At 54.8% G+C, this 57,671-nt stretch carries 51 protein-coding genes (1 of these 51 only partly in view); 15 read left to right on the top strand and 36 right to left on the bottom strand.

The features are described from left to right. Positions 1-3,207: NTTRR-F1 domain (locus KVT34_RS23205; RefSeq protein WP_217561555.1), on the bottom strand; the 3,207-nt coding region annotated here is incomplete at its 3' end. Positions 3,208-3,285: 78 nt separating this feature from the next. After that, positions 3,286-4,131 carry a glycosyltransferase family 2 protein gene (locus KVT34_RS23210; protein ID WP_217561557.1) on the bottom strand — a complete coding sequence of 282 codons (846 nt, stop codon included), beginning with the start codon at positions 4,129-4,131 and terminating at the stop codon, positions 3,286-3,288. Between the two features lie 228 nt (positions 4,132-4,359). On the opposite strand from KVT34_RS23210, the gene KVT34_RS23215 reads away from it, so the two are divergent. Both KVT34_RS23215 and KVT34_RS23220 read left to right on the top strand, forming a co-directional pair. Beyond that, entirely contained in the window at positions 4,360-5,079 is a 720-nt protein-coding gene (locus KVT34_RS23215) for a 3-ketoacyl-ACP reductase (protein ID WP_217561559.1), read from the top strand. A 219-nt stretch (positions 5,080-5,298) separates the two neighbouring features. Further along, positions 5,299-5,799, top strand: a complete 501-nt coding sequence (locus tag KVT34_RS23220) for a cupin domain-containing protein (RefSeq protein WP_217561561.1) — start codon at positions 5,299-5,301, stop codon at positions 5,797-5,799. Between the two features lie 271 nt (positions 5,800-6,070). On the opposite strand, the gene KVT34_RS23225 is transcribed toward KVT34_RS23220, so the two are convergent. Further along, positions 6,071-8,407 carry an ATP-dependent helicase gene (locus KVT34_RS23225; RefSeq protein ID WP_217561563.1) on the bottom strand — a complete coding sequence of 779 codons (2,337 nt, stop codon included), beginning with the start codon at positions 8,405-8,407 and terminating at the stop codon, positions 6,071-6,073. Positions 8,408-8,881: 474 nt separating this feature from the next. Here KVT34_RS23225 and KVT34_RS23230 point away from each other — a divergent pair, with 474 nt between their 5' ends. Beyond that, on the top strand, positions 8,882-9,523 hold the full coding sequence (locus tag KVT34_RS23230; protein WP_217561565.1) for a cell wall hydrolase: 642 nt from the start codon (positions 8,882-8,884) through the stop codon (positions 9,521-9,523). A gap of 104 nt (positions 9,524-9,627) precedes the next feature. Here KVT34_RS23230 and KVT34_RS23235 read toward each other — a convergent pair whose 3' ends face one another. The 3 genes from KVT34_RS23235 to KVT34_RS23245 all read right to left on the bottom strand — a co-directional run bounded on the left by KVT34_RS23235 (position 9,628) and on the right by KVT34_RS23245 (position 12,325). Beyond that, entirely contained in the window at positions 9,628-11,046 is a 1,419-nt protein-coding gene (locus KVT34_RS23235; protein ID WP_217561566.1) for a hypothetical protein, read from the bottom strand. After that, positions 11,033-11,518, bottom strand: coding sequence for an RNA polymerase sigma factor (locus KVT34_RS23240; protein ID WP_217561921.1), 486 nt, complete (start codon positions 11,516-11,518; stop codon positions 11,033-11,035). The genes KVT34_RS23235 and KVT34_RS23240 overlap by 14 nt, the downstream gene beginning before the upstream one ends. 261 nt (positions 11,519-11,779) lie before the next feature. Further along, positions 11,780-12,325 carry a hypothetical protein gene (locus KVT34_RS23245; protein ID WP_217561569.1) on the bottom strand — a complete coding sequence of 182 codons (546 nt, stop codon included), beginning with the start codon at positions 12,323-12,325 and terminating at the stop codon, positions 11,780-11,782. 231 nt (positions 12,326-12,556) lie between these two features. On the opposite strand from KVT34_RS23245, the gene nfsA reads away from it, so the two are divergent. After that, positions 12,557-13,291, top strand: coding sequence for an oxygen-insensitive NADPH nitroreductase (gene nfsA / locus KVT34_RS23250; protein WP_217561571.1), 735 nt, complete (start codon positions 12,557-12,559; stop codon positions 13,289-13,291). A 64-nt stretch (positions 13,292-13,355) separates the two neighbouring features. Here the strand turns inward: nfsA and KVT34_RS23255 are convergent, their stop codons facing one another. The 5 genes from KVT34_RS23255 to KVT34_RS23275 form a co-directional block, all read right to left on the bottom strand. Then, a complete protein-coding gene (locus KVT34_RS23255; RefSeq protein ID WP_217561573.1) occupies positions 13,356-14,084 on the bottom strand; it encodes a GntR family transcriptional regulator in 729 nt (242 codons plus the stop codon). Positions 14,085-14,149: 65 nt separating this feature from the next. Continuing rightward, the gene (gene frlD, locus KVT34_RS23260) at positions 14,150-14,932 is read right to left on the bottom strand and encodes a fructoselysine 6-kinase (protein WP_217561575.1); all 783 of its coding nucleotides are present in this window, start codon (positions 14,930-14,932) and stop codon (positions 14,150-14,152) included. 60 nt (positions 14,933-14,992) lie between these two features. Next, positions 14,993-16,006: an SIS domain-containing protein gene (locus KVT34_RS23265; RefSeq protein WP_217561577.1), complete on the bottom strand. Its 1,014-nt coding sequence runs from the start codon at positions 16,004-16,006 to the stop codon at positions 14,993-14,995. Between the two features lie 105 nt (positions 16,007-16,111). Beyond that, positions 16,112-17,455: an amino acid permease gene (locus KVT34_RS23270; protein WP_217561579.1), complete on the bottom strand. Its 1,344-nt coding sequence runs from the start codon at positions 17,453-17,455 to the stop codon at positions 16,112-16,114. A gap of 16 nt (positions 17,456-17,471) precedes the next feature. After that, positions 17,472-18,299, bottom strand: a complete 828-nt coding sequence (locus KVT34_RS23275) for a TIM barrel protein (protein WP_217561581.1) — start codon at positions 18,297-18,299, stop codon at positions 17,472-17,474. Positions 18,300-18,671: 372 nt separating this feature from the next. Here KVT34_RS23275 and KVT34_RS23280 point away from each other — a divergent pair, with 372 nt between their 5' ends. Beyond that, positions 18,672-18,929 (top strand): glycine zipper domain-containing protein, encoded by a 258-nt coding sequence (locus KVT34_RS23280; RefSeq protein WP_217561584.1) that lies wholly within the window; start codon positions 18,672-18,674, stop codon positions 18,927-18,929. A 309-nt stretch (positions 18,930-19,238) separates the two neighbouring features. Here the strand turns inward: KVT34_RS23280 and map are convergent, their stop codons facing one another. The 3 genes from map to KVT34_RS23295 form a co-directional block, all read right to left on the bottom strand. Continuing rightward, entirely contained in the window at positions 19,239-19,985 is a 747-nt protein-coding gene (gene map / locus KVT34_RS23285; RefSeq protein WP_217561586.1) for a type I methionyl aminopeptidase, read from the bottom strand. Between the two features lie 26 nt (positions 19,986-20,011). Beyond that, positions 20,012-20,809 carry a TetR/AcrR family transcriptional regulator gene (locus KVT34_RS23290; protein WP_217561588.1) on the bottom strand — a complete coding sequence of 266 codons (798 nt, stop codon included), beginning with the start codon at positions 20,807-20,809 and terminating at the stop codon, positions 20,012-20,014. Positions 20,810-21,297: 488 nt separating this feature from the next. Beyond that, positions 21,298-22,266, bottom strand: a complete 969-nt coding sequence (locus KVT34_RS23295) for a TRM11 family SAM-dependent methyltransferase (protein ID WP_217561590.1) — start codon at positions 22,264-22,266, stop codon at positions 21,298-21,300. 520 nt (positions 22,267-22,786) lie between these two features. Here KVT34_RS23295 and KVT34_RS23300 point away from each other — a divergent pair. Continuing rightward, positions 22,787-23,995, top strand: coding sequence for an MFS transporter (locus tag KVT34_RS23300; RefSeq protein WP_217561592.1), 1,209 nt, complete (start codon positions 22,787-22,789; stop codon positions 23,993-23,995). A gap of 18 nt (positions 23,996-24,013) precedes the next feature. Further along, positions 24,014-24,520 (top strand): MarR family winged helix-turn-helix transcriptional regulator, encoded by a 507-nt coding sequence (locus KVT34_RS23305; RefSeq protein WP_217561594.1) that lies wholly within the window; start codon positions 24,014-24,016, stop codon positions 24,518-24,520. A 240-nt stretch (positions 24,521-24,760) separates the two neighbouring features. Here KVT34_RS23305 and deoD read toward each other — a convergent pair whose 3' ends face one another. The 6 genes from deoD to KVT34_RS23335 form a co-directional block, all read right to left on the bottom strand. Further along, a complete protein-coding gene (deoD, locus tag KVT34_RS23310) occupies positions 24,761-25,471 on the bottom strand; it encodes a purine-nucleoside phosphorylase (RefSeq protein WP_217561596.1) in 711 nt (236 codons plus the stop codon). A gap of 108 nt (positions 25,472-25,579) precedes the next feature. Continuing rightward, positions 25,580-26,125, bottom strand: coding sequence for a peptide-methionine (S)-S-oxide reductase MsrA (msrA, locus tag KVT34_RS23315; RefSeq protein ID WP_217561598.1), 546 nt, complete (start codon positions 26,123-26,125; stop codon positions 25,580-25,582). Positions 26,126-26,308: 183 nt separating this feature from the next. After that, on the bottom strand, positions 26,309-26,614 hold the full coding sequence (locus KVT34_RS23320; RefSeq protein ID WP_217561600.1) for a hypothetical protein: 306 nt from the start codon (positions 26,612-26,614) through the stop codon (positions 26,309-26,311). 169 nt (positions 26,615-26,783) lie between these two features. Continuing rightward, a complete protein-coding gene (locus tag KVT34_RS23325) occupies positions 26,784-27,839 on the bottom strand; it encodes an LLM class flavin-dependent oxidoreductase (RefSeq protein ID WP_217561602.1) in 1,056 nt (351 codons plus the stop codon). Positions 27,840-27,864: 25 nt separating this feature from the next. Continuing rightward, a complete protein-coding gene (locus tag KVT34_RS23330; protein WP_217561604.1) occupies positions 27,865-28,638 on the bottom strand; it encodes an SDR family NAD(P)-dependent oxidoreductase in 774 nt (257 codons plus the stop codon). 253 nt (positions 28,639-28,891) lie between these two features. Then, positions 28,892-30,280 carry a phytase gene (locus tag KVT34_RS23335; RefSeq protein WP_217561606.1) on the bottom strand — a complete coding sequence of 463 codons (1,389 nt, stop codon included), beginning with the start codon at positions 30,278-30,280 and terminating at the stop codon, positions 28,892-28,894. Between the two features lie 261 nt (positions 30,281-30,541). Here KVT34_RS23335 and KVT34_RS23340 point away from each other — a divergent pair, with 261 nt between their 5' ends. Next, positions 30,542-31,537: an ABC transporter substrate-binding protein gene (locus KVT34_RS23340; protein WP_217561608.1), complete on the top strand. Its 996-nt coding sequence runs from the start codon at positions 30,542-30,544 to the stop codon at positions 31,535-31,537. 319 nt (positions 31,538-31,856) lie between these two features. Continuing rightward, positions 31,857-32,711 (top strand): aminoglycoside 6-adenylyltransferase, encoded by an 855-nt coding sequence (gene ant(6) / locus KVT34_RS23345; protein ID WP_217561610.1) that lies wholly within the window; start codon positions 31,857-31,859, stop codon positions 32,709-32,711. 66 nt (positions 32,712-32,777) lie between these two features. On the opposite strand, the gene KVT34_RS23350 is transcribed toward ant(6), so the two are convergent. The 3 genes from KVT34_RS23350 to efeO are packed head-to-tail and all read right to left on the bottom strand — an operon-like array spanning position 32,778 to position 36,791. Then, complete coding sequence (locus tag KVT34_RS23350; protein WP_217561612.1) at positions 32,778-34,628, bottom strand: FTR1 family iron permease; 1,851 nt, start codon at positions 34,626-34,628, stop codon at positions 32,778-32,780. Next, positions 34,609-35,907, bottom strand: a complete 1,299-nt coding sequence (gene efeB / locus KVT34_RS23355) for an iron uptake transporter deferrochelatase/peroxidase subunit (protein ID WP_217561614.1) — start codon at positions 35,905-35,907, stop codon at positions 34,609-34,611. Before efeB ends, KVT34_RS23350 begins: the two co-directional genes overlap by 20 nt. Then, on the bottom strand, positions 35,904-36,791 hold the full coding sequence (gene efeO / locus KVT34_RS23360; protein WP_217561616.1) for an iron uptake system protein EfeO: 888 nt from the start codon (positions 36,789-36,791) through the stop codon (positions 35,904-35,906). The genes efeB and efeO overlap by 4 nt, the downstream gene beginning before the upstream one ends. A gap of 236 nt (positions 36,792-37,027) precedes the next feature. On the opposite strand from efeO, the gene KVT34_RS23365 reads away from it, so the two are divergent. Then, on the top strand, positions 37,028-37,417 hold the full coding sequence (locus KVT34_RS23365) for a VOC family protein (RefSeq protein WP_042234631.1): 390 nt from the start codon (positions 37,028-37,030) through the stop codon (positions 37,415-37,417). 81 nt (positions 37,418-37,498) lie between these two features. Here KVT34_RS23365 and KVT34_RS23370 read toward each other — a convergent pair whose 3' ends face one another. The 8 genes from KVT34_RS23370 to KVT34_RS23405 form a co-directional block, all read right to left on the bottom strand. Next, positions 37,499-38,557: an AAA family ATPase gene (locus tag KVT34_RS23370; protein ID WP_217561618.1), complete on the bottom strand. Its 1,059-nt coding sequence runs from the start codon at positions 38,555-38,557 to the stop codon at positions 37,499-37,501. Next, positions 38,554-39,252, bottom strand: coding sequence for a nicotinamide riboside transporter PnuC (gene pnuC, locus KVT34_RS23375; RefSeq protein WP_217561620.1), 699 nt, complete (start codon positions 39,250-39,252; stop codon positions 38,554-38,556). The genes KVT34_RS23370 and pnuC overlap by 4 nt, the downstream gene beginning before the upstream one ends. Positions 39,253-39,318: 66 nt before the next feature. Beyond that, complete coding sequence (locus KVT34_RS23380; RefSeq protein ID WP_217561622.1) at positions 39,319-40,089, bottom strand: NUDIX domain-containing protein; 771 nt, start codon at positions 40,087-40,089, stop codon at positions 39,319-39,321. 74 nt (positions 40,090-40,163) lie between these two features. Further along, positions 40,164-42,572 carry a class I SAM-dependent methyltransferase gene (locus KVT34_RS23385; RefSeq protein ID WP_217561624.1) on the bottom strand — a complete coding sequence of 803 codons (2,409 nt, stop codon included), beginning with the start codon at positions 42,570-42,572 and terminating at the stop codon, positions 40,164-40,166. 230 nt (positions 42,573-42,802) lie between these two features. Then, positions 42,803-44,374 carry an L-glutamate gamma-semialdehyde dehydrogenase gene (gene pruA, locus KVT34_RS23390; RefSeq protein ID WP_217561626.1) on the bottom strand — a complete coding sequence of 524 codons (1,572 nt, stop codon included), beginning with the start codon at positions 44,372-44,374 and terminating at the stop codon, positions 42,803-42,805. Positions 44,375-44,404: 30 nt separating this feature from the next. Further along, positions 44,405-45,319: a proline dehydrogenase family protein gene (locus KVT34_RS23395; protein ID WP_217561628.1), complete on the bottom strand. Its 915-nt coding sequence runs from the start codon at positions 45,317-45,319 to the stop codon at positions 44,405-44,407. 209 nt (positions 45,320-45,528) lie between these two features. Beyond that, entirely contained in the window at positions 45,529-47,241 is a 1,713-nt protein-coding gene (locus KVT34_RS23400) for a sigma-54 interaction domain-containing protein (RefSeq protein ID WP_217561630.1), read from the bottom strand. A 145-nt stretch (positions 47,242-47,386) separates the two neighbouring features. Beyond that, positions 47,387-49,390 carry a methyl-accepting chemotaxis protein gene (locus KVT34_RS23405; RefSeq protein ID WP_217561633.1) on the bottom strand — a complete coding sequence of 668 codons (2,004 nt, stop codon included), beginning with the start codon at positions 49,388-49,390 and terminating at the stop codon, positions 47,387-47,389. Between the two features lie 159 nt (positions 49,391-49,549). Here KVT34_RS23405 and KVT34_RS23410 point away from each other — a divergent pair, with 159 nt between their 5' ends. Next, entirely contained in the window at positions 49,550-50,494 is a 945-nt protein-coding gene (locus KVT34_RS23410; RefSeq protein WP_217561635.1) for a hypothetical protein, read from the top strand. A 62-nt stretch (positions 50,495-50,556) separates the two neighbouring features. Further along, positions 50,557-50,805 carry an NHLP leader peptide family RiPP precursor gene (locus tag KVT34_RS23415; protein WP_254635088.1) on the top strand — a complete coding sequence of 83 codons (249 nt, stop codon included), beginning with the start codon at positions 50,557-50,559 and terminating at the stop codon, positions 50,803-50,805. A 15-nt stretch (positions 50,806-50,820) separates the two neighbouring features. Here the strand turns inward: KVT34_RS23415 and KVT34_RS23420 are convergent, their stop codons facing one another. Both KVT34_RS23420 and KVT34_RS23425 read right to left on the bottom strand, forming a co-directional pair. Further along, entirely contained in the window at positions 50,821-52,725 is a 1,905-nt protein-coding gene (locus tag KVT34_RS23420; protein WP_217561639.1) for a sensor histidine kinase, read from the bottom strand. 152 nt (positions 52,726-52,877) lie between these two features. Further along, the gene (locus KVT34_RS23425) at positions 52,878-53,210 is read right to left on the bottom strand and encodes a nucleoside triphosphate pyrophosphohydrolase (protein WP_217561641.1); all 333 of its coding nucleotides are present in this window, start codon (positions 53,208-53,210) and stop codon (positions 52,878-52,880) included. Positions 53,211-53,429: 219 nt separating this feature from the next. On the opposite strand from KVT34_RS23425, the gene KVT34_RS23430 reads away from it, so the two are divergent. Both KVT34_RS23430 and KVT34_RS23435 read left to right on the top strand, forming a co-directional pair. Further along, positions 53,430-54,179 (top strand): MBL fold metallo-hydrolase, encoded by a 750-nt coding sequence (locus tag KVT34_RS23430; RefSeq protein WP_217561643.1) that lies wholly within the window; start codon positions 53,430-53,432, stop codon positions 54,177-54,179. A gap of 13 nt (positions 54,180-54,192) precedes the next feature. After that, positions 54,193-54,861, top strand: coding sequence for a 3'-5' exonuclease (locus KVT34_RS23435; protein ID WP_217561645.1), 669 nt, complete (start codon positions 54,193-54,195; stop codon positions 54,859-54,861). A 67-nt stretch (positions 54,862-54,928) separates the two neighbouring features. Here the strand turns inward: KVT34_RS23435 and KVT34_RS23440 are convergent, their stop codons facing one another. Then, entirely contained in the window at positions 54,929-55,474 is a 546-nt protein-coding gene (locus KVT34_RS23440; RefSeq protein ID WP_217561648.1) for a glutathione peroxidase, read from the bottom strand. A 252-nt stretch (positions 55,475-55,726) separates the two neighbouring features. Between KVT34_RS23440 and KVT34_RS23445 the strand changes: the two genes are divergently transcribed. Continuing rightward, on the top strand, positions 55,727-56,425 hold the full coding sequence (locus tag KVT34_RS23445; protein WP_217561650.1) for a peptidylprolyl isomerase: 699 nt from the start codon (positions 55,727-55,729) through the stop codon (positions 56,423-56,425). Between the two features lie 161 nt (positions 56,426-56,586). Here KVT34_RS23445 and ybaK read toward each other — a convergent pair whose 3' ends face one another. Both ybaK and KVT34_RS23455 read right to left on the bottom strand, forming a co-directional pair. After that, on the bottom strand, positions 56,587-57,066 hold the full coding sequence (gene ybaK / locus KVT34_RS23450) for a Cys-tRNA(Pro) deacylase (RefSeq protein ID WP_217561652.1): 480 nt from the start codon (positions 57,064-57,066) through the stop codon (positions 56,587-56,589). A gap of 32 nt (positions 57,067-57,098) precedes the next feature. Continuing rightward, positions 57,099-57,671, bottom strand: the 3' end of a protein-coding gene (locus KVT34_RS23455) for a helix-turn-helix domain-containing protein (protein WP_309244127.1). Its footprint extends 654 nt past the window's final position; 573 of the gene's 1,227 nt are visible here — the last part of the coding sequence; its start codon lies off the right edge, out of view; its stop codon occupies positions 57,099-57,101.

Here is a 57,671-nt window from a genome sequence, read left to right on the forward strand (position 1 = left end):
TGTCGCTCCATCGGCCCCAGTTGCTCCTGTCGCTCCATCGGCTCCCGTGGCACCTGTCGCTCCTGTCGGCCCGGTTGCTCCTGTCGCTCCGTCAGCTCCCGTTGCTCCTGTCGCTCCATCGGCCCCAGTTGCTCCTGTCGCTCCATCGGCTCCCGTGGCACCTGTCGCTCCTGTCGGCCCGGTTGTTCCTGTCGCTCCGTCAGCTCCCGTTGCTCCTGTCGCTCCATCGGCCCCAGTTGCTCCTGTGGCTCCATCGGCTCCTGTGGCACCTGTCGCTCCAGTCGGCCCGGTTGCTCCTGTGGCTCCATCAGCCCCAGTTGCTCCTGTGACTCCATCGGCTCCCGTTGCACCTGTCGCTCCATCGGCTCCTGTGGCACCCGTCGCTCCGTCAGCTCCTGTGGCACCTGTCGCTCCAGTGAGCCCGGTCGCACCTGTCTCTCCATCGGCTCCGGTGGCACCTGTCGCTCCATCAGCCCCAGTTGCTCCTGTCGCTCCATCGGCTCCGGTGGCACCTGTTGCTCCATCTGCTCCGGTGGCACCTGTCGCTCCATCGGCTCCCGTTGCACCTGTCGCCCCATCGGCTCCTGTTGCACCCGTCGCTCCATCAGCTCCTGTTGCACCTGTGGCTCCATCTGCTCCGGTTGCACCAGTCGCTCCAGTCGGCCCGGTTGCTCCTGTCGCTCCATCTGCCCCAGTTGCTCCTGTCGCTCCATCGGCTCCGGTTACACCTGTCGCTCCTGTCGGTCCGGTAGCACCTGTCGCTCCATCAGCCCCAGTTGCTCCTGTCGCTCCATCTGCTCCCGTTGCCCCTGTCGCTCCATCTGCTCCCGCTGCACCCGTCGCTCCGTCAGCTCCCGTTGCTCCTGTTGCTCCTGTCGCTCCTGTCGGTCCGGTAGCACCTGTCGCTCCATCTGCCCCAGTTGCTCCTGTCGGCCCGGTCGCACCTGTCGCTCCATCGGTCCCCGTGGCACCCGTCGCTCCATCGGCCCCAGTTGCTCCTGTCGGCCCGGTTGCTCCTGTCGCTCCATCGACTCCCGTTGCACCCGTCGCTCCGTCAGCTCCTGTGGCACCCGTCGCTCCATCGGCCCCGGTTGCACCTGTCGCTCCAGTCAGCCCGGTTGCACCTGTCGCTCCAGTCGGCCCGGTTGCACCTGTCGCTCCGTCAGCTCCTGTGGCACCTGTCGCTCCATCGGCACCCGTTGCCCCTGTCGCTCCATCGGCCCCAGTTGCACCTGTCGCTCCATCTGCTCCTGTGGCACCCGTCGCTCCGTCAGCTCCTGTGGCACCTGTCGCTCCAGTGAGCCCGGTCGCACCTGTCGCTCCATCGGCTCCGGTGGCACCCGTTGCACCCGTCGCTCCAGTCGGTCCGGTCGCACCTGTCGCTCCATCGGCTCCTGTGGCACCTGTCGCTCCTGTCGGCCCGGTCGCACCTGTCGCTCCATCTGCTCCGGTCGCACCTGTCGCTCCATCGGCTCCTGTGGCACCTGTCGCTCCATCGGCTCCTGTTGCACCCGTCGCTCCATCGGCTCCTGTGGCACCTGTCGCTCCATCTGCTCCAGTTGCACCTGTCGCCCCATCAGCTCCTGTGGCACCTGTCGCTCCATCTGCTCCGGTGGCACCTGTCGCTCCATCTGCCCCAGTTGCTCCTGTCGCTCCAGTCGGTCCTGTGGCACCTGTCGCTCCATCTGCTCCGGTTGCACCCGTCGCTCCGTCGGCTCCCGTTGCTCCTGTCGCTCCGTCAGCTCCCGTGGCACCTGTCGCTCCATCCGCCCCAGTTGCACCCGTCGCTCCATCGGCACCCGTGGCTCCTGTCGCCCCATCGGCTCCTGTGGCACCTGTCGCTCCTGTCGGCCCGGTTGCTCCTGTCGCTCCATCAGCCCCAGTTGCTCCTGTCGCTCCATCGGCTCCAGTTGCACCTGTCGCTCCATCAGCTCCCGTTGCACCTGTCGCCCCATCAGCTCCCGTGGCACCTGTCGCCCCATCAGCTCCCGTGGCACCCGTCGCTCCAGTCGGCCCGGTTGCTCCTGTTGCTCCGTCGGCTCCCGTTGCTCCTGTCGCTCCAGTCAGCCCGGTCGCACCTGTCGCTCCAGTCGGCCCGGTTGCTCCTGTCGCTCCATCTGCCCCAGTTGCTCCTGTCACTCCATCGGCTCCTGTGGCACCTGTCGCTCCAGTCGGTCCGGTCGCACCTGTCGCTCCATCAGCCCCAGTTGCTCCTGTCGCTCCATCGGCCCCCGTGGCACCCGTCGCTCCATCGGCACCCGTTGCCCCTGTCGCTCCAGTCGGTCCGGTTGCGCCCGTCGCTCCATCAGCCCCAGTGGCTCCCGTTGCTCCAGTCGGCCCGGTCGCACCTGTGGCTCCATCGGCTCCGGTCGCACCTGTCGCTCCATCGGCTCCTGTGGCACCTGTCGCTCCATCAGCCCCAGTTGCACCCGTCGCTCCGTCGGCCCCCGTTGCACCTGTTGCTCCATCAGCTCCGGTGGCACCTGTCGCTCCATCTGCTCCGGTTGCACCCGTCGCTCCATCAGCTCCGGTCGCACCCGTCGCTCCATCAGCTCCCGTGGCTCCCGTCGCTCCGTCAGCCCCAGTTGCTCCCGTGGCTCCTGCCGGCCCAGCCGCACCTGTAGGACCTATCGCCCCTACAGCACCCGTGGCTCCCGTACTTCCAGTCGGGCCGGTCGGACCTGCGGGCCCCGTTGCTCCTGTCGCACCCGTGACGCCCGATGCGCTCGCACTTGCATTCATGACAACGACTTCGTCCATCAGTACGTTGGATGAATTTTGCAATGGCGAAAGAGTCACCAGAAAAGAGGCATAGGCCGCATTCGCAGGAACCTCGCCGGTCACCTCATAGAGCATTTTCCAGGATCCGGTTGCCACATCGGGAAGGGTCCCCTGCTGGATCGTACTGGCTATCCCGTTCGAAATGAACGAATACGAGGAATCATAGTAAGCCAGCGCTACGTTAACTTGCGGACTCGTTCCGGTTCCGGTTTTGGCGAAAGAGGCCGAAATCGAGTAGCTTTCCCCCGGCAAAGCAAAAACCGCCTGAATGATCCCCGCTCCTACATTTCCACCCGTCAGTAGGCAAGCATATCCGCCAACCTTGGGATTTGTACTCACCGCAACGGCATTAAAGGCTCCCCAGGCATCCAAACTTCCCAGCTCGAAGCCGCCGTTTCGAATCAAATTGTTAAATAAAACGGTCATAACCTCACCTCCTCTATTAATCTATGAACTGCGAACGTAGTTGGTTTGTAGAGTTACCCTGTGCGAAAAAATTCGGGCTCACGCCAAGTCACCTTCTTCTCCTAGAGGCACGAAATGCTTTTCGAGGCAAAAGGTTTTAACCTTCTCGACGATGAGGCTCGGATTGTAGCCCGTTTTTTCCAGCTCGACCGCGGAAACTTCCAAATTCCATTTATTTCGGAATATTTCCGCATTGTAGAGGCCTTGTTCATTCCAGGCGAGTCCATTGGCCGTAAAAGTCGCATGACCGTGATGATGGATGTAAACGTCGCAGGCAGCCCACAAAATTTTTCCGCTAAGCCGGGCGCGAAGGCAAAAATCATCATCTTCATACCCACCGGGGTAAAAACGCTCATCGAATCCTCCGATGGTTTCAATCAGTTTTTTATGAAAAAGCATGCAAAAACCGATCAGCCGGTGCGGATAAAATCCGATTCCGATGTTTTGCTCTCTCCACTTGCGCGCAAACCGCTGCATCTCGTCCATGGTCTGATAAGGGTCCGGCTGAATCCGCTGAATCGGCGCCACATTGCAGGAAACAGGTCCGACGATGCCGATGGTCGGGTCCCAATCAAGCCACCCGCGCAGCCCTTCCAGCCAATTTTCCGTAACGACGACGTCGTTATTCAGGAGCAGCAGATAGTCTCCCTTGGCCGCCCGGATTCCCTGGTTGCAACCCCCGGCAAAGCCTTTATTCACAGAGTTGGCAAGCACGGTCGCATTCCGGACGGTCGATAAATAAGCCAACGTTCCGTCGGTCGATCCGTTATCCACAAAAATAAATTCGTACGGCAAAGACGTGTACTTTTGTACGCTTTCGACACAAGCCCGGGTATGCTTCAGCCCGTTCCGGGTCAATATAATAATCGAAGTTAAAGCTCCCATTCTCTCACTCCTTTTTCGGATTCCTGCTAGAATATGTGCGCGGATGAGAGACAGTTTGGGTCTTGAAAAAAACAAACTTCCGTACAAAAAAAAGCTTCCGAAAAGAAGCCCTCTTTAACCCTCTTTTTAACCCGGAAACAGTTTCGGCCGATTTTGATAAACTGTAACTATTATGGTAACTTAGCTAAGAGACCAAAGATCCCTCAAGGGAATAAAGGAGAGACATTCATGGACCTTAAAAACAAAACAGCCATCATCACCGGGGCCGGCAAAGGAATCGGCAAAGCGGCCGCCGCCGCTCTTGCCAAAGAAGGCGTTAACCTCGGTCTTCTGGCCAGAAGCACAGTGGACCTGGAAGCCCTTCAGAAAGAGCTTTCCGGTACATACGGAGTCAACGTTTTCTATGCTTCCGCCGATATCTCGAAACCATCCGAAGTGCAGCAGGCTATCTCCTCCCTAACCGGAGAACTCGGCCATGTCGATATTTTGATCAACAATGCGGGAATCGCCCAATTCGGCACGGTGGCGGATATGGACCCCGAGCAGTGGGAACGCATTATTCAGGTCAACCTCATGGGAACCTACTATGTGACGCGTGCCGTCCTGCCGGGCATGATCCAGCAAAACAGCGGAAATATCATTAATGTGGCCTCTACGGCCGGGGAACGCGGTTTTGCTACCGGATCGGCATACTGTGCCTCCAAATTCGGGGTTCTCGGTCTGACCGAGGCGCTTATGCAGGAAGTCCGCAAATCCAACATCCGTGTAACGGCACTTACGCCAAGCACCGTCAATACCGATTTGGCGAGCAATGCGGGCCTCAAAATCGGCGACGAAGACCGGATGATGCAGCCGGAAGACGTAGCGGAGCTGATCACTACCACGCTGAAGCTTCCTCCGCGCGTATTCATCAAGACCGCCGGAATCTGGACAACCAATCCGCAGTAACGGCCGGTTTTAAGGCTTTTCCGGAAGTTCGGCCGGGCAGCCCCCCCAAAAGCTGAATTCGCAGCAAGACCTCTTCCGTTCCACAACGGAGGAGGTCTTTTGGTTTATTTTCTCGTATTAAAAAAATAGCGGGAAGGTTAACTACATATAGGGTCAATAGTTTAGTCCCCAAAATTTCAAGAGTTTATTTTGACAGTCGATTTAGGGAGGGAGCTTTACATGAGCGCAGCGGACGTGGATGTGAAAACATTCTTTTTCAAAGAAGACGGCGACATTCCGAACCATCCCCGGTTGCCCGTGCTTCTGTACAGCGGGGTTTTCTCGGAAAATGCGGAGCAGACGGAGAAGCTGTTTAACCGGCATAACTGGCTGAACAGTTGGACCAACGGCGTGTTCGATTACCATCATTACCACAGCAACGCGCACGAGGTACTGGGCGTCATTAGCGGAAGCGCGGTAGTCCGGCTCGGCGGCGAGCATGGAGAGTCGGTAGAGCTGAGGACCGGCGATGTGGTCGTGCTGCCTGCCGGAACCGGGCACAAAAAGCTTTCGGGCAGCCCCGACTTCAAGATTGTAGGGGCCTATCCCGGCGGCATGGAGCCCGATCTTCATAAAGAGAGCGCAACCCCCGCCATCCGGGAAAAAATCCGCAGCGTTCCCGTGCCGGACACCGATCCGGTTTTCGGTGAGGAGGGGCCGCTTCTCCGCTTGTGGAAATAAAAAGAACGGACCGGGTATGGAGACGCCGGTCCGTTCTTTTTATGAGATTGTATGCGCGTGTGCGATTCCGGCCGGATTGCGGGAGCGCCGCAGACGCCGTTAGCAGCGCGCTGACGGTACTCCGGCAGCTATTCCCGCCGGATTACCGGGGGCCTGGGCGGCAGCCGCAGAGCGGGCCGGCTTCGGCCCCCGCATCGGGGCCGGCCCCGCCGGTCAGCGGGCAAGCCTTCGCCGGCAGCTCGGCCGGGCAGCGGGCCACGCGCCCGCGCCCTCAACGGCCGGCCGTGCGCACGGCCGCTTCCCGGCGGCCCGCCGTCATCGGCGCCCCGCACAGCGGGCAGGCCTTGGCCGGCGCACCGGAGGCCTTGCCCGCTGCGGGCTCGCCGGCGGCGATCCGCACCCAGGCGTTGCAGCCCGGCCCGGTGCAGAGCCACGCGGGCACCGTCTCCGTGCGTACCGGCGCGGCCGGTGCGCTTCGCTCCGGTGCCCGGACGGACGCCACCGCGGTGCGGCTCACCGCCGTGACGGTCCGCTTGCCGGAGGACGGCTGCGCGCGTCGGCCGAAAGCCGGCGAATCGCCGCTCCGCCCCGTAAAAGCGGACACGACGAACCGCGAGACGCCCGCCTTTCTTCCCCTATACAGGGAAGGCGAGCTTACGATGAGCTCCTCGCGGGCCCGGGTCACGGCCACGTAAGCGAGGCGCCGTTCCTCTTCGAGATCGGCGGCGCCGTCCGCCGCTTTCGGGTCAAGTACGGAGCTGTGGGGCAGGCTGCCCTCACAGGCACCGATCAGGACGACCACCGGAAACTCCAATCCTTTGGAACGGTGAATGGTCATCAACGCGACCCGGTTGCCCTGTTCCTCGGAGAGATGGCGGCCGCTCTGCCTGCTCCGGGACAGCACATCGTCCACGAACAGGACGAACTCGGCCGTGGTGCGGAACCGTTCCGCCGACGTTTCCAGCTCGTCCAGCATCTCCTTGAGCATCTCTTTGTGCTGGGTCGGCTGCTTCCGCCCGTCCGTCTCGACGTAGGCGTCGTAAAAATGCACGCGCATTTTGCGGATCGCGTCTAGGGGCTTCAGCTTTTTCAGCTCCCGAATCAGTTCCAGCCTCGCCTGGATTTTCTCTATCTGGAAGTCCTTCTTGTCCGGCATGGACAGCAGATGAACCAGCGGCCCTTTTTTCGGCTGCCGCGCCTCCTGCTGGCGGATATACGCCATCCCGTGCTCCCGGTTGATGTACAGGGACGGCAGCACTCCTTCCATCGCCTCAAAGTCGCGGCGGTTCAAAGACAGGCGCATATGATCGAGAACGGGCTTAATCAGCCAATGCTCGTACAGCAGCTGCCCGTCCCCATAATCAATATAGGGGATTTCGCGCAGAACGAGCTGCTCCAGCAGAGCGCGATTGTTGCTTGCGGAGCGGTAAAGAACGGCGTAATCCCCGTAACTCCGCTTCCCCCGCTCCACATCCTGCCGGATACGGGTGAGGACGATTTCCGCCTCCTCGTCGGTCGTTAGCGGGCGGATGTACTGGGGCCGGGAACTGCCCGCGTTCGCGGCTTTCAGCGTCTTCACCCGCCGCATCTTGTTGTGCCGGATGATTTCGTTCCCGAGCCCGACGATGGATGCCCCCGAGCGGTAATTAATCGCCAGTGTGATTACCTTGGCGGACGGGAACTCTTTTTCGAAATGAAGAATAAATTCGCTCCGCGCCCCGTTAAACGAATAAATCGTCTGATCGTCATCCCCCACCACCATCAAATGATTCTGCGGCGACGCAATCATGCGGATCAGCTCGTACTGGATGCCGTTCGTGTCCTGAAACTCGTCCACCATGACATACTGGAAACGGTTTTGCAGCGAGCGCAGCAGGCTCTCGTTCTCTTTCAGCATCCGGTACGCCCGGAGAAGCACGTCGTCGAAGTCGATTTTGGCGTTGGCCCGCTTCCACTCTTCATAGCGGATCAGAATGCTGCGGATTTCCTTCTCTTCCTTCGTCTGCTGCGGAAGATCCTGCAGCTCCGTCCGGTTCATTTTATAAAAGGAAAGCAGGGTCAGAAGCGTCTCGGGCTGATACGTATCGGGAATGCCCAGCTCCCGCATGATCTGCTTGAGCAGGATGTGCTGCCTGCGCGTCTCGTTAAAAATCTCTTCTTGGACGCCTTGGCTCCTTATGACCCGCAGAAAAAAAGAGTGAAACGTCCGCGCTTGAAGCCGGGAAGCTTCCTGGGCCGTTATTCCCGGCAGTGCGGCGATGCGTTCTCTCATTTCGGCGGCGGCTTTGCTGGAAAACGTGACAAGCAGAATGCTCGCCGCCCGGATCCCGCGCACCGCGAGCAAGTAGCCCGTCCGGCAGACAAGCACGGACGTTTTGCCCGAGCCGGCGCCCGCCAGCGTCAGCAGCGGTCCTTCAAAGTGTCTCACCGCCCGGATCTGAGGCTCGTTCAGGGCGATGCCCCGCTCCTCCAGGCGGCGGAAGTAAAAAGCGTCCCGGTCTCCGTCCGGGACCAGTTCCCTGCTTGTATGTGCGGAAGCCATAACGGCTTGCGGAATGTTCGTGTGTCCCGTACCCGGAGGCACGGTGTAAAAAGGGGCCTGACTCAAAACCGTTCACCTTCAAATTCTGTCTTTTTTGTCCTCTAAGCTGCTCTGTGCAAGCTTTCGTTGCAAAGCTCACCCTAGAACTATACCACTCTGCGGGCGATGAGAATACACTCCGATAACAATTTGTAACATAACTGCAATCCAGTTTTCATCTTCCTTTAATATAAAAGCCCTATACTAAAACTCGACCCCCTTTTAATAAATAAATCTTAAGACCCGCGGCCCGTTGCTGCGGGTCTCTTTCTTTTCAAAATTGGATCGTCTATCCATTTTTTTCGTTCCTACGGAAACAATTCGGCCAAACTCCCCGAACAGTATAAAAGACGGGCCGGATTCAAGCCGGCCTCCTGTCACTCCCCTGCAGCCGCCGATAAGCGTGGGCGGAAGCTTTTGATGACCATCGTAGGCCCTAAAGTCCCTATCGCACGTACACAAAACGTGGTCATAAAAACAAGAGGAGGTTTTCCATCAACCATGAAAAAAATGCCTATATTCTTATCTGCCGCCGCATGCGCCATCGGCCTAGTCTCCGCGGCCCCTTCGGTCTCGGCCATGTCCCTGTCTAAGGGAACACAGAGCGAGCACGTTCTGGACCTGCAGGAGCGGCTTGACGCGCTCGGTTACTTTGACGCGGGCGTCACCGGCTACTACGGAATGAAAACCGCGGAGTCCGTGAAAAAGTTCCAGCGCGCTTACGGCCTTCCCGTCGACGGCGAAGCCGACTCGAAGACCCTCGGCAAGCTGGAGAAAGCGGCCGTGCCGAAGCAGAACGCCCTGGAGCAGATGGCGCGCATCATTTATTCCGAGGCCCGCGGCGAGTCCTACCAGGGGCAGGTTGCGATCGGCGCCGTCGTCATCAACCGCGTGCAATCCAACCAGTTCCCGGATTCCATTCCGGGCGTCATTCACCAGCCGGGGCAATTTTCCGCCGTCCGGGACGGCCAGTACTGGCTGAAGCCTAACGAAACGGCTTACAAAGCGGCACGCGCCGCTCTGAACGGCTCCGATCCGACCGGGGGCGCGCTGTTTTACTACAATCCGGACGTTGCCACTTCGTCCTGGAGCAAGTCTCGTCCGAAAACGGCCGTGATCGGAAACCACGTCTTCACGAACTGATCGAGCTTTCATCATACAGGGCATCACCTACACAGGTCCCCGCACGCTAAAAAGCCAACTTTGCCCCGACCACGCAAAGTTGGCTCTTTCCTTTTTATTCGGCTTTACTGCATGGGCAGCCAGTTCACTTTCCAAATGCCCGCTTTGTTGCGGATCAGGCTGAACGCTTGTTTGTCCTCCGATGATGATGAACCGGACCCCCGCTTCGTCATGACGATGTACGCCGAATCCCCGCTGATTTCCTGATACAGCGTGTAGTCCTTCCGCAAAGCATCCCATTTCTGCTTCGCCTGTTTATCCGCATCCGGTTCCCTGCCGATATCGTTCAGGTATTCTTCCCGGCCGGGCGTCGCGTAATCGCTGCCCTTGATCAGAAGGGCATAGACCGTTTCCCAGTCCCCTTTTTCCGAAGCCGTCACGTAAAAACGGAAAATATCGATCGGCTCCAGCCCTTTGAGCGGGTCGTCCGTTCGGGTTTTGGTGAATACATCAAACTTTTCTAAGGTTTCTCTTTTCGAAAAGTACCACTGGTAGTCGATTTGAGGTATCTGATCTTTTCCTTCAAAAGGATTTGCAAGAAAATCCGATTTAAATAACGTTCCTTTAATGTCGCGAAAAGCTGTAAACGTATATTTGTTTTCTGAAAGATCTTCAATCATTATCGGAGAACCTTCTGTTACGTACACAGTTTGACCTGTGGAATCAGTGGCAATAGCTCTGCTTTTAAGAAGCCCTTCTCTAGCTTTGGAAGGGTCATAAACCGCCAATTCGCTTTTAGGTACCCAAACGTCCCCACTATACTCCAAACCATCCGTGTACATGACTCTGACACATAGCCAGTTCTCATATTCACGTATTACCTTAACGACCCTTCCCTGTTTAAGCAAAAATCCCGAGGGCTTTTCTTCGCCCGGGTATAAAGAGAAATTTAACGAATTCTTAACGATCCTATAATAAGGACTTACATTAACGATAGGCCTCTGCTTAAGAAATTCATTCAGTTCCGTATTTTCCAGAAGCTTATCCGATTCTTTTAGCACAAACCATTCGGGAATCCAGCGATCATTATTAACTTGGATAAATCCGTTTTTTTTATCCCGAATTTTAACGGGACGATCCGATGAGACCAAATACGTGTCGGAACCATAACTCGATGTTTCGTCAGGTCCTGATAAGGAATAAGTATCTCCTTTCAGGTAGGAGTAGCTCTTCGAATCCTGCAAAGGAGGAACAGTCGCCTGCGGCGGCTCCGTCTGTTTCACGAACCCGGACCATGCTTTGGTTACGGCGGGCTCCAGCTCCCCCCGGAACAGGAACGCGGCTGCCGCTACGCACAAGAACACAGCCGCCAATACGGGCAGCGTCCTTCTTCTTTTGGGAACGCTTAGCTTAGGCATACGACCACCCTGCGCGGATTCCGCCGTCTTTTGCTCGATGCGGTATATATCGTCCATCGTGAACGTTTTTCTTGTAAAAGGTCCCGCTTTCAGCTTGTCGTACCATTCCGGCTTAGGCCCGTTCATAAGCAGACTCCTCCTTCCATGCTTCCGACACCTTTTTGCGTGCGCGCGACAGCCGCGATTTCACGGTTCCCTCCGACACGCCGAGCACCAGGGCGATTTCTCCCATCGTCATGTCGTATTTGGCATCCAGTACGAGCACTTCCCTGAATTTTGCGGGAAGCTTCATCACGATTTCCCAGATCTCGTCCGTGAAAGCCGCCTCCATCGCTTCACTCTCCGCCGACGGGTGGCTGCTGCTTGGCTGCGCCCGGCCCACCAGAATCACCCTGCGCATGAAAGCGGTCCGCATATGATTGCGCGCCGTATTCCGGGTGATCGCGAACAGCCACGTTTTAACGGAAGCTTTCCCTTCGAACGTATCGAAGTGGCGGAAAACGCTCAAAAAAACATCCTGCGAAATATCATCCGCCATTTCCCTGCGTCCGGTCAGAAAGAAGGCGTAGTTCCACACGTCCTGTCCGTAATCCAGCATCATCGTCCGAAAATGTTCTTTTGCCGGTTTTCCCTCTTCGTCTCTCTGTTGAACCCCCAACGCTTTCACCCCCACCCATTAGACAACAGAAACGGCGGAACCGTTCCCGCCCCGGAAAGTTTTAAAAAAAAAGTTCTATTCGTTCGGACCTGCGCGGCTTTAAAGAGCCTGATGTGACATCGCGTAACGGTCGTCCTTCATATACAGCTTGACCGTCCCTACCCGCTAAAACGCAAAAAAAGCCGCCGGGAGGCAGCCGTTTCAGTCAGATCCGGTTTCAAGAGGAACGGCCTGCGCTCCGTCTTCCGTCCAGGTCTTGTAGGCGTCTATATTGGCTTCGGAATCGTCGCTCGCATCCGACGTTTTGTAATAACGGGCGGAATAGGCATGCTCCGCGTCCGCCTTATTGTCATCCGTATTGAGGAGCAAATGGAATTCGGAAATTTCCAAATTCCATTTCACACTGCGGGCAATTTCCCGCATATGCTCGGGCGTGACGAACGCCTTCACGGCGGCCAGTACGGCAGCATGCGTTTCCGGGTCCGGCTCCCCTTTCCAGTCCACTCTGCAGGTTACATCAGGCCGGGTAAACGTACAGTAGAGCCCTTTGTACCCTTTGAGGTTCTTCTTCATGGACTTGGCGGCAGTGCGGATGGTATCCGTTTCCACGCTGTGGGTCACACTACATGCGGACAGCGCCGCGACAAACGGCAGCACAAAAACGCTCCGCTGTATAAAAGCCCGCATTTTTTTCGAATTGCTCTTGGAAATTGGCGGGTCGAAGTCCCGTTCGATCCCTTCCTGCATATGGCGGCCCCTCCTTGCGTCTTGTAACTTCAAGCCCATCCGCTCTCTGCCTCCGGACTTCTCCGTCCCTTGACGGCTCTGAGCAGCTTTAAGCGGCTCTCGGCGGTTTTTATCGTTTCATCCCTTTCCGGCTATAAGTACGATCTTACCAAGTTTTCGCTTATAATAGAACTAACTGTAACAACCCGATCAACATTTATCTTATGCTCTGAAAAAAAGGAGATTGCGTCCATGAATTCCGTTATCGATCTGCTGACCCGGCACCGCTCTATCCGCAAGTTCAAACCCGATCCGATTCCCGGGGATCAATTGCAAGCGATTATCGCTTCCGCACAAATGGCCTCGACTTCAAGCAGCGTGCAGGCCTACACCATCATTGCCGCCACCGATCCCGCGCTGAAAAAAGAACTGGCCCGGCTCGCCGGCAATCAGGCCTATGTAGAGCAGTGCGGACTCTTTCTCGTGTTCTGCGCCGACCTGAATCGGCTCCGCAAAGCAACCGAGCAGTCCGGCGAAGTGTTCCACCAAAACACCGAAAGCTTCCTCGTTGCCTCGATGGACGCGGCGCTGGCCGCGCAGAATGCCGCAATCGCGGCCGAATCCCTCGGCCTGGGCATCTGCTACATCGGAGGCATCCGCAACAACCCGGACGGCGTCTCCGAAGCGCTTAAGCTTCCCGAGCTTGTCTACCCGGTGTTCGGAATGTGCGTAGGCGTGCCGGACCAGGAGCCTTCCCTCCGCCCCCGGCTTCCCCAGACGGCCGTTCTGCACGAGAACGGCTATCAGAGCGAACGCTCGGACGAAGGAGTCCGCCGGTACGATGAGACGACGCGAAAATACTACGAGGAACGGACCGGAGGCAAGCAGAGCATCACCTGGTCCCGCAGTATGGCGGACAAGTACCGTCAACCGGTACGCGCTCATTTGAAGCCGTTTCTGGAGAAACAGGGGTTTAGGCTGGAATAGTTTCGTGCTCCTGAATAAACAAAAGACCCCTTCTTTTGGGGTCTTTATGCCGCTAGGCAAGTCCTTATTTGGCCCGGTGAACCGTCAAATTGACCCGGTTGGTCTCACACATGAAGGTGGAGAGGTGAACCGGCTCATCGTTCGCGTCGAAAGCGATTTTTAAGATCCGGAACAGATTCGCCCCAATATCACATTCAAGCAGCTTCGCGTAATCTTTGGTCGCTCCGATGACATCGATGATCTTATCATTGCTTACAATTTCGGTCTGATAGTCCTCCGACAAAATCTTGTAGGTCGATTCGTTCATCGCAATCTTTTTCTCCAGATCGGGGAACCGGGTGAGTGAATAATGGGCAATATCATAGAAAAGAGGGCGGTCATCCACGTACATCAGCCGCTCAAGCTCCAGCACGGGACTGCCTTCCTCAATCTGAAGATGCCCGGCTACCTCCTCCGAGGCCTGAATGACCTCACTCCGGAGAATCCGGGAGTTCGGGATCATGCCGAGCTGATGGCTGAACTCCGAGAATCCGCTTACAGATAACAGCTCATTGTGGAACTTGTTCGAGGCCACAAAGGTGCCTCTGCGGGGAATCCGCGTCAGAGTGCCGTCCCGCACCAATTCCTCGATCGCTTTCCTGATCGTAATCCGGCTTACATTATAAGTATCACAGAGCTCCGCCTCGGTTGGTATTTGTTCATCCGGTTTATATCTTCCGTGCTGGATATCATTCTTCAACATTTGCCGGATCTGCATATACAGCGGCTGGGGGGTTGAAGGATTTAAATTCATCGTTCATTCATCCTTATCCATCAATGATTATATACTTCGTATTATACATTGATGGCCTATTCCAGTCACCATGCCCCGAAATATCCTATGGTCTTCGCCGCCGTCGACGCGCCCTGCTCCAGGCAATCCTCGACCCGAAGCCCGTTCAATCTGCCGTAGATGAACCCCGCAATAAACGAATCCCCCGCGCCCATCGTATCCACCACATTCACCTTACCGACGCCGCACGTATAGAACCGCTCCCCGTCATAGGCCAGTGAACCGTTCTCTCCCAGGGTAGCGACGGCGATTTGAGATCCTCTCTGCTTCACTTCGGTCAGAAGCTCCCGGATATAGTCATCGTCCCGGGTGTAAGAGAAGAACGGATAATCCACGTGGGGCGTTAAGGTTTGTACGAGCTCGTCGCCAAGCTGGTCCGAGAAATCGAATGAGGTCACCAGCCCCTTTTCCTTAAACGCGGCAAAATACTTATCGGCATGCCCCCATATGCCCGAATGTACAAGCTGATAATTTCCGGCAAAGCTAATTTCCTCCGGAGTAAGGGAAAACCGGGCCATAACTCCTTCGTCATAATCGCCGAACTTGCGATCATTCCCCACCATCTCGACTTGGGTTACCGCTGTTTTTCCTGCCTTTTTGGATATTCGGGAAGTATCCACGCCCTTATCCTTAATAGCCCGGATCATGATCTCTCCATACATGTCCGTGCCTACCCAGCCTATATATGCGGTCTGTGCACCCAGTTCCGTTAAATAAACGGCCACATTCACCGGATTGCCTCCCGGGTAGGCTTTGCCGCTGGCCTGATAGACATCCATGCAATTATCTCCGACTGTAACGATTCTCATCTTGCTCCCGCCTTCCCTGCGATTAAAAGAGGAGCACTACAAAGTAGTGCTCACGACATTTTAATATTCCATTTGACGATAGTATCTTCTAAGCGTTAACGGATGATTTCTCTCGCGCTCCAGGTGGACGCTGATGCGGCTGAGCACGGACCAGTTGATATTGACGGAGAAATGTTTTCTGAACTCTTCGCTGATGCCTTCCATTTTGAATTCCTTGGTATCAATAAGGGTCAATTTCTTTGTGATCTTCTCGGCAAAACGTTCCACGCGGTCCATCAGCGGCCGGGTTTCGTCTTCACCTTTTAGCAGAATCACGCTGGTATCCTCAACCACCAGCTCAAGTGTGCCATGGAAAAACTCCGCCGCATGGATCGATTTCGCGTGAATCCACTGCATCTCTTCCAGAATACACATCGCGTATGAGTACGTATTTCCCCATAGATTTCCGGAGCCCACCATCATGTGGTAGTCCGTATCCTTATGCTCTTTCGCGAAGGCTTCCGCTTTCGGATCGAAGGACTTGACCGCATCCAGAATCGCACGCGGCAGCAGGGAGACTTCCTTGACGAACCGATCGTATTGAGGGAACTCGTTATTGTTGTACATGAAACGGAACACGACCATGTGCAGCAGCATGAAGAACGTATCGAAGGAATGTTTCTCCGAGCCCGTGGTGATGCAGTGATCCACGATCTTCGTCAGCGGCGTATCCGGTTCAGCCACAAGCGCGATGGTAGTTGCCCCGCGTTCCTTACAGAACTCGGCTGCGGCCACAGTTTCCTGAGTCGTTCCGGAAACCGAGGTGAAGATACATACGGAATCTTTGCTGAAATGACGGTTGTTCATCACCATGAACTCAGCGGCAATCTCCGCATGCACGTCAATCGTCGAGTTCGATTTCAAAATATATTCATAAGGATACATCATGGCGATCGTACCACCCGCACCGATCAGAAAGATGTTGCTGTACCCTTTCTTGCAAATTCCGTCCACCATCTCTTCAATCTGCCCTCTAAAGGCAAGGCCCTCTTGTTCCAAAAGCTTAAGGAATAACTGTTCATCAAAGTTCAACATGTTCGTTCCCTCCCCATACTGGAGGCGATCTCCAATATGATCCAATTTTATTTGTTATGTCTTGTATTATAAATTAACATGACAATTTAAACAACGTTTTTTTGACTAAGCAACGATTGGGCTTTCCCCGGGCTTTTTGGAGCCGTATTTTTTCTCCCAGTAATAGTACACAGGCAGGCCTGTCGCGATAACAATTGCAGCCGCAATCATGCCTTGAATCGGGGCCCACGTAAAGGTTCCCCATGCCAGCCATGCCGCCCCCGCGATCGCCAGGATTGTCGTTACTCTCCACATCGGCATCCGGTAAATGGGGTTATAATCGTCTCTCTTCCGGCATTTATAGACGGCGGCAAAATCCAGGATGTTAATAACCAGCTGAATGAGTGTAAAGTAACCCAGCAATTCCGTTAGATTGCTGAAGAATACAAGAATACAGGCAAATGTAACCTGAGCGATAATCGAGAAACTGGGTGTTTCGAATTTCGGATGGACTTTCCCAAAGCGTTGAAAGAACAGCCCGTCCTTCGCCATGGCATACTCCAGGCGCGGCTGAAACATAATACACGAGCTCAAGGAACCCAGAATAACAATGATTGCCGTAACGGCCACAAAGGATGAGGCAATACCGGACAATCCCGGAATGTATTTCACGGCGTCGGATACAGCGGCGCTGGAACCCATCAGCTTGTCGAACGGCATCAAGCCGGTGACACACACCGCAAGCAGGGTATAAAGGCCAAGTATAATCAGCACCGAACTGATTAATGCCTTAGGCAGAACTTTCCCCGGATTTTTGAATTCACCCGCCATAAAACAGATGGCTGCCATTCCCGTGTACGCCCAGGTCGTAGCGGATACGCCTCCGATAAGACTCGTGCTTCCTGCTCCCGCCGCTGGGGTGTAAGAGAAATTGTCAAAATTCATATACATAAGTCCGAGCACAATAACAATCAGGAAAGGAATGATTTTAACAGCGGTAATAATGACCTGAAAGCTTCCGCCTCCTTTAACGCTGCGGTAATGGATGGAGGTGATAATCAGAATAATCGCCACCCCAAGCAGCTTGCCGGCGAACCCGGCAAAGAACGGGAAGAAGCTTGCCAAGTAAGCCACGATGGCCAAAGCCATAATTGAAATGGACGGCGGATCAAGCGCCCAGAATGTCGCCCAGCCGTACAGGAACGCCAAGGGTCTCCAGCCCGCTTTATTCAGATAAACGTAACCGCTTCCATTTTGCGGGTAAGCCGTTGACAATTCAGCCAGCACCATGACCTGCGGAATTGCGATAATCCCGCCGATAATCCAGGCCAGGATGGAAATCGAGGGAAGACCCGCCGCTTTTGCCACATCTCCGGAAGAGACAAATATGCCGGAACCTACCGTAGTTCCAACTGCGATAGCCAGGGCCGACCAGAAACCCAGTTTTCGTGTAAGTGTGCCGTTACTCATAGCGAGTTCCTCCAAATCAAGATGATAAGACTTCCAAATCCCTTATTTTCCTGATTGATTTCTTAAGTGCCTCATGCGGACTCTGGTAATAACCGGATCCCATAATCTCTAAGGTGCAAGCTCCTTTATAACCGCGGTTTTGAAGGGCTGTTATATATTCTCTCCAATTTAGCACTCCGTCATCTAAAGCCAGATGCGCATCGGACGAACCGTCTCCATCAATCAGATGGAAATGGCAGAGTTCAGGAAGTTTCGTAAAGTAATCCTCAGGCGTCTCTCCTGCAAGCTGCATCGCTACGGTATCGATCATTCCTTTTAACGAAGGGGAATTGACGTCCTTCATCACCCTCAGAATTCCCTCCACGTCGATCAGAAGGTTCGATTCGAACCGGGTCAGAGGCTCCAGCGCAAGCGTCACCCCCTCCTTCTCAGCCACCCGCGATACCCGGTAGATCGAATCGGTTGCATATTTCCACGATTCCTCCCGGGATACCGAGAAGTCCCCGATTCCCGAAGTCATAAGCATCATATCGGTCCCCAGCTCCAGCGCGGCGTACAGATTTTCGATGAAATATTCGACACTCTTCTGCCGCAAATGTGCGTCTGAGGCCGCGATGTTGAACGGATAAACGCACTGCTCCGGCGTGTAACAGACAACCTGGATATCTCTTGCCTTCAGCTGCCGCCTGATCTGCCTTAAGTTACCGAGGACATTACGGTAGACATACAAATGAGGCTCACCCGCCCACAATTCGATATGACCGATGCCGAGCTCCGACATGGAATCCAGGAAGTGCTCGAAGGGAAAATGCTTGTACGTAATGTTCATTCCGGCTAGGTTCACTGCTTCACCCTCTCTCAAATGAAAGCGTTTTATTATTTGTTATGTTTTGTATTATAACTAATGATTACATATATTTCAATGCCTTTTTTTAAAAGGTCAGAAATTCTTGTTTGGCGTCTTAAAAGTACGACCTGCCTTACAGCTCCGCTCAACAAAAACAAAAAAGCAAGCTTGTCGGTGCTGTCGCTCTGCCTGCTTTTTTTCGGGATAAAACTTAGCTTAAGTCAATGAACCTTGACCCGTTCATCTGATTAAGGCAAACCGTAACAGAAATCAAGAAATGTCTTTGCTCAAGGATGGGTACACTAAGTTCGGAACCGGCGCTGATCCAAACAGCTGCGCTTCCATACCACGTACAAGGAGGGAAACAACATGTCCGAGCATAACAATAAACAGCAACAGCACCGTGATCATGCTGGCAAAAATGGTATTGATACTGGTGAAGCCGTGGGAACCGTAGGCGGTGCTGCGGCAGGCGCTGCCGTAGGCTCCTTTCTAGGTCCGGTGGGTACATTGGCAGGCGGGGTTGCGGGCGCTGCATTAGGCAACAAAGCCGGTGAAGGAATGGGCAACAATGATAAGCAGACGGGCCATGGAGAGAGCAACAGATCATCCTCGGGCCAGGAATAACCTCCGTGCCAGAACAAAGAAGGAGAACAGGGATTCCCTGTTCTCCTTCTTGACTTTGCACCTTTTTCTACCCAAAGTCTCTATCCCATAGAGGATACGGATCGTGAAATGCTTCAGCGAATAAAGCGCATAGCAACGCGGTTTTCGTAAATCGGTAAAGTTACATTCCATATAAAAAAGCGCCTTGGTCCCAGGCTGGGTCCGACGCTTTATCGTCGTTTCGGATTACGAACTTTCGTCGGGCCAAGCAGGCCGGGTTGGCGGCTTGTTTCCTAAAATGACGCATTCCCGTCCGTTTGCCTCTGTTCTTTACAGGGCCGTTAAAATCAGCGGTCCGTCCGACGTGATTGCGATCGTATGCTCATATTGCGCCGACAACTTGCCGTCGGCCGTTCTCGCCGTCCACTGATCGTCGTCGATCGTGATACGATACGTACCTTCGTTGAGCATCGGTTCAATCGTAAACACCATGCCTTCCTTTAACCGAATGCCTTTGCCGGCTACGCCGATATGCTCGTAGCTCGGCTCCTCGTGCAGGCTCCGCCCGATCCCGTGCGCCAGCAGATCGCGTACGAGCGAATACCCGTTCGCTTCCGCATGCTGTTGAATCGCCGACGTTATGTCTCCGAGCCGGCCCCCGGGGATCGCCCGGGCAATCCCCAGATCCAAGCATTCCTTGGCCACCTTCATTAATTTTTGCGCCTCCGGCCGGATATTGCCCACCGCAAAGGAATGGCACGAATCGCCGAACCATCCCCCGTATTCCACGACAATGTCAAGCTTCAGCAAGTCGCCGTCCATAAGCGCCCGATTCGAAGGAATGCCGTGGGCCACCACATCGTTGACCGAAGTGCAGGTTTCGGCGGGGAAACCGTTGTACCCTTTCGTAAACTGCTTGCCGCCCAGCTTGGTGATGTGTCTGGCAACAAAGTCGTTGATTTCCAGGGTGGTGATCCCAGGTTCGATCAGTTTGGCCACCTCGCGGTAGCAGTCCGCAATGATTTGGCTCGCCGGTTTCATCTCTTCGATTTCCCTAGGTGATTTTAAAATGATCATCTTGGTTTATTCGCTCCTTATTCATTCTATAATTTTAAAAACCGGGCGATATCCCCGGCCTCCTCGTAAAGCTTTCCGCGGCGAAGCGAAAGCGAGGCGCAGCCGACCAAGGCGGCCAGCAGCATTTCCGCACGCTGCAGCCGGTCCGGCGGTTCCGCCGCGTTTTCGCCGGAAGCGGAAGCCCCGTCCGTCGCCGCACGTCCGGTTTCCAGCAGTGCGGCAAGCGGCGAGAGCACCTCCCGGCGAAAGGCGGCCGAAAGCGGGGCCGAGCGCGCTTCAGGCAGCGAGGCAAAGCCTTCACCGGCCTGCTTATGCAGCAGGTACAGGGCGGGGTCCTCCGCCCAAAACTGCAGCAGCCGGACGCCGGCGGCGGCGACGGGGCCCAGCTCTGCGGCAGCGGCCGTTTCGCGGCTTCCGCTTCGGGAATCCGCGCCAACCGAGTTACCGGTGTCCGCATCGGCAGCCAAGCCGAGATTCCCGCCGGCCGGCGCCTTCCCTAAAGCCGATGCGCGCGGGACCTTCAACGGGGGCTTCAGTTGAGCCTCCAACGGGACCATCGGCGGAACCTTCGGCACGGCCTCAAGCGGGGCCTCAAGCCATCCCCCAGCCCGCTCCAACGCGTCCCACAGCAGATCGTGGAGCAAATCGCCCTTATTGCTGTAATAATGGTACACAGTGCCATAGCCGAGTCCCGCCTGCGCGGCCACATCGCGGATCTCCAGTAACGGCCCTTTATTCAAAAACACATCGGCAGCGGCTTTCCGGATTTGCGCCAGACGCCTCAGCCGGATCACTTCGTTTTGTTCCTTCGTGCGTGGGGTCATCTCGTCCGTTCACCTCTTTTGTTTTTGACCTACTATTATGTCAATATAAAACATCGGCTTGTGAATAACAAGGGATACGCTGGAGAAATTCCCGCTCAAACTGAAAATAGGTGCTTAACCAACGGGTGAGCCTCAAACGAACGACCTGTTTGGAACATGGCTGCGCTAACGGTCCCGTTAATCCCCGGGCTGGGCTTGAGCACGTTATTTCAGCAGCTTTCTGCTAGCCGTATTTTGGGCCTAATTGATGTTATCTCGATGTAAATAAAAAGTGATAGACCCTCCGCCGAGGCAGGATCTATCACTTTTTATTGTGGCGGTTTAGATTTTTAGCGAAGCCGGCCGCTCTTTATGCGAACGTTGTTGTGCGTATGCGGACGTAGTGTGCCCGGGTCCTTAGATGTTCGCGCATTTGGGGGGGATCTTTTTTGCTGTCAAAACATATTGACAGTACCTTTTTAGCTGCATCCCTCTCCCCCGGCGCCGTCCTATTCCGCCCCGTTCTCCCCCCGATCGCACAAGATAATCTGCCGCTCGAAGCTCCCTTTGCGGACGACGCAGCGGTCCTTCACGGCGAAGCCCGCCCGCTCCAGAGCGTCGTCGACCGGCTCCGCCGAGATGACGACCGCCCGCGGAGACAGCCTGCGGGCGCTTCGCAGCATCTCGAGCTGCTCCTCTGTGCTCAGAACCGAGCACAGATTGTACGGCATGTCGAGAAGCAGCGCATCATAAGCGCCATCCAGATCACGGATGTCGCAGATCTTCACCACATCGGGATACCCGAAGTGGGCGAGATTCTCCCGCGCGCCGCGGACGGCAAGCGGGTTGAGGTCGCGGCCGACGATGTCGATGCCCATCGACAGGGCCTCCACCAGCACCGTGCCGATGCCGCAGCACGGATCGACCGCGCGGATGCCGGCCGGGTCCGGCACCGCGATGTTGACCGCGGCGCGGGCCACGCGCGTGCTCAGCGCCGTGGAGTACTGCCGCGGCTTGCTGTTGTGCGCCAGCCAGACCGCTTCGCTCCGGCGGCACGGGCCCAGCACCCAGCGGCCGCCGGCGTAAGCGGCGCCGAGCAGGTGCCGGGGCTGCTTCATGTCCGCTTTGCCCCGGACATGCCGGCCGATCCGGCGCTCGATGGCGCGCCGCTCATCGTAGGAGGCCTTACCTTCGGCCTCCACGTAGAGCAACTTGAACGTGTCTCCGTTCAAATCGAGCGTTTTGGCCCGTTCGGCCAGCTCGTCCAGGCTGGCCGCTTGGAGCCGGACCTCCAGCCGGTGCCGGATAAACGGGCTCCGGCTCGAGTCCAGCTCCAGCGGGCTCTCGGCCCAGCCGTCCTGCGGCCGGACGCCCAGCAGAGTGCGCAGCTCCAGCATGCAGAGCTCCTTTTCGTCCTCGTGGCAGGCAAAACTGTATACGAAAGACGGCACAGAGCGGCCGTCTGCGGATGAATTCATCGAAATCCCTTCCTTGCTGCGGTTTGACTCGTATCCCCGTATTCTAACGGATACCCGGGTCTGCGTCTACAAGGCTCCCTGTTTCCCTTCCGCTTTGCTTGAATGCTTCCGCCCCGTCGTGCCCGGTTCAGCTCGACCCTCGCATGACTCGGCAGAACGTAGGAAATGACTCCGTACGTGCCGATATCACGGGCCGTCCAGCTTCCAGTCGCGATAATAAGCCGTATCGTATCTGGCGTCATACTCCAGGTAGGTCGTGATACAGCTCAGCCAGCCGGTCAAGTCGCCGGTTGAATATTTTTCGCTTCCCGCATGAGCCCCGGCGCTTCTTCTTCAGTGCCTTCGTCCTTCGCCAAAGCCGCCTCGAACGGGTTAACAACGGGCTCTCCACTTAAAAAACAGCCTTCAAAGCTTCCGTGTCAGCACCGTCCCGTTAGGAAGTTGACTTTTCACAAACAAAATGATTTAATCGTTTCCAGGAAACAATTTCCCGGAAACAATAATTCAGGAGGTATCTTTTATGCCCGACGTCAATAGCAAACAAACTAATTTTCTCCTGTATTTGCTCTCTATCAGTGCTTTTCTGGCTTCGCTAACGCAAAATATTTATTCCCCCATTCTGCCGCTGCTGAGGGATTCCTTCCACGTATCCCTTGCCTGGGTTAATGCGTCAGTCTCCCTTTTCATGCTGATTTTAGCGGTGATGCAGCTTCTGCTCGGCCCCTTGATCGATTCTGTCGGAGCGCGCAAAATTTTGCTGCCCGGCCTCTTCCTGACGGTGATCGGATCGGCCGGCTGCTCGCTTGCGGCCCGCTTCGACGGCTTCCTGCTTTTCCGGGCGCTGCAGGCACTGGGCACGGCAGCCGTCCCGCTTATAGCGGCGATGACCATCGGCCGCCTGTTTTCGGGCCATGACCGCGGCAGGGCGATGGGTACGTATCAGACCCTGCTGTCCTTCGCACCGGCTCTCGCTCCCGTACTCGGAGGTCTTATCGGAAGCCGGGCCGGTTATACGGGCATTTTCTGGTTTTTGACGGGGATCGCGGTCCTTTTGCTGCTTGTTCATGTCCGTTATTTTCCTTCAAGCCGCGGTGAAAAGGAAGTTCCGTCCGCCGAAACGAAGCCCTTTTCGACTCGCGCCGCTTACCGGACGATATTCGGCGGCAAAACCGGCTTAACCGTTATGCTCACCGGATTCCTGCACTTCTTCATCTATTTCGCCCTGCTTGTGTATCTTCCGGTTCTGCTCACCGATCATTACGGACTCAGCCTCGAACGGGTCGGGCTGCTTTATCTTCCCTTGGCGGTCAGCACCATTGGGGGAAGCTGGCTGTTCAAAAAAATTCAGCACCGCATCGGTATGACGACGCTTCTTTTCCGGGGCAGTCTGTTCATTTCCGGATTTGTCGTACTGTTCGCCCTAACCGGTATGGTATCCTTGACGGGACTATCCGCAGTGCTTGTTCTGTACGGGATTTCCTCCGGGTTCACCCTACCGGTCCATACGACACTGCTCACCGGGGAATTCCCCTCCATTCGGGGCACGGTTCTCGGTCTATATAACTTTATCCGCTATGCGGGAATGGCTGCGGGACCGGTCGTTTTCACCTATTTACAGACGTATATTCATCCTGTCGCGCTGTTCGGACTGCTCGGATGCGCCTTTGCCACAGCCGTATTTGTCCTGTTAAAATGGGAAAGAACCGGAAAACCGGTCCGTTCCACTTAAAGACAGGGGGCACGCCAAGTGAACGAAGGCAAAGCCGCATACGAACTTTTACAAGCCAAGCTTCTCCAGTATCTGCATTCCAGAGATAAGGCGGCGGAGCTGAAAAAACAGAAGGCGCTCGACATGATCGGAGATATGCGGACAGAAGGCGCAGGGCCAGATACGGACCTGAGCCAGCTTACCTTGACGCAAATGCACGTGCTCCATGAGATAGCCGGCGGGAAGAACGCAAACGTCACCCAAATCGCGAACCGCATCGGCGTGACCAAAGGAGGCGTCTCCAAAGCCGTGGCCAAACTGATTCAGGCGGGACTGGCGGCAGAAGCTCCCCGGTACGGAAGCAAGCGGGAAATTCATTATCTCGTTACTCCCCGGGGGGAACAAATCGCGCAGGTGCACGATAAGCTTCACCGGCTGCTGGAAAAGAAGCATTTCGGGCTGTACGGTACTTATTCGGGCGAAGAGCTTTCCGTCATCGTAAGGTTTCTGGACGATCTTACCCGGTTGAATGAAGAACCTCTATAAAAAAATTTATACCGCTCAGTGTTGTTTAAGCACTCGGCTCCTGCTTAAAAGACACGCCTTGCTAAGACATGCGGCAGGCAGCAGACGGTCTTTCCGTTTCTTGCCGCAACAAAAAAATCCCTGACGCCGGGTCAGGGATTCAGCCTGTTCCTTTCGGAACAGGGGAGAAAGGCGCAGCCCAAGCGAAATCGCGGGAGCGTCTTTATTGGACTAGCAGGCAAGTTAGTTGAATACTTCCCCTTAATACTGGATCACTGTATCGAGCGCGACTTCGATCATCTGGCGGAACGTCGTCTGGCGCTCTTCCGCCGTCGTTTCCTCACCGGTCACGAGGTGATCGCTGACGGTAAGAATGGACAGCGCCCGGGCCTTGTGCTTGGCGGCCAGCGTATACAGCGCGGTGGTCTCCATTTCCACGGCCAAAGTGCCGTACTTCGTCAGCAGGGCCGCTGTCGCGCCCTCATCGTCGCGGTAGAACGAGTCGCTGGTGAAGACGCTGCCCACATGCACAGGCATGCCTGCGGATTCGGCGGCTTCATAGGCGCTCTTCAGCAGCCCGAAATCGGCGGCCGGGGCAAAGTCCAGCCCGTTGAAGCGGATGCGGTTAACCGCGGAGTCCGTGTGAGAAGTCATCGCGAGCACGAGATCGCGCACCTTCACGTCCTCATGGAAGGCTCCGCATGTACCGACACGCACCAGCGTCTTCACGCCGTAGCTTTCCAGCAGCTCGTGCGCGTAGATCGAAATGGTCGGCACGCCCATGCCCGTCCCTTGAACCGATACGCGCTGGCCTTTATAGGTTCCGGTAAATCCGTACATCCCGCGCACTTCGTTATAGCAGACGGCATCCTCCAGGAAATTCTCGGCGATAAACTTCGCCCGCAGCGGGTCTCCCGGCAGCAAAATACGTTCCGCGATTTCGTTTTCCTTCGCTCCGATATGTACACTCATGATTCATAAGCTCCTCTCAAAATTCCGCATTTGTCGATTATCCGGCCGGAACCGGGCATGTTCGCCAAACCGGCTTCCGGCCTCGTTTTTTACCGCATGCCGCCGATTTTATTTCCAGTGGCTGCCGATAAATTCGTCCCGCCCGGATTGGGCGCGGTCTTCTTTGTAATGCTTCGGATTTTTGCGGTGATAATTCTGGTGATACTCCTCCGCCTCATAAAACGGCCCCGCCGGAACAATCTCTGTCACGATCGGCTTATCGAAACGGCCGCTTTGCGCCAGCTCCCGCTTGGACTGCTCCGCAAGCTCCCTCTGTTTTTCCGTGTGGGTAAAAATAGCCGCCCGGTACGAAAGTCCCCGGTCCTGAAACTGCCCGAAAGCATCCGTCGGGTCGACCTGCTGCCAGAACAGCTCCAGCAGCTTTTCATAAGGAAAAACGTCAGGATCGAACCGGATTTGCACCGCTTCCGCATGACCGGTCTCTCCCGCCTTCACCTGCTCGTAGGTCGGATTCACCTCGCTGCCGCCCGTATACCCCGATACGATGCCGTGAATGCCCGGCAGTTCCTCAAACGGAGTCACCATGCACCAGAAGCAGCCTCCCGCAAAGGTAGCCAGCTCGTAAGCGGCCGCCTGTTTTTCGGTCTCTGTCATATATGTCGCCCTCCCTAAACGTCCAGGTTAAAAAAACGTGCCGCATGGCCTTAAAATAGCACGGCTCCCGCCGCGATGGCAAGTTTCACCACGAATTCGCCCAGCAGAAAATACCCGCAACCGGAATTGCGGGCATCGCTTGGAAACGCGGCGGAAACTCGTCCTGCATGGAGGAGACTACTACTACTCCACGTCCCCGGAAGAGTCCCCTTCCATACGACTAAGCGCCGTGTTCACGAGAAAATCAAACAGATCGTCGTCTTCCTCAAGCTGCTGCTCGATGGCGACAATCTCTTCTTCCGTGCCGGATGCGGCGGTGAAGTTCAAGCTGTACATCCATTCCGTTCCCTTTTTGCTGAAAAGGGCCACCTCGTAAGCGGTCTTGCCTTCCGCCAGTTTAAATTCCACTTTGCCGATATATCCGTTCTCCGCATCGTGAATCATGCTCGCGTTCAGTACCTGAATCGTTTGTCCGTCCATTTCACCCATTATGTCACCTGCTTAAATTAGATTTTGCTTTAAAATGGCTTGTCGGCATGCGCTGGTTTATATTGTACAGGAAGAATCGTCCGCGGGATAGAGCGGAGGTTTCTTGCTAATATCGCGTGAAAAATATCCACCGCGCGGAGTCGAAATTAGCCGGGGCGGTGTCTCATCGTTACCGCCGCCCCGCACCGATGATGCCGGATGCGAGCAGCTCGTAAGATTTCAGACGCTGCGCGTAATCCGCCACTTGGGTCACGATGAGGAACTCGTCCGCGCCGTATAGTTTCTGCAGCTCGTGCAGCTGCTCCTTGATCTGGCCGGCCGTGCCGATCAGCGTGCGCCTGCCTTGCGCGTCCGCGTTCTCCGGCTGCCTGCCTCCGGCCGCCTCATCCGCCGCCGAGGGCGCACCCTGCGGCCGATGCCGGCCCTGCGCCTGCGCGGCTTCGCTGCCGGCAGCCTCCTCCGCGGCCGGAATCGCGGAGCGAAGCCAGCCCGCTCCCTCGGCGGCCAGCTCGCGGGCCCGCTCCTCCGTCTCGGCGCAGACCGCTCCGACGGCGACGATGGCTTTCGGCTCCGCCAGCAGGCGGGAAGGCCGGAAAGCGCTGCGGTACTCTCCGAGCACGGCGGCGCCGTCGTTGTCGCTCATAAACCGGCCGAATACGTAGCCGGTGCCGTATTCGGCCGCGTAAGCGGCGCTTTTGGCGTTCGTGCCGAGCAGCCACAGCTCCGGCGAATCGGGCGGAACCGGGCGAGCCGTGACCCGCTCCCCTTCCACGGTAAATTCGCCTTCGATCAGCGCGGTCAGATCGCGGATTTTGTCCGGCATCTTCCGCACATTCTCCAGGAAATTGCCGCTCAGGGCAAGCGTGACATGCGCGGAACCGCCGGGAGCCCGTCCGATGCCCAGGTCGATGCGCCCGGGGTGCAGCGTCGCCAAGAGATGAAACGCCTCCGCGACTTTAACCGGCTGGTAATGCGGCAGCAGAACGGCGCCCGATCCGATCCGGATATGCTCCGTATGGGCCCCGATATGGGCCAGGAGCACTTCCGGGCACGCGGAGGCGAGCTGCTTCATGTCGTGGTGCTCGGACACCCAGTAGCGCGTATAGCCGAGCTTCTCGGCTGTCCGCGCCAGCGTGACGGCTTGTCCCAGCGCCGTATGGGAATCCGCTTTTTGCATGACCGGTACGAGATCCAGCACGCTGAGACGCAGCGGCAACGGTTTCATCGGTCTTCCTCCTTCGCGTCTGTCGTCAGAATCCATAAATGGTCATACCGCCGTCCACATAAAGCGTCTGTCCCGTCACATAGCTCGCCGCATCCGACGAGAGGAACACGACCGGTCCGACCAGCTCCTCCAGCCGGCCCACCCGCTTCAGCGGCGTGCGGCCCGTCACTTCGGCCACGAAGGACTCGTCGGCCAGCAGCTTCTCCGTAAGCGGCGTCGGAAAATACCAGGGGCCGATGGCGTTGACCAGGATGCCATATTTCGCCCACTCCAGCGCCAGGATCTTCGTCATTTGAATGAGTGCCGCCTTGGTCGAGCCGTATACGACTCCCGTGCGCAGCGCCATATGGCCCGCAACGGAGGCGACATTCACGATCCGTCCTCCCCCGTGCTCTTTCATGTGGCGTCCGACCGTCTGCGACATCAGAAAAGCCGACTTGAGATTCGTCTGCACGATCGCGTCCCACTCCTCATCCGTTACTTCGAGCGCAGGTGTACGGATGTTCATGCCCGCGTTATTGACGAGAATATCGAGGCGTCCCGCTTCGCGTACGGCTCGGCCGACGGCCTCCGTCACGCCTTCGCGCGTTCCCGCATCCGCCGCAATCGCATAAGCTTTGCGCCCGGTCACTTCGGCAATTTCCGCCGCTACGGCGTCCAGATCGCTCTGCGTCCGCGAAAGAAGCACGACATCCGCTCCCGCTTCCGCAAGACCGATAGCCAGTGCTCTGCCGATGCCTCTCCCCGCTCCGGTCACCAGAGCCGTTTTACCTTCCAGTTGAAAAGACGGCAAATACATTCCTATCCACTCCTTTTATATAACCGCACCCGCGCATACGGGAACAGAACAGTAAACTAAATTAGTTTTCATGATAAAAGATTAACCGCCAGAAAGCAAAGGCCGCCTTTTCAAAATCAGGGGGTTGAAACCGGACGGAGAAGCGGGAGAAAGTCAGGATGATCCGAGGGATGGACTATGCGGGCCGAAAAAAACAGACAGCTCCGGTCGGCCCATGCTTGTCTGAGCCTTCCGAACCTGTCTGCCTGAAACGTTAGCCCTCTTTACGCGAGCTGAGCTTGCGGGGATCGACGTCGTTGTCGATACGAAGAGGGGCGTGGAACGACTTCGCCAGTTTGTCCCACGACACGATTTTGAAGTTCTGATTGCGTTTCTTTCCGTTATCCGTATTTTCATCGTCCTGCGCCACGAAAATCCCGTTAGGATAGGCCGGTCCCAGGCCGAATCCGACCACATCGATTCCATCCGTCCCCGTTGTCCCGTCGATCAGACCGTCCTTGACGGCGAAGCTGCCCAAGTACCGGTTTGTCCCCTGGCGGTTGTAAACCGCGTAGGTGCTGCTTCCCTGGCTGGAAGCCATCAGGTAGCCTTTGCCGTCCGCCCCGTAATAAAGCGCTAACCCTTCGATATCCGCGGTTAAATGCCCTTTGCCCGCCTCATCCACCTTGGCGTAAGGCTTCAGGCCGCTGTCCGGCTCGGCGCCGATCTTCCATATGGCCGCGTCCTCTTCCGCAATGTAGATCGTTCCGTACTCGTCGTCCGCGACAATTCCTTCCGCTTGGGACGCCAGTTTGAAGTGGCGTACAAGCTTGCCTTCCACACCGGCCGATCCGGGGATCAGTTCGATCTGTTCGAACTCCCCTTCTTTGCCGAGTACAAGCGCGTAGTACTTGCCGGTTTTAAGGCTGTGATAAAGGCTGAAACCATACACCTCGCCCATGTCCGACTTAATCGGCTTGGCCGCAATATTGGTCAGGGCCCCCGTTTCCGGGTGGATGGAGAACACGTCGACCGTATTATTCGTCCGGTTCGTCGCCGCCGCGATATCCATCCTCTTACCGTTAAGCTCGTACCCGTAGCGCACGTCGATGTTGTTCATTTTGCCCAGCTTATAGGACTGGACCTGCTGGCCGTCCAGGTTATAGACCAGAATTCCGCCGCCCTTGTTGGTCGCGAGCAGCTTGCTCTTGGCCGGATCATCCGGATGCACCCAGATGGCAGGATCATCGGCCGCATCTTCCCCTGTGTCGACCGCTTCCGTCTCATCGTCCGCCGTTACCCGGGCGAGCGCCTCTCCGACAGCCGTCTGATCCCCGCCGCCGCTGCGCAGCTTGCTGAGAACCAGCTCGACAAAGCCTGGCGGCACATACGTTTTATCCCCGATCAGTTTCACGTGTCCGTTCAATTTTCCGTCCGTTCCGTTTAGCTTATACCCGTCATTCCCGATCGTGACCGAACCTTCCAGACCGCTCTGCAGAGCAAAATCAGCCGTCAGCGTGCTTTGATTCCACGTCACGCGGGCTCCTGCCTGCTCCAGCATATCCCTCAGCGGTTCATAACCTTCCTCGACCGATGCCCAGGCAGCCTGACTGTAAAAACTTGCGGCGATCAGCAGTACGCTAAAGCTTTTGAACAGTTTCATCGTTAAGGTCCTCCCGGTTTTACCCGAATAAGCTTCTATCTTCATTATGAAGACGGAATATTAGGGGAAATCACGTAGGGTATTAAAGTTTTGTTAAAACCCGCTTCATTTATAAACGGCAACAAACGGAAATTATCAAGGAAAGTATTGACAGCAAATGAAATATGCTATTTAATAACGGATGAGAATGATAATCATAATCAAATTTAAATAAATAACCCATTCTCTATTCCTACATATTCCTTAAGGGGGAACTACGAAATGAACCGTCCTAAACGGTCCTTGTCTGCACTGGCTCTTTTAATTTTTACGATTTTCGCCTTGGCTGTATCCGGGTGCGGCAAACCAGGCACGACTCCGGCCGCTTCAACGGCTCCGAACACGGCATCACCGGCGCCAGCCGAAGCCGATACCGCACGTAAAGTGAAACATGTGATGGGAGAGACCGAAATCAAAGGCACTCCGCAGCGCGTCGTGATTCTGACCAACGAAGGAACCGAGGCTCTTCTGGAGCTTGGCGTCAAACCTGTCGGAGCCGTTAAATCCGGTGTCGGCAAAACGTGGTACCCGCACATCAAAGATGCGATGCAGGGCGTCACGGATCTGGGAGAGGAAGTCCAGCCGAACCTGGAACTGATCGTCACTCTCAAGCCCGATCTCATTATCGGAAACAAAGTCCGGCACGAGAAAATATACGGCCAGCTGCAGAAGATCGCTCCGACGGTTTTTGCCGAAACGTTAACCGGACAGTGGAAAGAAAACTTCAAGCTGTATGCCGAAGCCTTAAATAAAAAAACCGAGGGTGAAAAAGCTCTCGCCGCTTACGACAAGCATGTGGCGGATGTGAAAGCGAAATTCGGCTCCAAGACATCATCCAAAGTGTCCATCGTCCGTTTCCTCCCGGGAGCCGTCCGTATTTATCAGAACGATACGTTCTCCGGCGTCATCCTTAAGGATCTGGGCTTCGCCCGGCCGGCGGCTCAAGATAAGAACGCCTTCATGGAGGTCATTACGAAGGAGCGTATGGTCGATATGGACGGGGATATCCTCTTCTACTTCAATTCCGACTATGACGATTCCAAGGGCGGCACGAAAACCCAGCAGGAATGGATGTCGGACCCGCTCTACAAAAATCTTAACGCGGCCAAAACCAACAAAGCTTTCCAAATCGATGAAATCATTTGGAACACTTCAGGCGGGATTAAAGCCGCCAACCTGATGCTGGACGATTTGGTGAAGTACGCGGATAAGCTGTAGGCCAAATAAAGTCCGAACTTTTTAATGCTTTTCCGTAAAATCTATATGCCCCACCCGCAAGGTGTTGCCCAGTAACTCCCCTATATACGAACGCCGCCTTAAAACGGCCCGTTTACGGGGGAGTTTTTTTGTCTCCTAGGTAAGCGGGAGAAACCGGAGACTGCCGCATTCTCGGCCGCCCTTGCTTTCCGCTTCCTAACATTTTATACATACGAAAATTTGCTCTATAATTTAGTTAACATCTTAGATTGGAAATGATTAACTTTTGATTCAAGATCTTTTTCACGACGATAACGGTTGGAACGGAGGAATTATTAGAATGAGAAGTGAACAAGAAATGATGAGTATCCTGGTAGATTTCGCTAGGAATGATGATAGAATCCGGTTGGCAACTTTGGAAGGGTCGCGTACCAACAAAAATATTCCCCCTGATACATACCAAGATTATGACATCTCTTACTTTGTAACAGATATGGATTCTTTCAAGAAAAATGATCAATGGCTTGAAACTTTCGGGAATCGCGTTATGCTGCAAAAACCGGAGGATATGGAGCTTTTTCCGTCAGAATTGGGGAATTGGTTTTCCTATTTAATTCTTTTTGAGGATGGGAATAAAGTAGATCTGACACTTATTCCGATTAACGAGGTGGAGGATTATTTCACCAATAGCGATGGTTTAGTTGAGGTCTTGCTCGATAAGGATACTCTCATCAAAAATGAAGTGGTTGCAGACGATCGCCAGTATTGGATTAAAAAGCCGACCGCGAGAGAATTTGATGATTGCTGCAATGAATTTTGGATGGTTTCAACTTATGTAGTAAAAGGATTGGCGAGAAAAGAAATCCTGTTTGCCATGGATCATTTAAACGAGATTGCAAGACCCAATTTATTGAGAATGATGGCTTGGCAAATCGGATCCGAACAGGGATATACCTTTAGTGTGGGGAAGAACTACAAATTTATAAATCGTTACCTTCCAAATGAAGATTGGGAATCCTTATTATCGACCTATGCCGAGAACGGGTATCCGGAGATGTGGCAGTCTTTATTGACTTGTTACGAGCTATTTAGAAAATATTCAAAGGCTGTGGCAGAAAGTCTCGACTATACGTACCCCGATTACGATGAAACCATTACTACGTATACGGAACGTATTTATACTTCATTGACCTGAATGAATGTGAATGGACCAAAAAAAGAACCTTCCCCATTAAAAATGGAAAAAGGTTCTTACGAAAGGTTAACGCTTAGTCAAAGCAGGCTCAGAAGACGCCTTACCGGATCTGCTTCTAAGCAGCTTTGCCGCTATGTAAGCGAGCAGCGCCAACTGAGGGAGCAGCGTTTCCCACGTCGGATAAATTCCCAGCCAATCCACGGACGGAAGTCCGGATGCGGAATGGGCAGATACAACCGACGCGACCTGCAGGGAGTGAATACTTTCCCCGAGGAAGCGGAAAACAAGGTAGTAGATAAGCGCCGATGCGGTAATGAAAAACGGGCGGATCGGCAGTTTGGCACTCAGCCGGATTATGGCGAAACCAAGGCCGATCAGCAGCAGGAGCGTCACTCCGATACCGAGGAACAGCTGAGAAGGCGCAATCGAAGGCGCCATCCCCACATAAAAGATCGTCGTTTCCGCCCCTTCGCGCAGAATCGCGAGAAGAGAGACCGCGAACAGCGACCATAAACTTCCGCCGGCCAGAGCGCTGCCCATCTGCCGGTCAATGTAGCTGTTCCACGCTTTCACATTGGATTTGGCGTGCAGCCAATTGCCTACGGTCAGCATGAGAATGACGGAAAGGAGCCCCGTTCCGCCTTCAATGAGCTCTCGTGTACTGCCCGAGGCAGCCTGGGAAATCATATAGGAAAGCAGGAACGCCATCGCTCCGCTCAGAAGCAGACCGCTTCCGACGCCGGACCAGATCCACCTGCGCTTATCCCCGTTGCCGGTACGCTTCAAATAAGCGAGCAGCGCCGAGATGACGAGAATCGCTTCGAGGCCCTCGCGCAGCAGAATAAGCCCGGCGTCCACGGCCGTGTACCGCTTCTCGCCTGTCATAGGCTGTAGTTGTTCCCGCATGGCCGCGATGACTTCCTTCGCCTTATCTCCCGCAGGTGGAACCGACATGAGATAACGCGAAGCTTCCGTCATCTGATTTTCGATCTGCGTATAGACGGCCGCGGAACGGATTCTGACCTGCCCTTCGGCCGAAGGCCATTTTTGAATAAAAGCCTGCATCTGCCCCGCCGCTTCCGTATGATGTCCGGCCGCAATGTCCGAAGAAGCCTGGTCGAGAATCCCGATCAGCTCCGCAACGGACATGTCTGCGGGTTCCGGGGCTTTGGATACGATCTTGCCGGCCGTATAGTCGTTCACGAGCTGAATGAGAGCCGCGGTTTCGCTTGCAGCCTGCTCGGGCTGCTTAGGCTCGGCCTGAAGAGCCACGCGGATCATGCTCATTTGCGTCTCCATTCCGCTGTATACGGTAAAATTATCGCTTCGGATCGCCTGCTCGACTTTGAGCCATCCGTTATTTAACGTTTTATAATCGTTATACGCCTGAGTTAAATCGCCCGACTGGATGCTCGCAGCGAGCTTTGTCATGACGGGGAGCAGGCTTGCCGCCGTATCCTGCCCGGACTGGCCCGTTTGGGCGTCCTGCCGGCCTTCCTTCGCATACTTGTTCACGGCCTTGGCCAGTTCCGACAGAGCCGCGGTTGCGGCCTTGGGGTCCTTATCCCCCTCAGCGACCGTTCTCTTCGCGTGCGCCAAAGCCGAGTTGACGTCCGCTGCCGCAGCGGAGGATTTGGCGGCGTTAGCCTGCCAAATCTTATCGGCCTCCGCCAGATGCTCGGCGGCCTTCGCCCAGCTTCCCTGCCCCGCTTCAACGAGCGCGCCTCCGACTACGGGAAGCATCCCGTCCGCGCCTGACGACTTGCTTTCGCCAGCCGCAAAAGCCGGGGAGTATCCGGTCCCCGCCGCGGTTACGCTGATCAGCAGCAGAAACGCCGCCAGACCGATTTTGAAAACGTTCCGGCCTGCGGCTAAAGAAAGGCTGCGTTTTTTCCGTTTAAAAAAGGGTGTCGCCAATGTATCCGCCCTCCTTCACGCCGGGAAAGCAGGCAAAGACCGCACTGCCGATGTGTACGATATATTCATTGAGCTTATCGCTCTTGCCCAGCGCTTTCTGAATGGGAACAAACTGCTTGCGCGGATCGCGCTGGTAGCAAACGAACAAGAGACCTGCATCCAGCTGGCCTGTTTTGTGGTCTATTCCGGTTGAATAGGAGTAAGATCTGCGCAAAATTTTGACGGAACCGTCTCCGCGGGCCAGCTTGAAGTGCGACGTAGCCGGAATGACCGGCTTGCCGGAGGCGTCCTTCTTCTCCATATCCGGCGCATCGAACTCTCCCGATGCGCCAAGCGGAGCGCCGCTGTTCCTGTGGCGGCCGAAGGTGGCCTCCTGATCCGCCAGCGTGGACCGGTCCCAGACCTCGATCCGCATCCGGATCCGGCGGACGACCATATAGCTTCCGCCGTGCATCCAGCCGCTTCCGTCCGCGCTGTCCGCCCACACGACCTTCTTCATCTCCTGCTCATCCTTGACATCCGGATTGCCGGTGCCGTCCTTGAAGCCCATCAGGTTGCGCGGTGTCGCTTTGGCCGGGTCCGAATATCCCGTCCGCTGGAAGCCTTCCTGCGTCCAACGGAGGACGGCCTTGCCCCGTGCGATGCGAGCCAGATTGCGGATCGCGTGGAACGCGATCTGCATATCGTTGGCGCACACCTGCACGCACAGGTCGCCGCCGCACCATTCCGGCCGCAGCTCGTCTCCGCCGAACGCCGGCAGATCCTGGAGGGCCTCGGGCTTCTTGCCCGCGAGACCGAAGCGGCCGTCGAAGAACGACGGCCCGGCTCCGAAGGTTATCGTCGTCCGGGACGGTGTGAGCCCCGCCGCTTCACCCGTATCGGAGGGAGGAAGCAGCTCGTTGCCGTCGTCCTGGCCGACCATGATGCCCTGAGCCATGTTAGCCGCTGCGGCCGTCCATGCCTGGAAGAGTTTCCGTACTTCCGCGAGGGAAGAAGCCGTCACATCGAACGCCGCAAAGCAGATGAAATCCTGGACGGGCGTAACGATTCCCGCCTGGTGGCCGCAGTAGAAAGGCACTGCGCCCTGGGGATCGGTTTCGGCTCCCGAGGCGGAAAACGCCTTTTCCGTTTTGGACGCCTGCGCCGCAACGAGGGCGCCGGCGCCGCCGGCGCCAAGCAATAGCCCGGCGCCGCCAACGCCGGCCAGCTTCAGAATATCTCTGCGGCTGATCGGTTTATCGAAAAATCCTTTTTTCCGATCGTTATCGTTCCCGCTCATTTCGCAGCCGCTCCCAAAATCGTTCCCATTTGAGAAAGGGGCTCGGCCAGCGCATCCAGCAGGCGGCTCAATTTTTTCGTATCATCCTGCTTCAATTTCTCGTAAGAGACATACCCGTCCCCTTCTTTATAGGTAGCAAGCGCCTGTTCCAGGTCTTTGAACTTCGCACCGATCGTTTCTTCGAGCGCCGCGTCCTTGCTCTTGAGCTTAGGCTGCAGGAGGGTGTAAATCTTCTTTGCCCCTTCGACATTAGCCACGAAATCATACAGATCGGTATGCGAATAACGCTCCTCTTCCCCCGTCACTTTGGAGGCGGACACTTCGTTCAAAAGCTCAACCGCACCCGTTACAAGCAGGCTCGAATCCACCTCGACCGTTTCGATCAGAGCGCGAAGCTGCTTCGCATCGTTCAAAAGACGGTCCGCATGCTCTTCCTGGCCCTTCGTCGTGTTTTTCTGCCAAAGCGCCTGTTCGATGCGGTGAAATCCGCGCCAGTCTTTCTCTTCCACATCGTTCTCGCGGGCATCGATATTCGGGTCCAAATCACCGAGAGCTTCGGCGATCGGTTCGATTCTTTCATAATACATCCGGGTCGGCGCGTACAGTTTTTTGGCCTCTTCTACATTTCCGGATTTAACGGCCTTCACGAACTTTTCCGTTTCTTTGACAAACAGATCGGATTGTTCCGTGGCGTACGTGCGGTAAGCGTCGAGAATCGGTTTCCACGATTCATCGCCTGCCGGAGCCGGAGTTGCCGCTGCCGCTGCCGGAGTGGCTTTGGCATCCGGAGTTGCGGAAGCACCCGCGTTTTCATTGTTTTTGGAACCACATCCTGTAAAAAGCACCGTGCAAGCTGCAAAAAGCGCGACATAACGAATCTTCATAGAGACAACTCCTCAAGTTCTTTTGGCTGAAAACAGGATGATAAAGCATGGTTTTTTCATGTCCGTTCATCACAAATTCCCAAAACGAGTATATCAATAATGAGAATCGTTATCAATATCTTTTTTTGGTAAAAAGGTCGTTTTTTGCATGCTGTTCAGTTAGGCCTTTTTTAAAAGAATTGACAAGAACAAATGTTCTTGTTTATACTGTTTACAAGAGCTTCCAGGAGGTTTTTATGCTTCATCACGTCGAAATCAATGTGTCGGATTTGAATGAATCGGCTCCGTTCTGGGAATGGCTGTTGAGCCAACTGGGTTACGAGACGTTTCAGCGCTGGGAGAAAGGTATCAGTTGGAAGTGCGGAGATACGTACTTGGTTTTTGTTCAGACCGAAGAGCGTTTCCTGGACCTTCCCTACCACAGGCGGCGTACCGGTTTGAACCATCTCGCCTTTCACGCGAAATCCAGAGAACAGGTGGACGGGCTGACGGAAGCGTTAGCGGCAAGAGGCGTCCGCGTCTTGTACCGGGAACAGCATCCGCATGCGGGCGGCCCCCGGCATTATGCCGTTTATTTCGAAGACCCGGACCGGATCAAGGTCGAAGTGGTTGCTCCCGACGTTTAACGGGTTGCCGTCTTTGATTCGTCTGGCTTGGCGGACAACAAAAGAGAGTCCCGTCAGGACTCTCCCTCTTACATGGCTGGATTATGCGAGCACTTCGGCGAGACTGCGGTATTTCCGGTATTTGGCCAATACGGCATTAACCCGGGCAGCCCGTTCCTCCAGCGTACCGCTGAGCACAAAATAAGGGATACGACGCATGTTCAGATCCGCCAGAATCTGTTTCTGGAACAGATTCCGCTGGGCGTCGCCCGACCGGTCCCACGTGTCGTCGTAAGGGATATCCGTGTCGCATACGAAGACCAAATCGTAACGTGCAGCGGCATCTTCCGCCAATTTATGAAGCTTCGGCAGCGCTCCGCCGTGATAATACATCGAGAATCGCAACGTTGTGCGGGCATCGGTATCGACGAATACATACTTATCGGCTTCCCCCGTCAGCTTCTCTTCCCTTTCCACGTGACCCTCCGCGATTTCCAGGAGCTGCTCTTTTGACAAACGGTGGCCGATCTGGTGTTCCGCCCAATATTCCCTCCCGTATTCGGGCATCCATTGCGTTCCGTGAAGATTCGCCAAGTAACTGGCGAGCGTTGTTTTTCCGGTCGACGGAGCCCCCAGAAACACAACCTTCGTAATCAAATCCCGATAGACGACAGGATCTACATAACGACGCTGGCCGTACGGATCGTGGCGAACCCGCGTGCCGGAGACCGGTACTTTCAGACGATCGGGATCTACCTGCCTGTTAAACGCACCCAGTGCGGCGCTTACATGGTCTCCGTATTTCTCGCTGGAATAGAAACGCGTAATCTTTCTGCCGCCAAGCATGGCGAGAATGTGCTCCTCGTGCATCCTCTGAATCTCGGGCGTGTATCCGTTCTCTGCCGGTCCGTCCCAGGCCTCAATCACTTCAACGCCGGGATACAGCGTCCGTATCCATGCGGCCCTTACCGGGAGCGGGACATCCGTGACATCCGGGCTGTCATAGATGAGCACGATCACGTCGTCGTTTTCCTCTATCGCCGTCTCGATCATCAATTGGTGCCCTTTATGAAGCGGAGCGAATTTGCCCAGAGTAAGTCCGGTGGTTACAGATCCTTTTTTCAGCTCCGTATCCTGTATGTTCCTCTTTTCCGTATTCATTTCCATGCACCTCCTTCCGTGCTATGAGGATTGCCCGCAGGCTCCGGTGTAAGACAAAACCCTTCCTGACCCGCGGCTCTATAGTTTCTTTTCCACGTAATCAGTCCGGCTATCGCGATGCCCAAGTAGATCAAATACAAGAACGCAATCGTATCCAGCCCCTTGTAGGCGTACATGCCGATCGACAGCACATCCACCGCAATCCACACCGTCCAATTTTCCAGAATCTTAGCCGATAGGAGCAGTTGGGCAATGATGCTAAGCGTAGCGATAAACGCATCCGCGTAAGGGATGGAGGCGTCGGTATACTTGTGCAGAACATATCCCCAGCCCGCCGTCGCCCCAACTAGAAACAGAACCAGAGGCAGGATCAGCCAGGGCGCTATTTTCCTCGTCGGACGCACGCCCGCCCCTTCCCTTTTTGTGAGCCAGACGATCCACCCATAGATGCTCAACAGGAAAAAGAAAACTTGAAGCGCCATATCCGCGTAGAGCTTTACCTCCCAGAACATATAGAAGAAACAGGCCACATTAACCAGCGAAATCGGCCACGACCATATGTTTTCTCTGGCCGTCAGCCAGACGCAGAGCAGTCCCGTCGTTGTTGCTGCGATTTCAAAAGCAGACGAAGAAGTCAACCAGGCAATCGTCAGCATCGCGGCTAGCAGCACAAGCATGGTTCCGGTTTTTTTCATTTCATTCCCTCCAAACGATTAATTTAATAATATTAAAATGACAATATCAAAAACTAAAAGAAAAGCCTAGCTGTACAATGACAACTGAGGCACATCTCCGGTAAACCGGTAAAGCTGAGCCGCACGTTGTGAATAGCGGTTGGAGAATTTGCGCTCGCCCCTGGAATCCCTCACTTCCTCTATAATTCCTTTGCGGCTTTGGGTGGAGGTGATTTTACGGATAAAATTTTTCTCCTCAAATTCCGGGACCAGCGTCCGAATAACTTGGTAGAGCTCGCTGATTGTGAATTCTTCGGGAAGAAATTCCTTGGCAATAATCGTCGTCAGCATCTGCCGGCGGACTTGAGCCAAAGCGTCTTGAAGGATCTGCTTATGATCGAACGCCAACTCCATCCCGAGCGCCTCTTCCACGGAGAAAAGCTTAACATCGGCTGCGTCATCCGCTGCCTGCCGCCCCGCCAGATACTGTTCATGCACCAGCGCGAAGAAAGCATGCGAGATGATCCAGCCCCGCGGATCCCGGCCGGGCGTGCTGTACACATTGAAGTATTCAATATGCACCTCCCCGACTCCGGTTTCTTCCCTCAGCTCGCGCTTTGCGCAATCGTACACGGTCTCCGTCTCCTTGCAGAAGCCTCCGGGAAGAGCCCATTGCCCCGCGAACGGCCAACCTTTGCGCTGAATGAGCAGAACCTGCAGCTCCCGGTGGGGCAAAGATTTTTTGACCGTGCCGCGCTCGGTCGAAGTGATCGTAAAAATCACGATATCCGCGGGAGCGCCGTCCGGGGTTCTGTATTTGCCCGCCGAGTAATTCTCTTCCTCCAAATTCGGGTTCATGTCTGCACCTGCCGTTTCTTAGAGAACAAATATATATACTATCAATTTGATATTATCATTATGACATATTAATTTTAATTGTCAAGGTGGGTTTCTCCTCTTTTTTCAATGACAATCAAACAAGTGCTGTCCGGAAGCGGAACGGGCGAACCCTTCTCGTCCATGAAAACGACTTTGCCCGCAAGCGCGTCTGTATAACCTTCTTGCAGGAAGTGCCGGAATTCCACAATAACGGCTTCCGGTCCCAGCACCTTTCCGATGAAATCGGCATAGCCGGAGGGCGTAAAGTAACCGAACTGCTCCTGCACTTCATGAACATAAGCTTCCTCTCCCCACGTGTACGTGTAGAGAAACTCCATGGCATCGTTCACCGGCATCACCGCATCGCCGTTTTCCGCATACTCGACCTGGGTCTGTCTTCCGGCAAAATCACCCGCATACCGCTGCAGCCACTCTTTGTCCTCTTGCGCCAGAAAACGAATACGACGTTTCATCTCTACGGGTTCCGTCATTATGCCGTCACGGATAATAATTCTCCCTCCTGCGGCCAGTACATCGAAAGCACTGCGCAGAGCGGCTGCCACCGTGTCCAGGTTGAATCTTGAACCGTTCCATTCGATGTAGGAGTACAGTTCATGCAGGATGGACGAAAAAATAACGGTTCCGACAGTGCCCGGATGCACGTAATCTTTCAGATTAAGCGCGTCGCCTTTTAGAACCTCCCAACGGTGTCCTTCAAGCTGCTTCTTACGGTTTAAGGCTTCAATGACATTGGTGGAGATGTCAATTCCGACCGGCTGCTTATCCGGCAGCCTTTGCTCGATCAGATCCAGCATAACGCCGCCGCCCGGCCCGATATCAAGCACCTTTTCCCCCGTAATAAACTCCAGCATCACGCTCTTATAGTCGGCTGTCCGGTTCATCGTCTCCAAATACTCTTCCTCGTTATGAAACCGGTCGTAGGCGTCACGTCTCAGTTCGAATAGGTCGAACAGGAGCAATACCGCCTTCTCATAAAGAGGCGATTTCTCCGCTTCCATACAAAACTCAATTAGTTTTTCGGCGGCAGCGGAAAATTCGAAGGTGAAGAACACCGTGTCCGCAGCCGACGGGCTGCGTTCTACCTTATAGGCCAGGTGCGGGTTCACGGGCGCCCCGCTCGACCCTATATGTTCAAAAGCAAGCTCGCGAAGAAACTTTTCAATGATGCGTTTTTTGTACACATTGATTTTCTTCACACCCTTGTAATCGTAATACATGGCGTTCATCAGCCGCTCGAAGCTGATATGATGGACGGGTTCATCCGTCATAGTCATGGCCGAGTCGGCGGTTGCTCCCGTTTGCAAAGCAAGCATAAACACCTTCACAACTTCCTCCAGGCTGAATTCCTGAAGCGCGGATTCCACGTACCACAGCGTTTTTCCCGCTAGAGGTTGCAGCGCTCTTTCGAGGGCAAGTCCGGGGTACCGGGCTTGACCCATGTGCTCGGCTTGCATGGCCCGTGCGGGTTGTCCGGCCTCCCCCGTCCTCCCGTCAAGCGCTTCGCCGACGAATACTTGCCCGCCCTGCGGCATCGCTTCTCCCGCTTCGTCCACCCGAACACGTTCGATCGCCTCCGGCGTTTCCGCCTCGTCCTCCCGGACGCGTTCAGTCGCCTCCGGCGCTCCCGCTTCGTCCGCACGGGCGAGTTCAATCGCCTCCGGCGCTCCCGCTTCGTCCGCACGGGCGAGTTCAATCGCCTCCAGCGCTTCCGCTACTTTCTCGTATTCGGCTTCGAAGTTCTCCCCTCGGCGGATGGAGCCGCTTCTCAGTTTGCGCAGCCGCTCACGGACCGACCATACCCCGGGCTGCTCTCCGCTGGAGATATGCCCTGTCAGTTCCTCCACTTCGCTTCGCACCGCGCTCCACAGTTCGGGCGAAACAGCGCCGATGATGCAGTGGTTCAGGGGAATCAGCAAGCTATGGAGTTCTTCGGGAGTCAGGAGCCCCCGCTTGACGATCTCCGTCAAAGGCTCATTTCCTTCAAAGGGGACTTCGCCCCGTATATACTGGCCGATCAAGCCATGCGTTTCGATCAAGGTACGGATCACGAGAAGCTTGTCCGTCCCCGTCTCGCCCGTTTCGTTAAAACGGTCAAAAAGCTGCGCCGCCCCTATATTATGAACGAACAAATTAATCCCGTCGGCCTGCCACTGCATCCGCTGGCGGACCGTTCCGCCTTTGGCCGTTTCCGACCAGACGAGCACGGTTTCCAAAATTTCTTTCACCCAGAAAGAAAGCTTCAACCCGTCCAGAATGCGCAGCGTTCTTTCCACATAATCCAGTACGGGGTTCGCATCCGCCAACTCATGAATGGACCGGATCCGTTCCAGATTGACAATCCGCTCTTCCGCCGAAACGAGAAACCGCAGCCACGTATAAGCAGGAACCGGAGGTTCTGTGCCTCGACGGTATGCTTCGATCTCTTTTAGTGAAGTAAGCATGTGTAGATCCTCCCTTCCTGTCAAAACAAGATAGTCGTTATAGCAATCATATGATGTTTAACCCAAAGGGGAAAGATTTAATTCACCCGATAAAAGACAAAAAGACAGAAAGGAACTTCCGTTCCTCCCTGTCTCCTATAGTTAAAGCAGCCTTTCCTAAAGAGTCCTGCGGTCTTCGCGGTACAGCTGCAAATAACCGTTTGCTGCGCGTTAGCTTTTCGTGAAACGCCTTACAGTTTTCTGGAAGTCAGCTTAGCCTGCGTGAACAGAAGCAAATAATCGTAGCCGCCCGCTTTGGAATCCGTACCGGACATGTTAAAGCCTCCGAAAGGATGAACGCCGACTAACGCGCCCGTACATTTGCGGTTAATGTAAAGATTGCCGCAGTGCATGTCTTGGAGAGCCGTCTCGATGCGGCTTTCGTCTTTGGAGAAGAAAGCGCCGGTCAAGCCGAATTCGGTATCGTTGTACATGGCGATCGCTTCTTTCCAGTCTTTCGCTTTCGCGATGGCCAGTACGGGACCGAAAATCTCCTCCTGCATGACGCGTGCCTTGCCGTCCACATCCGCAAATACAGTCGGCTGGATGTAATAGCCGTTTCCTTCGGCTTTGCCGCCGCCCGTAACGAGACGGCCTTCTTTTTTACCGATTTCAATATATTCAAGGATTTTATTATAAGAGTTTTCGTCGATCACGGGACCTGCGGCGTAGTTTTCATCCTGGAGACCGATTTCCAGCTTTTTGGTCAGCTCGGCAACCTTCTCCACGATCTCGTCATAGACGGATTCCACAATAACGGCGCGGGAACCGGCCGAGCATTTTTGTCCCTGGAAGCCGAATGCCGAAGCGGTAATAGCTGCGGCAGCCGCATCAAGATCGGCGGTTTCGTCGACGACGATTCCGTCCTTGCCGCCCATTTCGGCGATAACGCGCTTGATCCAGATCTGGCCTTCCGCCGTTTCGGCAGCGAGACGGTTAATGCGGAGACCGATTTCTTTGGAACCGGTGAAGCTGACGAAACGGGTTTTCGGATGCGTCGTCAAGTAATCGCCGACTTCGGCCCCGCTGCCCGGAATGTAATTGATTACGCCGGCCGGCAAACCGACTTCTTCCATAAGAGCCACGAATTTGTGAGCGATGACGGGGGTAGTGGACGCCGGCTTCACAAGCACCGTGTTGCCCGAAACGACAGCCGCAGTAGCCATACCGGCGCAAATCGCCAGCGGGAAGTTCCACGGCGGAATCACCACGCCTACTCCCAAGGGGATGTAAGTCAGGCGGTTATCTTCGCCATCGAGCTTCGTAAGCGGCTGATGCGTATTCGTCTCGCTTAGACGGATCGCTTCCCTCGCGTAAAATGCCATGAAGTCGATCGCTTCCGCCGTATCCGCATCGGCTTCCGCCCAGTTCTTCCCGGACTCCAGGATCATCCAGGCCGAAAATTCATGCTTGCGCTGTCTCATCAGCTCCGCCGCTTTCAGCAAATACTCGGCGCGTTCGCGCGCAGGCACCTTTTTCCATGTCTCGAAGGTGGACAAAGCCGTCTGCATGGCGCGTTCGGCAAGCTCTTGAGTAGCTTTGCTGACTCGGCCGATTACTTGGTCGATGTTCCCGGGATTGATCGAGACAATTTTGTCTTCGGTCGTTACTTTATCCGCCCCGATATGAAGAGGATACTCCTTGCCGAGCTCCTGTTTAACTTTGGCCAGAGCCTCCTGCATCGCTTTTTTGTTATCCTCTTGCGTGAAATCCGTAAACGGCTCGTTTTTGAACGGGGCAATTGTCGTTTGGTTCGTTGTCATAATGGCCATCTCTCCCTAAATAATATTTGTTTATTTAAAAAAGTTCTTCAAAACAAACCAGACGTTGGCCGGGCGCTCGGCAAGCCGCCTCATAAAATACCCGAACCAGTCGATTCCGTAAGGTACGTAAGCGCGCACCCGGTATCCTTCCGCAACCAGCTGCTTTTGAAGATCCTCACGGATTCCGTAAAGCATCTGGAACTCGAATTGATCCCCCGAAATTTTCATATCGCGGATAAAAGCTTTCATCTCGTTAATGATCGCTTCGTCGTGACTGGCGATTGCGGCATAATTGCCGTTTAATAAGTGCTGTTTAATGATTTTTTTATAATTGTCATCCACGTCTTTCTTCTCGGGAAAAGCAACCTTCGGCGATTCCTTGTAGGCCCCTTTGACCAGACGCAGATTCGCGTGAATGCCGTTCAGATCGCGGATATCCTGCTCCGAGCGGTACAGGTATGCCTGAATAACGGTGCCGACATTATCGTATTCGTCGCGCAGCTCGTGCAGAATATCGAGCGTGATCTGGCAGTGTTCGTAATCCTCCATATCGATGCGGACGAAGTTTCCGTGCTTCTTAGCGCAGTCCAGAATACGGCGCATATTCTGCAGGCACAGATCCTTGCTGATATCCAGACCCAGCGAAGTCATTTTGAGCGAAAGGTTCGAGTTGACACCGGACGCTGCAATCGCTTCCAAAGTCTTGATACACATCTCGGCCGATTCGTTGGCCTCTTCCTCGCTGAACACAAATTCGCCTAAATGATCCAGCGTAGCGAGACGGCCGTCGCTGTTCAATCCGCGGACAGCTTCAATTGCCTGCTGAATGGATTCCCCCGCCACAAACCTTGCGGCTCCAAATCTTAGTCCGAACTTTTTGGCCATTTTGTTCGCCGAATGGCTTTTGCCCAGCGCTTGGAACATATTTCTCATGATGGCTTCCATAAAGATGCCTCCATATTCCAAATTATTGAATATTGTGTTCACCAAAATGAACACATATGTTTAATATATGTCCAATAATACAATAATGTTCATCACTTGTATACACTTTCTTCTATTTTCAGCCAACAAAAAAAACACCTCTGAACAATTCCTCGTCCAAAGGTGCCTATAAATTGTACGTGCTGACCGTGTAACTCGGAGATCTGCCGCTACTCCGTGTGAATATCGTACTCCCTCATTTTCTTATAGAGGGTCCCGCGGGAAATACCGAGCAGCTTGGCGGCCGCGCTTTTGTTACCGTATGCCCTCCGCAAAGCTTCTTCGATCAGATGATCTTCCTGCTTAATGGCGGAATGAGGCTTTGCCGCTCCCGTTTCCTCTCTGTCCGCGAAAAACTCGGCATGCTGCATTTTGGAGGAAAGCCCCGGAGGCAGGTGGACACCCGTAATCGTATCCCCCTCACAAAGAATGACGGCGCGCTCCATGACATTCCTCAACTCCCGGATGTTTCCGGGCCAGTCATGATTCATAAGTACGTTCAGCACGTCCGCATCAACCTTGGGAACTGGCCTGTGATAATGCTCCGTAAATTCCCGGATAAAAGCCTGCACCAGCTCGGGGATATCTTCTCTCCGCTCGCGCAGAGGCGGGATTTCGATGCTCATCACGTTGAGCTGATAAAACAAATCCTCCAGAAAAAGCCCCTGCTCCATAAGCGGCTGCAGCGAAGTATGCGTCGTGGCGATAATCCTCGCATCCGTACGGATGCTTTCTTCCCCGCCCGCACGATGGAACGACTTGTCCCTTAAATACTGGGAAAGCTTGAGCTGGATATCCAGGGGCATCTCGCCCACTTCCTCGAGAAATAGAGTGCCGCCGTCGGCAAACTCCAGCTTCCCTTCCTTGCCCTGGTCTTCGCCGCTTGTAAAAGCGCCTCCCTGATAACCGAAAAGTTCCGTTTCGAGCAGACCGCCGGGAATAGCTCCGCAGTGCAGAGAAACGAAAGCGGCGTCTTTGCGCTCGCTGCTGTAATGAATAGCCTGGGCAAGCATCTCCTTGCCCGAGCCCGGTTCCCCGACAAGCAGCACGGGGGTGCTGAATCGGGCAAACTTCCGGGCGACTTCCAGGGAGCGTTTAATATCGTGGCCCATTCCGATAATAGACGAGAAAGGTTTGTCCTGCTCGATCCGCAGCGGAATGGCCGAATACAGCTCTTCGTTTAGACGCACGATCCGTGTGATATCCTGTTCCGTGGCAATCCCGCCGATAATCTGGTTGTTCTCCACGATTGGAGAAGCGCTGATCAGGACGTGGGTGTCCGGGGCGGGCTGATGATAGACTTGGCGGATGGTCCGGCCTTCGTCCAATATTTGATGAAGCATGATCGATTCTTTCTCAAAATGCTCTCCGATCGTCCGGCCGATAATGTCCTGCTTGCCGATCCCGTACACTTGCTCCGCCGTCCGGTTCCAGTAAATCACGCGGCCCTCCCGGTCTACGGCCGTCACCGCGTCGTTGACAGTTTCCACGAGGGTGTCCAGGTAGGACACCAGCTGCCTTTTCTCCTGCTGCAGACAATTCATCATCGCTTCGGCCGTAACGATGCCCAGTTTCCCCGAATCCTCGCCGAGAACCAGAACAGGCTTCTGCCAGTCGGTTTGAAGATCTCCCAGCCTGGACATCGGAAGAACGGCCGAGCAGGGCCAGCCTGTACGGCGGACCCACTCATCTATAGTCAGATCCGGATGAAAAGCATCCAGAAATTTGGCTTCCTGATAGGAAATGATATAAGCTGCGCCGGGGGCCGTATCCACGATCACAAAACGGACCTGTTCCAGCAGAGCCTTGGCTTGCGATACCGGGCATTCCCCCTCCAAAGCAAGGAAAGATGTGTCCAACTGAAGGTGTTCAAGACCGAACATGAATGTGTATCCTCTCGTTAATAATCTCTATTTAAAATTAACACAGTTATGTAACCAAATCCATCGGGTCCGGTTAATTTGGCTCTCTCCATAAGGAAAAGACCCGCTCCCCCCGAGGAAGAAGCAGGTCTCATTCTATATGAGATCAGATTTTAAATTTGGAGAGGCTCTCCTGCAAACTTTGGGCCATCCGGCTCAAAGATTCGCTCGCGGAGGAAACTTCCTCCATAGAAGCAAGCTGCTGCTCGGATGCTGCGGAAATCATCTGGGCACTGTCCGACGAGCCCTGGGAGATTTGCAGCATTTCCATCATCGAAGCGCTCACTTCCTCGGAGCCGGCAGACATTTGTTCCGTTGCCGCGGAAACCTCGCGGATCTGATCCGAAACGTTCTGAACGGCTGTGTAGATATCCTGGAAGACGATACCGGCAATATGGATGATTTCCGCACCCTTGCCGACTTCCGCAACGCCGCGGTCCATCGTCGTGATGGCATTATCCGTGGATGTGCGGATGTGCGCGATCAGCTCCGTAATATGGGCGGCCGATTTAGCGGACTGCTCCGCGAGCTTCTTCACCTCGCCCGCTACGACGGCAAAACCGCGCCCATGCTCACCCGCTCTAGCCGCCTCGATGGAGGCGTTGAGCGAGAGCATCTGGGTCTGGCTCGCAATTTGCGTAATGGCGTCGACAATGTCGCCGATTTGCCGCGAATGCTCGCCGAGCGTTTTAAGCTCTCCGGAGGTGGCGGTTACGGAATCGCGGATAGAATCCATCTGCCGGACCGCCATCTGGATGGCATTGTTCCCCTGCTTCGCCTCGGCGGCCGTCCGGTTGGTCGTATCGGCAACCGTCGACGAAGACTCCGCGATCCGCTGGATGCCTCCGGCCATCTCCTCCATCGCCTTCGAGCTCTGCTCGGCGCTCTGCACCTGCGTTTCCGAACCGCGAACGATTTCCTCGATCGACTGGCCTACGTGCTTGGACGCTTCGACCGATTCGGCCGACGAAGCCGTCAGCTCCTCCGAGGAAGCGGCAACCTGTTCCGCCATGAGGCTCACGTCCCCGATGATCGTGCTCATGGATTCGAGCATCTTATTCGTATTTTGGGCGATATCCCCGATCTCGTCTTTCGAAGTTACCTTCAAACGAGGGGTCAGGTCTCCTCCCGCAACCTTCTTCAACACTTCCGAAAGATGCAGCATAGGCGCAACGGCCACCCTGCCGATCTGCCAGGAAACGAGCAGAACCAGGATGCTTACGGCCAGAATGATGAGGGTAGTCGTCCGGACGAACTTCTGGATTGTCCCCAGAATCTCCGAGTCATTGGTCAAGACAATCATCTTCCAGCCGGTAGCCGATACGGTATAATAGGAGGCTGTCCGGTCTGTATTTTCATCCGACTTGTAATCGACTCTGCCATCATTGTTCACCAGTACCTGCTCTTTGAATTTTTGCAGCTCGCCTGGCTGCATCACCTCATCAAGCTTCTTCCCGATCCGTTCTTTATCCGGATGAGTCATATAAACGCCCTCACCGGAGATCAGGTAACCGAAACCGCTCTCGCCCACCTTGACTCCTTCTATGAGCTTTTGAAGAATGTCGGGGTTAATAACCGCATCGATGGCCCCGAGGAACTCGCTTCCCTCCATGATCGGCACGGCGATGACAATGACCGGTTTTCCCGTTTTGGAATTGATAATCATGTCGCTGACGACCGTTTTTTTCGTTTCGACCATTTTCTTAAAAAACTCGCGTTCCGCGACTTTCGACACGAGACCCGCGGTGTTTGTACTAGTACCGTCCTTCTCCACGTAGGCAAAGTACTCGAATTCTTTATCGATTTCTCCAACCGTCTTGAGCAAGTTCAAAATTTGGGTCTTTTCCCCTTTAGCCATCTCGGGATGCTTCTTTATCATCTCTTCGACCATTGATATTCTCTGTCGCACCCAGTAATCTACGCTATCGGCATTGGACTTCGCCAGGTTTTTCATGTTGTAAGCAATCTCATTCTCCGTGTTGGTTTTCGCCATATTCAGAAGAACGATGGATGTCACGACCAGCGGCACAAGCGAAAGCAGTAGAAAAGCGGCAATCAGCTTGGTTTTCAGGGAATTTTTCGGCTTCATTTTCTTCCACACCTGATTCATCTGCTTTTCCTCCTGTTATATATGTCAGCTTATTCTTTATCGGAGAAAACCGGGAAAGAGTTGAGTTCATTTTTTGCACAAAAGAGACGCCTGCTTATCTTGCCGGTCTAGTACCTGTGACCTATACTTGAAAAAGAACAAAAAAGAGGCAGGTGCCCCATGAAGTGGTTTACGGACTATAAAGAAGAACTGGAGCTTGTTTTCGAAGAGGCGGTGCGCCGGGTTAACGCATTTCCCCCCCCGCTGCAAACGGCCGGTCTGGACTATCTGGACAAGTTTCATCCCCTGAAAAAAGACAGCACGAAAAACTACATCTGCTATCTGCTGCCGTTCTGGCTGAGGGAACAGACCCGGCTCCCCTCCGATACGTACAGAACGCTTTCATTAGCCAATGTGTTCGTCATGCTTCATTTTTTCGTCCAGGACGATTTCATGGACACGGATACGGGAGCGGACGAGCGCCGGCTGATGCTGCCCCTCTCGAATTTGTTTCAAGCGGAATATTCCCGCCTCTACCGGGGGCGTTTTCCTGCGGATTCCCCGTTCTGGGCGTACGCGGACACCTACCTGCGGCAGTGGGCGGAATGCGTGGCCAAGGAGAGCGAAGCCGATTATTTCCGCCAAGACCCGGTCCGCATCGCGTATAAAGCCGCTCCCGTTAAGCTGGCAAGTACGGGCGCCCTGCTGTTAAGCGGTCAGGAGGAGCTGATCGGACCGTTCTCGCGTCAGACGGATCATACTCTGCTGGCCTTGCAGATGGCCGATGACTGGGCCGACTGGCGGGAAGACCTGGATACGGGCAGCTACAACTGCCTCCTCTCACTGATCCGGTCGCGAAGAGGATTGAAAGCGGAGGAGCCGCTTTCGGAGGACAACGTCAAACAAGCCGTGTTCATTCACGGCTGCCTGCGCGATTATGCCGAGGCCGCAGCGGCCTACTCCACCGATGCCCGGACCGGCTTGTTCCATGCCCCTCATATGGACGACTTTCATCAATCCCTATTGAACGACCTCCTGGCGGAAGCTTCGCGGATTGACAAAGAAAGGGGACTTTTGGGACTAGGCGGATTTACCTACCTATTGTCAAAAAGAAACAAATCATAATGACATTAGACCTATACCCATGCTATACTCAGGGCGGAATATGATCCCTTTACTTTGAAAGGATGAGCCTTGTGTCAGCAGAAGAGATTTTGAAAAACCAGATCATTGAGAAAGCTTGGGCAGACCCGGAATTCAAGGAAACGTTGCTGAACGACCCCAAAAGCGCCCTAAAGCAAGCCTTTGACATCGAGCTGCCGGAAACGGCGGACGTAAAAGTTCTGGATGAAGCTCCCGGTCAGTACTTTCTCGTGATTCCTCCGAATCCGGCTGAAGTACTCAGCGCCAAATCCAACGCGAACAGCGTCTGGTAATCCCCTACAAAACGACTAGCCGGGTATCGAAGGAAACCGGACGATCGCTTCAGTGCCGACACCTTTCTCGCTCTTAAATTCCAGACGGCCATGCATAACCTCAATGATTCGGAAGGTGACCATAAGACCCAGTCCAGTCCCCTTGGTTTTGGTTGAAAAGTAGGGCTCTCCAAGCTTGGAGAGCTCTTTTGTTTCCATTCCCTCTCCGTTATCCCGGATATGAATCCACACCTCAGTCTTCTGTTTGTACGCCCAGATCTGGATCTGTCCCTGCCCGTCCAATGCCTCGATACTATTCTTAATGATGTTAATAAACGCCTGTTTGAACTTCGAAGAATTGCCCTCGATGTACAGATCCTCCGGCACCTCCAGCGTAATTTCACCGCCTTGAAGATTGGCCAGCGGAACCAGAATGCCTTCGATTTGCTTTAATTCCTGGCAGATGTTCAGTGACGTGATATGTTCCAATTGCGGCTTCGCGAACGTAAGGAAGTCCGTAATGATGTTGGAAGCCCGGTCGAGTTCCTCGATCGCCATGTTCATGTACCCTTTTTCCTTCTTGTCCAGCTTCTCTGCGGCCAATTGGAGAAAACCTCTCGTCACCTGCAGAGGGTTGCGCACCTCATGAGCCACGGAGGCGGCGAGGTCGCTTATGATCTCCATTTTTTCCGCTCGCTGCAGCTCATTGTTGTACATCACCAGTTCCTTGGAATACCTCACGATTTTCTCGTGATCGCGGGCAAATCCCCTGCCGAGAATAATGATCAGCGAAGTCACGAAGCAAACGATCCCAAACTTCCAGTAAATAAACTCGTACTGTTCGTTTTTGGCATAGAACACGAGCAGATCGACGATACCCGAAGCGGCGAAAAGGCCGATTCCCGTCGTTAACGTGACCCCGTCCTTGCTGCCTTTGAGCGCATGGGTGGCGGCCATTCCGATCAGCAGCACAAATTGGATCAGCATCGTAAGCCCCAGCATCGTCACCGTCATGAAATAATAAGCTTTGTCGTACCGGTAGGAGGCCAGGTGGTTCACCAGTTGGAACAGAACGCAGAGAACCGAGAAGCCGATCTGGAACCAGCGGTATTTGGTCAGCAGCGACCAGGCCCCGTGACCCAATATTTGTTCGAAATACACCGTCAGCGTCGGTAAAAACACAAGCAGCGCCAGATCAAATAAACTTTCTATCCACTTGCCCTGATCTTCAAAAAACGTATACGTAAACTGGGAAGAGCCGATCATGAGCATTCCGATGGCTAAAATGACGAGACTGAGCGAGAGCCATTTGGTAAGCTGCCCCCGGTTCAGAAATACGGTGCAGATCAGCATCAGGAGGGCAATGAACACGAAGGAGAAGCCCAGCAAAACATCGGTCAGATTCGATTTGACATAGCCGGGAAGCAGCGCCTGATAGTCTCCGATGTTCACGTTTTTCTGGAGCCCGATCCGGTCGCTGTCCGTTTCGATATGAATATAAACCGTTTTACCGGATTCTTTGGCACTGAGCGGAATCAGCAGCCGGTTCTTATCGTACACGTACGTATGTCCCGCTTTATAAATTTTACGTTCATCCGTAAAAACCTCAATGCGGTGGCCGTACAGTTTACCGATCAGCATACCGGGCTCGTCCCAATCCAGCCGAGGCAGCTTGATCTTCACCCAGAGTGCGGAAACGCCCTCCGGCTTGACCGGCATGTCTCCCTTCTCGTTGGCGGGTGTCCATCCGTCAGTGCCGTCAGGAGCCTGTGTCCCGTCAAAGCCAGTCCCCTGACTGTCCCATTTGTATGCCCATTCGGTAATCTTAATCGTATCCAAGGGAGATTGCCCCCGCGCCGTGGCCGGCACGAACAACAAAGTAAGCAGTACGATCCCGGTAAACACGGACGCCAGGATCGCCGTTACTCTTGATTTGGTCATTATGTATGCACCTCTAAAGAAGAATAGAAAAGGGTAGTCTTCGTCGAATACCTAAGATGACAAAATTCGCCAAATACGCTTAAATTTCCTGCCTATTCGGAAAAATAAATGACAAAGCGCGATTTTATTCGACAATCATCGCCTTACGCCTCCTACTTCTCCGCATCTTCCGTTTCCAGCAGGAAAATTCTGTCCCTGAACCCGCCGCGCTTGTCCGCTTTCCGTTTGCGCACAGATTCCAGCTCTTCCGGGGAGGAACCGTGCAGATCTGTCAGGGCATGGAGAAGCTCCAGCAGATCGGCCAGCTCTTCCACGGCCTGGACGTCGTCCCGGGCTTCCCTATATTCGTTCAACTCTTCCCCGAGCTTCCGCCGCAGTTCCAGTTTGTATTCCTCTTCGCCGAGCAAGCGCGTGCGGCATTTTTGTCCGTTCTCCCGGATGATTTCCGGTATTTTATCCCGAACGAGTTTGTTATAAAGGGTCATACGCAGCCTCCGTCTTTGCGTTCCGTTTGTCCTAAGCTTACCATTTTGAAAGAGACGCCAAAACCACCCGACGCCACAAAATGCACAATTTGTATCCCTTAAAAGCCGTTAGGAGGACCGGACTGCCGAGACGGCGCCCTTTAAGGATTTTCTTGCACATTCCGCCAATTGCCGATACATTTATAAGTACTTGGGACAAACAGATCGGAGGAAAACATCGTGGACGTTCTTATATTAGGAAGTGCCAGCGCTTCGGGCAGCAGGGAAAGGGACAACACTTACCTGCTTCTTCAGCATGATGAAGGCAACTGGATGATAGACGTGGGCGGCAATCCGCTCGGCAAGCTGAAGCAGGCTGAAATCCCGCTGCATTCCATCAAAGGGGTCATTCTGACTCATTTCCACATCGACCATATTTTCGGTCTCCCTTCCTTGCTCTGGGGTATGTGGCTCGGCAAAAGAAAAGAGCCGCTTATCATCTGCTGCCCGCAGGATCATCAGGACCAGCTCGGCGATATTCTCCGCGCGTACCGGACCGACGAGTGGCCCATCGGCTTCGAGATCAAGGTGCAGCCGTTCGACTGCGCAGAGCCCGGAACCTTGTTCGTGCAGGGCGATATGACGGTCTCCGTCTTCACGAGCCTGCATGCCGGCTCCACATCGGGCATCCGGGTCGCGTGCGGAGACAAGGTGCTCGTCTATTCGGCGGACACGGCGCCGAGCGAATGGATACGCAGCCAGCCACGGATAGACGTTTTGATCCACGAAGCGACTCAGGCCCGGGGCGACATAAGCATCCATACCAGCCTCGAAGGCATCCTGACCTTCTATCCGATCGACCGGATCCCTCAAGTGATTGCGATTCATCTTACGGATGACGAGCCTTACGAAGAGGTTTTAGCCCAATATAAAAAAAACGGCACACCGGGCGTGTTGCTGGCACACGATATGATGAGGGTTTCTCTCTAGGAGGTGAATTTCTTTGAAAGTAATTGTGTATGATCTGGAGATGACCGTAACCCGCAAAAAGATCCACGTTTCGGAAATTATCGAAATCGGAGCGGCCGCCGTTGAATTCACGGATGGCAAACCTGCCGTTACCGGCACGTTCCAATCCTTCGTAAAACCCGACCGGTCCCCGGTTATTTCCGCCTCCACTCAGGCCCTGACCGGCATTAAGCAAAGTGAGCTGCAATCGGCGGAACCTTGGCCGCTCGTGCTGGAACGTCTGCTGGAATGGATCGGGGACGGGGACTACTATCTGTGCGCGTGGGGCCCCGACGACCTGATCCAGCTCGGCAGCGACTGCCGGATGCACGGCGTCAAAACCGACTGGATCTGCAACCACAACAACCTGCAAAAGCTTATGGCCGGACTCGTCCAGCAGGAAAAGCAGCAGCAGATGGGCCTCAAGACCGCCCTCGAGTACTGGAATATCCCGTTCGACGGCTCCCATCACCGGGCCCTGGACGATGCGATGAATACCGCTAAGCTGTTCATCCATCTGCACGACCGGCTCGTGCTGGAGCGGAATCAGGCCGGGGATCTTCCCCTGTACACGACGGAGGTCGTGTACAAAACCGGCGACAGCTTCACGAACAACCCGTTCGAAAAGCTGGCCCTGTTCGCACAAAAGGAACCTACGACGTAGGTTCCTTTTTGTTTTGAGCCGGTTGAGACTTACCGGCAGCCGGCGGTGCTGCCCGCATCCGCAGGCTCTATAGGACGGCTTCGACAGCAGACTGCATATCCAGAGGATCGACGCCGGATTCGAAGCGCTTCACGACGCTGCCCTCGCGATCGATGAGGAATTTGGTGAAATTCCATTTCACATCATTGCCCTGGAGCAGCTGCGGCTGCTTCTCCGACAGAAACGCATTCAGCATTTTCCCGCTCGGATGGTTCAGGTCAAAGCCTTCGAAAGGCGCTTCCTCGGTCAAGTAAGCGAAAAGCGGATGCTTCTCTTCACCGCGCACGTCGATTTTCTCGAACAGCGGGAACGTAACGCCGTAATTGAGCTGGCAGAAGGTGTTGACTTCCTCGTTCGTGCCCGGCTCCTGACCGCCGAACTGGTTGCATGGAAATCCGAGGACGACGAGGCCCTGGTCCCGGTATTTCTCGTACAGCTTCTGCAGATCGGCATATTGAGACGTAAATCCGCATTGGCTCGCCGTATTGACGATCACCAGTACCTTGCCTTTATAATCTTCGAGCTTCGTTTCCGCTCCGCGAATGTTTCTGGCTGAATAAGGGTATACGCTCATCGTCAACTTCCTCCTTGTTCTTGCGGTCCCGCACTACAGGGGCGGCTGCCCGGAGGTGGTACAGGTACCCGCTTTTATTCAATTTACAAAAATTAAATTGTTCACAATTTATGTACATTTTAAATGTAGCACAGTCGGAGAACCAAGTCAAAAACTCGGGTCTGCACGTCTCGCGGTTCCCAAAATTTCCATCCGGCATCCAAAAGCGGTATGATAGAAACGAAAACATGAAGATAAGGTGGAATGAATGACATGACAGGCAAGCGTAAAAGTTTTACAGGTCTTCTGCTTCTCATGATGGCCCTTCTGGTCATCGCCGCAGGATGCGGTAAAGCGAAGACGGACGGAAGCGGCACGGCAACTCCGGCTCCGACGCCGTCCCCGACGACAACCGGTTCCGCGGGCGGTTCGGAGCCGCCGAAGACGGACGGCAAAAACCCGGTCGTGACCATCGAAATGGACAACGGCAAAATCATCAAAGCGGAGCTTTATCCCGAGGTCGCTCCGAATACGGTGAATAACTTCATTTCGCTCGTCAAAAAAGGATTTTACGACGGCAAAATCTTTCACCGGGTCATCCCCGGTTTCATGATCCAGGGCGGCGACCCGGACGGAACCGGCGCCGGCGGTCCGGGCTACGGCATCAAAGGCGAGTTCACCTCCAACGGCTTCAAGAACGAGCTGAAACACACCCGCGGCGTCCTCTCGATGGCCCGCGCCCAGGATCCGGACTCCGCCGGCTCCCAGTTCTTCATCATGGTAGCGGACTCTCCGCATCTCGACGGCCAGTACGCTTCCTTCGGTAAAGTAACCGAAGGCATGGAGGCGGTCGACGAGATCGTCAACCAGCCTACGGAAGCCAACGACCGTCCCAAAACTCCGCCGGCGATGAAGAAAGTCACGGTGGATACGCTCGGAGTCGACTATCCGGAGCCGAAAACGATTAAGTAAGCGGCCGCAGGCCGCCGCTCTCCGGTAAACGAAGCGGACGGGCACCATGCGCGCCGGCCCGAAAGGCCCGCCAGCAAATCAAGCTGGCGGGCTTTTTTGCGCGCGGGGATATCTCCGGCGAAGGTCCTATCGCACCGCGCTCACCTCGCTCATCGCGCTCTTTAGTGCGTGATGTCGGCCGGAATCGCGTCCGCCGCCGCCGCAAGGTCCTTCCCGCCGAGGAAAATCTGCAGCCCCCGGCGGCCGGCCGAAATGCTGACCGGCTCGGTCGCAAGCGCCGCACGCTCCAGATACAGCGGGTAGTTCTTTTTCATACCGAGCGGAGATACCCCGCCCCGTATATAGCCGGTCAGCGCCTGGATCTCCTTCACCGGGACCATGTCCACCTTCTTGTTGCCGCTTACCGCAGCGAGCGCCTTCAGGTGAAGTTCTTTGCTTCCCGGAATGCAGGCCAGCAGAACTCCGGTTTTGTCCCCGCGTAAAACCAAGGTTTTATACATGCTGTCGATTCCGATCCCTACTTTACCCGCCACGGTTCCCGCATCAAGCTGATCTTCATCCCACTCGTATTCGTGAAGAGTGTATGCGATATCGAGCTTGTCGAGCATCCGGCAAGCGTTTGTTTTGGCTTGTGTACCCATCGCTCAGCCTCCCTGCCGTGTTTGATTCGTTCTTACGCCCGGGAGTCCCCCGTCCCCATTCTCGCTTTCACGGAGCGGGCATACTCGGACGGACTCATGCCGGACGCTTTCTTGAACGTTTTGGAAAAATGGTGCACACTCCCGAATCCGAGCCTTCCTGCGATTTCCGTAAAATTGCACGTCTCTTCCCGTATCAGGAGCTTAGCCTGTCCGATCTTGATCCGGCCCCAATATTTCATAATGGTTGTGCCGGTCTGCGCTTTGAAGCTCTCTTTGAGCAGCGTTTTTCCGATATGAAAATGCCGCGAAATTTCATCCAGCGTGACGGGTGATTCCACATTCGCTTCCATAAAAGCAATCACTTTGGCCGCCAGCTCCTCCTGATTCTTCTGTCTTGCCGGAGATGACAGCTGCTGGGCGGGAGAGGCTTTCTCGTCAAACGGCGCTTGACGCAGAAGCCGGATCAGGAACGCTTCCAGATAGCAGCGCAGCAGCTGCTCGGAACCGGGCAGGGCCCTCTCTCTTCGCTTCAGCGGATACTCAAACGGAAATTCGAACGCGTTCTCCCCTTCCCGGATAATCAGGGCCAGCAGATCCCTCTCTTC

The sequence above is a fragment of the Paenibacillus sp. GbtcB18 genome (assembly GCF_019091125.1).
Taxonomy (GTDB): Bacteria; Bacillota; Bacilli; order Paenibacillales; family NBRC-103111; genus Paenibacillus_F; species Paenibacillus_F chitinolyticus.

Bases quoted from the DNA above. Each gene is read 5' to 3' on its own strand.
- KVT34_RS23210 (WP_217561557.1), bottom strand. From the start codon at position 4,131: ATGGGAGCTTTAACTTCGATTATTATATTGACCCGGAACGGGCTGAAG.
- KVT34_RS23215 (WP_217561559.1), top strand. From the start codon at position 4,360: ATGGACCTTAAAAACAAAACAGCCATCATCACCGGGGCCGGCAAAGGA.
- KVT34_RS23220 (WP_217561561.1), top strand. From the start codon at position 5,299: ATGAGCGCAGCGGACGTGGATGTGAAAACATTCTTTTTCAAAGAAGAC.
- KVT34_RS23230 (WP_217561565.1), top strand. From the start codon at position 8,882: ATGAAAAAAATGCCTATATTCTTATCTGCCGCCGCATGCGCCATCGGC.
- KVT34_RS23235 (WP_217561566.1), bottom strand. From the start codon at position 11,046: ATGAACGGGCCTAAGCCGGAATGGTACGACAAGCTGAAAGCGGGACCT.
- KVT34_RS23240 (WP_217561921.1), bottom strand. From the start codon at position 11,518: ATGCTGGATTACGGACAGGACGTGTGGAACTACGCCTTCTTTCTGACC.
- KVT34_RS23245 (WP_217561569.1), bottom strand. From the start codon at position 12,325: ATGCAGGAAGGGATCGAACGGGACTTCGACCCGCCAATTTCCAAGAGC.
- nfsA (WP_217561571.1), top strand. From the start codon at position 12,557: ATGAATTCCGTTATCGATCTGCTGACCCGGCACCGCTCTATCCGCAAG.
- KVT34_RS23255 (WP_217561573.1), bottom strand. From the start codon at position 14,084: ATGAATTTAAATCCTTCAACCCCCCAGCCGCTGTATATGCAGATCCGG.
- frlD (WP_217561575.1), bottom strand. From the start codon at position 14,932: ATGAGAATCGTTACAGTCGGAGATAATTGCATGGATGTCTATCAGGCC.
- KVT34_RS23265 (WP_217561577.1), bottom strand. From the start codon at position 16,006: ATGTTGAACTTTGATGAACAGTTATTCCTTAAGCTTTTGGAACAAGAG.
- KVT34_RS23270 (WP_217561579.1), bottom strand. From the start codon at position 17,455: ATGAGTAACGGCACACTTACACGAAAACTGGGTTTCTGGTCGGCCCTG.
- KVT34_RS23280 (WP_217561584.1), top strand. From the start codon at position 18,672: ATGTCCGAGCATAACAATAAACAGCAACAGCACCGTGATCATGCTGGC.
- map (WP_217561586.1), bottom strand. From the start codon at position 19,985: ATGATCATTTTAAAATCACCTAGGGAAATCGAAGAGATGAAACCGGCG.
- KVT34_RS23290 (WP_217561588.1), bottom strand. From the start codon at position 20,809: ATGACCCCACGCACGAAGGAACAAAACGAAGTGATCCGGCTGAGGCGT.
- KVT34_RS23295 (WP_217561590.1), bottom strand. From the start codon at position 22,266: ATGAATTCATCCGCAGACGGCCGCTCTGTGCCGTCTTTCGTATACAGT.
- KVT34_RS23300 (WP_217561592.1), top strand. From the start codon at position 22,787: ATGCCCGACGTCAATAGCAAACAAACTAATTTTCTCCTGTATTTGCTC.
- deoD (WP_217561596.1), bottom strand. From the start codon at position 25,471: ATGAGTGTACATATCGGAGCGAAGGAAAACGAAATCGCGGAACGTATT.
- msrA (WP_217561598.1), bottom strand. From the start codon at position 26,125: ATGACAGAGACCGAAAAACAGGCGGCCGCTTACGAGCTGGCTACCTTT.
- KVT34_RS23320 (WP_217561600.1), bottom strand. From the start codon at position 26,614: ATGGGTGAAATGGACGGACAAACGATTCAGGTACTGAACGCGAGCATG.
- KVT34_RS23325 (WP_217561602.1), bottom strand. From the start codon at position 27,839: ATGAAACCGTTGCCGCTGCGTCTCAGCGTGCTGGATCTCGTACCGGTC.
- KVT34_RS23330 (WP_217561604.1), bottom strand. From the start codon at position 28,638: ATGTATTTGCCGTCTTTTCAACTGGAAGGTAAAACGGCTCTGGTGACC.
- KVT34_RS23335 (WP_217561606.1), bottom strand. From the start codon at position 30,280: ATGAAACTGTTCAAAAGCTTTAGCGTACTGCTGATCGCCGCAAGTTTT.
- KVT34_RS23340 (WP_217561608.1), top strand. From the start codon at position 30,542: ATGAACCGTCCTAAACGGTCCTTGTCTGCACTGGCTCTTTTAATTTTT.
- efeB (WP_217561614.1), bottom strand. From the start codon at position 35,907: ATGAGCGGGAACGATAACGATCGGAAAAAAGGATTTTTCGATAAACCG.
- efeO (WP_217561616.1), bottom strand. From the start codon at position 36,791: ATGAAGATTCGTTATGTCGCGCTTTTTGCAGCTTGCACGGTGCTTTTT.
- KVT34_RS23365 (WP_042234631.1), top strand. From the start codon at position 37,028: ATGCTTCATCACGTCGAAATCAATGTGTCGGATTTGAATGAATCGGCT.
- KVT34_RS23370 (WP_217561618.1), bottom strand. From the start codon at position 38,557: ATGAATACGGAAAAGAGGAACATACAGGATACGGAGCTGAAAAAAGGA.
- pnuC (WP_217561620.1), bottom strand. From the start codon at position 39,252: ATGAAAAAAACCGGAACCATGCTTGTGCTGCTAGCCGCGATGCTGACG.
- KVT34_RS23380 (WP_217561622.1), bottom strand. From the start codon at position 40,089: ATGAACCCGAATTTGGAGGAAGAGAATTACTCGGCGGGCAAATACAGA.
- KVT34_RS23385 (WP_217561624.1), bottom strand. From the start codon at position 42,572: ATGCTTACTTCACTAAAAGAGATCGAAGCATACCGTCGAGGCACAGAA.
- pruA (WP_217561626.1), bottom strand. From the start codon at position 44,374: ATGACAACGAACCAAACGACAATTGCCCCGTTCAAAAACGAGCCGTTT.
- KVT34_RS23395 (WP_217561628.1), bottom strand. From the start codon at position 45,319: ATGGAAGCCATCATGAGAAATATGTTCCAAGCGCTGGGCAAAAGCCAT.
- KVT34_RS23400 (WP_217561630.1), bottom strand. From the start codon at position 47,241: ATGTTCGGTCTTGAACACCTTCAGTTGGACACATCTTTCCTTGCTTTG.
- KVT34_RS23405 (WP_217561633.1), bottom strand. From the start codon at position 49,390: ATGAATCAGGTGTGGAAGAAAATGAAGCCGAAAAATTCCCTGAAAACC.
- KVT34_RS23410 (WP_217561635.1), top strand. From the start codon at position 49,550: ATGAAGTGGTTTACGGACTATAAAGAAGAACTGGAGCTTGTTTTCGAA.
- KVT34_RS23415 (WP_254635088.1), top strand. From the start codon at position 50,557: ATGAGCCTTGTGTCAGCAGAAGAGATTTTGAAAAACCAGATCATTGAG.
- KVT34_RS23420 (WP_217561639.1), bottom strand. From the start codon at position 52,725: ATGACCAAATCAAGAGTAACGGCGATCCTGGCGTCCGTGTTTACCGGG.
- KVT34_RS23425 (WP_217561641.1), bottom strand. From the start codon at position 53,210: ATGACCCTTTATAACAAACTCGTTCGGGATAAAATACCGGAAATCATC.
- KVT34_RS23440 (WP_217561648.1), bottom strand. From the start codon at position 55,474: ATGAGCGTATACCCTTATTCAGCCAGAAACATTCGCGGAGCGGAAACG.
- KVT34_RS23445 (WP_217561650.1), top strand. From the start codon at position 55,727: ATGACAGGCAAGCGTAAAAGTTTTACAGGTCTTCTGCTTCTCATGATG.
- ybaK (WP_217561652.1), bottom strand. From the start codon at position 57,066: ATGGGTACACAAGCCAAAACAAACGCTTGCCGGATGCTCGACAAGCTC.